The organism is Roseicyclus amphidinii, assembly GCF_030163755.1.
Taxonomy (GTDB): domain Bacteria; phylum Pseudomonadota; class Alphaproteobacteria; order Rhodobacterales; family Rhodobacteraceae; genus Roseicyclus; species Roseicyclus amphidinii.
On the sequence record NZ_JASJOE010000010.1, the window covers coordinates 1 to 54,080 of the forward strand.

58 protein-coding genes are annotated in these 54,080 nt (G+C 67.7%); 31 read left to right on the top strand and 27 right to left on the bottom strand.

Annotated features, from left to right (window positions below; genetic code table 11):
* The 5 genes from QQK83_RS05110 to mdh form a co-directional block, all read right to left on the bottom strand.
* Positions 1–76, bottom strand: a 76-nt coding sequence (locus QQK83_RS05110; RefSeq protein ID WP_284262429.1) for an uL14 family ribosomal protein, incomplete at its 3' end; no start/stop codon positions are given.
* A 789-nt stretch (positions 77–865) separates the two neighbouring features.
* A complete protein-coding gene (sucC, locus tag QQK83_RS05115) occupies positions 866–2,059 on the bottom strand; it encodes an ADP-forming succinate--CoA ligase subunit beta (protein ID WP_284262326.1) in 1,194 nt (397 codons plus the stop codon).
* 182 nt (positions 2,060–2,241) lie between these two features.
* Entirely contained in the window at positions 2,242–3,474 is a 1,233-nt protein-coding gene (gene pepT, locus QQK83_RS05120) for a peptidase T (protein ID WP_284262327.1), read from the bottom strand.
* A 113-nt stretch (positions 3,475–3,587) separates the two neighbouring features.
* On the bottom strand, positions 3,588–4,244 hold the full coding sequence (locus QQK83_RS05125) for a class I SAM-dependent methyltransferase (RefSeq protein ID WP_284262329.1): 657 nt from the start codon (positions 4,242–4,244) through the stop codon (positions 3,588–3,590).
* Between the two features lie 43 nt (positions 4,245–4,287).
* On the bottom strand, positions 4,288–5,250 hold the full coding sequence (gene mdh, locus QQK83_RS05130) for a malate dehydrogenase (protein ID WP_284262330.1): 963 nt from the start codon (positions 5,248–5,250) through the stop codon (positions 4,288–4,290).
* Positions 5,251–5,397: 147 nt separating this feature from the next.
* On the opposite strand from mdh, the gene QQK83_RS05135 reads away from it, so the two are divergent.
* The gene (locus QQK83_RS05135; RefSeq protein WP_284262331.1) at positions 5,398–6,150 is read left to right on the top strand and encodes a sulfite exporter TauE/SafE family protein; all 753 of its coding nucleotides are present in this window, start codon (positions 5,398–5,400) and stop codon (positions 6,148–6,150) included.
* 6 nt (positions 6,151–6,156) lie between these two features.
* On the opposite strand, the gene QQK83_RS05140 is transcribed toward QQK83_RS05135, so the two are convergent.
* Positions 6,157–6,465 (bottom strand): hypothetical protein, encoded by a 309-nt coding sequence (locus tag QQK83_RS05140; protein ID WP_284262332.1) that lies wholly within the window; start codon positions 6,463–6,465, stop codon positions 6,157–6,159.
* Between the two features lie 283 nt (positions 6,466–6,748).
* Between QQK83_RS05140 and QQK83_RS05145 the strand changes: the two genes are divergently transcribed.
* The 10 genes from QQK83_RS05145 to QQK83_RS05190 all read left to right on the top strand — a co-directional run bounded on the left by QQK83_RS05145 (position 6,749) and on the right by QQK83_RS05190 (position 13,630).
* Positions 6,749–7,615: an HpcH/HpaI aldolase/citrate lyase family protein gene (locus tag QQK83_RS05145; protein ID WP_284262333.1), complete on the top strand. Its 867-nt coding sequence runs from the start codon at positions 6,749–6,751 to the stop codon at positions 7,613–7,615.
* Positions 7,615–8,172, top strand: coding sequence for an NnrU family protein (locus tag QQK83_RS05150; RefSeq protein WP_284262334.1), 558 nt, complete (start codon positions 7,615–7,617; stop codon positions 8,170–8,172). The genes QQK83_RS05145 and QQK83_RS05150 overlap by 1 nt, the downstream gene beginning before the upstream one ends.
* A gap of 7 nt (positions 8,173–8,179) precedes the next feature.
* Complete coding sequence (locus QQK83_RS05155) at positions 8,180–8,383, top strand: DUF1737 domain-containing protein (protein ID WP_284262335.1); 204 nt, start codon at positions 8,180–8,182, stop codon at positions 8,381–8,383.
* Between the two features lie 2 nt (positions 8,384–8,385).
* Positions 8,386–9,441 carry a MaoC family dehydratase gene (locus QQK83_RS05160; RefSeq protein ID WP_284262336.1) on the top strand — a complete coding sequence of 352 codons (1,056 nt, stop codon included), beginning with the start codon at positions 8,386–8,388 and terminating at the stop codon, positions 9,439–9,441.
* A gap of 205 nt (positions 9,442–9,646) precedes the next feature.
* On the top strand, positions 9,647–10,030 hold the full coding sequence (gene sdhC / locus QQK83_RS05165; protein ID WP_284262338.1) for a succinate dehydrogenase, cytochrome b556 subunit: 384 nt from the start codon (positions 9,647–9,649) through the stop codon (positions 10,028–10,030).
* 11 nt (positions 10,031–10,041) lie between these two features.
* Positions 10,042–10,413: a succinate dehydrogenase, hydrophobic membrane anchor protein gene (gene sdhD / locus QQK83_RS05170; protein ID WP_284262340.1), complete on the top strand. Its 372-nt coding sequence runs from the start codon at positions 10,042–10,044 to the stop codon at positions 10,411–10,413.
* Positions 10,414–10,420: 7 nt separating this feature from the next.
* The gene (gene sdhA, locus QQK83_RS05175; RefSeq protein WP_284262341.1) at positions 10,421–12,241 is read left to right on the top strand and encodes a succinate dehydrogenase flavoprotein subunit; all 1,821 of its coding nucleotides are present in this window, start codon (positions 10,421–10,423) and stop codon (positions 12,239–12,241) included.
* Positions 12,241–12,522, top strand: coding sequence for a hypothetical protein (locus tag QQK83_RS05180; RefSeq protein WP_284262342.1), 282 nt, complete (start codon positions 12,241–12,243; stop codon positions 12,520–12,522). The genes sdhA and QQK83_RS05180 overlap by 1 nt, the downstream gene beginning before the upstream one ends.
* Positions 12,519–12,821 (top strand): hypothetical protein, encoded by a 303-nt coding sequence (locus QQK83_RS05185; RefSeq protein ID WP_284262343.1) that lies wholly within the window; start codon positions 12,519–12,521, stop codon positions 12,819–12,821. Before QQK83_RS05180 ends, QQK83_RS05185 begins: the two co-directional genes overlap by 4 nt.
* Positions 12,822–12,850: 29 nt before the next feature.
* Positions 12,851–13,630 carry a succinate dehydrogenase iron-sulfur subunit gene (locus tag QQK83_RS05190; protein WP_284262344.1) on the top strand — a complete coding sequence of 260 codons (780 nt, stop codon included), beginning with the start codon at positions 12,851–12,853 and terminating at the stop codon, positions 13,628–13,630.
* A 92-nt stretch (positions 13,631–13,722) separates the two neighbouring features.
* Here the strand turns inward: QQK83_RS05190 and trpS are convergent, their stop codons facing one another.
* Positions 13,723–14,748, bottom strand: coding sequence for a tryptophan--tRNA ligase (gene trpS / locus QQK83_RS05195; RefSeq protein ID WP_284262346.1), 1,026 nt, complete (start codon positions 14,746–14,748; stop codon positions 13,723–13,725).
* Between the two features lie 98 nt (positions 14,749–14,846).
* Here trpS and QQK83_RS05200 point away from each other — a divergent pair, with 98 nt between their 5' ends.
* Positions 14,847–15,530, top strand: coding sequence for a rhomboid family intramembrane serine protease (locus tag QQK83_RS05200; protein ID WP_284262347.1), 684 nt, complete (start codon positions 14,847–14,849; stop codon positions 15,528–15,530).
* Between the two features lie 99 nt (positions 15,531–15,629).
* Here QQK83_RS05200 and murJ read toward each other — a convergent pair whose 3' ends face one another.
* From murJ to QQK83_RS05215, 3 genes are read right to left on the bottom strand one after another with little or no spacing between them, the layout of a single operon-like run.
* A complete protein-coding gene (murJ, locus tag QQK83_RS05205) occupies positions 15,630–17,240 on the bottom strand; it encodes a murein biosynthesis integral membrane protein MurJ (RefSeq protein ID WP_284262348.1) in 1,611 nt (536 codons plus the stop codon).
* 1 nt (position 17,241) lies between these two features.
* Positions 17,242–20,070 (bottom strand): [protein-PII] uridylyltransferase, encoded by a 2,829-nt coding sequence (locus QQK83_RS05210; protein WP_417750333.1) that lies wholly within the window; start codon positions 20,068–20,070, stop codon positions 17,242–17,244.
* Positions 20,030–21,196: a penicillin-binding protein activator gene (locus tag QQK83_RS05215; protein ID WP_284262349.1), complete on the bottom strand. Its 1,167-nt coding sequence runs from the start codon at positions 21,194–21,196 to the stop codon at positions 20,030–20,032. The genes QQK83_RS05210 and QQK83_RS05215 overlap by 41 nt, the downstream gene beginning before the upstream one ends.
* 115 nt (positions 21,197–21,311) lie before the next feature.
* Here QQK83_RS05215 and rsmI point away from each other — a divergent pair, with 115 nt between their 5' ends.
* The 3 genes from rsmI to gshB all read left to right on the top strand — a co-directional run bounded on the left by rsmI (position 21,312) and on the right by gshB (position 23,560).
* On the top strand, positions 21,312–22,205 hold the full coding sequence (gene rsmI, locus QQK83_RS05220) for a 16S rRNA (cytidine(1402)-2'-O)-methyltransferase (RefSeq protein ID WP_284262350.1): 894 nt from the start codon (positions 21,312–21,314) through the stop codon (positions 22,203–22,205).
* On the top strand, positions 22,202–22,558 hold the full coding sequence (locus QQK83_RS05225; protein WP_284262352.1) for a YraN family protein: 357 nt from the start codon (positions 22,202–22,204) through the stop codon (positions 22,556–22,558). Before rsmI ends, QQK83_RS05225 begins: the two co-directional genes overlap by 4 nt.
* A 69-nt stretch (positions 22,559–22,627) precedes the next feature.
* Positions 22,628–23,560 carry a glutathione synthase gene (gshB, locus tag QQK83_RS05230; protein WP_284262353.1) on the top strand — a complete coding sequence of 311 codons (933 nt, stop codon included), beginning with the start codon at positions 22,628–22,630 and terminating at the stop codon, positions 23,558–23,560.
* A 139-nt stretch (positions 23,561–23,699) separates the two neighbouring features.
* Here gshB and QQK83_RS05235 read toward each other — a convergent pair whose 3' ends face one another.
* Together QQK83_RS05235 and QQK83_RS05240 are read right to left on the bottom strand one after the other, a co-directional pair.
* Positions 23,700–25,241: a YifB family Mg chelatase-like AAA ATPase gene (locus QQK83_RS05235; protein WP_284262354.1), complete on the bottom strand. Its 1,542-nt coding sequence runs from the start codon at positions 25,239–25,241 to the stop codon at positions 23,700–23,702.
* A gap of 50 nt (positions 25,242–25,291) precedes the next feature.
* Positions 25,292–25,984, bottom strand: a complete 693-nt coding sequence (locus QQK83_RS05240; protein ID WP_284262355.1) for a glutathione S-transferase — start codon at positions 25,982–25,984, stop codon at positions 25,292–25,294.
* Positions 25,985–26,171: 187 nt separating this feature from the next.
* Here QQK83_RS05240 and QQK83_RS05245 point away from each other — a divergent pair, with 187 nt between their 5' ends.
* The 7 genes from QQK83_RS05245 to QQK83_RS05275 all read left to right on the top strand — a co-directional run bounded on the left by QQK83_RS05245 (position 26,172) and on the right by QQK83_RS05275 (position 33,241).
* Positions 26,172–27,053: an RNA polymerase factor sigma-32 gene (locus QQK83_RS05245; protein WP_284262356.1), complete on the top strand. Its 882-nt coding sequence runs from the start codon at positions 26,172–26,174 to the stop codon at positions 27,051–27,053.
* A 141-nt stretch (positions 27,054–27,194) separates the two neighbouring features.
* The gene (locus QQK83_RS05250) at positions 27,195–28,010 is read left to right on the top strand and encodes a ChaN family lipoprotein (protein ID WP_284262357.1); all 816 of its coding nucleotides are present in this window, start codon (positions 27,195–27,197) and stop codon (positions 28,008–28,010) included.
* Positions 28,011–28,093: 83 nt separating this feature from the next.
* On the top strand, positions 28,094–29,290 hold the full coding sequence (gene coaBC, locus QQK83_RS05255; protein WP_284262358.1) for a bifunctional phosphopantothenoylcysteine decarboxylase/phosphopantothenate--cysteine ligase CoaBC: 1,197 nt from the start codon (positions 28,094–28,096) through the stop codon (positions 29,288–29,290).
* Between the two features lie 69 nt (positions 29,291–29,359).
* Positions 29,360–29,806, top strand: coding sequence for a dUTP diphosphatase (dut, locus tag QQK83_RS05260; protein ID WP_417750335.1), 447 nt, complete (start codon positions 29,360–29,362; stop codon positions 29,804–29,806).
* Positions 29,806–30,861, top strand: a complete 1,056-nt coding sequence (locus tag QQK83_RS05265) for a HesA/MoeB/ThiF family protein (protein WP_284262360.1) — start codon at positions 29,806–29,808, stop codon at positions 30,859–30,861. Before dut ends, QQK83_RS05265 begins: the two co-directional genes overlap by 1 nt.
* A 73-nt stretch (positions 30,862–30,934) precedes the next feature.
* Positions 30,935–32,953 (top strand): M3 family metallopeptidase, encoded by a 2,019-nt coding sequence (locus QQK83_RS05270; protein WP_284262361.1) that lies wholly within the window; start codon positions 30,935–30,937, stop codon positions 32,951–32,953.
* Positions 32,954–32,965: 12 nt separating this feature from the next.
* Entirely contained in the window at positions 32,966–33,241 is a 276-nt protein-coding gene (locus QQK83_RS05275; protein ID WP_284262362.1) for a hypothetical protein, read from the top strand.
* Here the strand turns inward: QQK83_RS05275 and QQK83_RS05280 are convergent.
* A complete protein-coding gene (locus QQK83_RS05280; RefSeq protein ID WP_284262363.1) occupies positions 33,213–33,572 on the bottom strand; it encodes an ArsR/SmtB family transcription factor in 360 nt (119 codons plus the stop codon). The two genes, QQK83_RS05275 and QQK83_RS05280, sit on opposite strands and share 29 nt — an antisense overlap.
* A gap of 229 nt (positions 33,573–33,801) precedes the next feature.
* Between QQK83_RS05280 and QQK83_RS05285 the strand changes: the two genes are divergently transcribed.
* The 5 genes from QQK83_RS05285 to QQK83_RS05305 all read left to right on the top strand — a co-directional run bounded on the left by QQK83_RS05285 (position 33,802) and on the right by QQK83_RS05305 (position 36,509).
* A complete protein-coding gene (locus QQK83_RS05285) occupies positions 33,802–34,137 on the top strand; it encodes an AtpZ/AtpI family protein (RefSeq protein WP_284262365.1) in 336 nt (111 codons plus the stop codon).
* 58 nt (positions 34,138–34,195) lie between these two features.
* A complete protein-coding gene (locus QQK83_RS05290; RefSeq protein WP_417750336.1) occupies positions 34,196–34,993 on the top strand; it encodes a F0F1 ATP synthase subunit A in 798 nt (265 codons plus the stop codon).
* A gap of 67 nt (positions 34,994–35,060) precedes the next feature.
* The gene (locus tag QQK83_RS05295) at positions 35,061–35,297 is read left to right on the top strand and encodes a F0F1 ATP synthase subunit C (protein ID WP_277824472.1); all 237 of its coding nucleotides are present in this window, start codon (positions 35,061–35,063) and stop codon (positions 35,295–35,297) included.
* 86 nt (positions 35,298–35,383) lie between these two features.
* Positions 35,384–35,920: a F0F1 ATP synthase subunit B' gene (locus tag QQK83_RS05300; protein WP_284262369.1), complete on the top strand. Its 537-nt coding sequence runs from the start codon at positions 35,384–35,386 to the stop codon at positions 35,918–35,920.
* Between the two features lie 4 nt (positions 35,921–35,924).
* The gene (locus tag QQK83_RS05305; protein WP_284262370.1) at positions 35,925–36,509 is read left to right on the top strand and encodes a F0F1 ATP synthase subunit B; all 585 of its coding nucleotides are present in this window, start codon (positions 35,925–35,927) and stop codon (positions 36,507–36,509) included.
* Positions 36,510–36,576: 67 nt separating this feature from the next.
* Here QQK83_RS05305 and QQK83_RS05310 read toward each other — a convergent pair whose 3' ends face one another.
* From QQK83_RS05310 to QQK83_RS05350, 9 genes are read right to left on the bottom strand one after another with little or no spacing between them, the layout of a single operon-like run.
* Positions 36,577–37,569, bottom strand: a complete 993-nt coding sequence (locus QQK83_RS05310; protein ID WP_284262371.1) for a P1 family peptidase — start codon at positions 37,567–37,569, stop codon at positions 36,577–36,579.
* The gene (locus tag QQK83_RS05315) at positions 37,566–37,916 is read right to left on the bottom strand and encodes a hypothetical protein (RefSeq protein WP_284262372.1); all 351 of its coding nucleotides are present in this window, start codon (positions 37,914–37,916) and stop codon (positions 37,566–37,568) included. The genes QQK83_RS05310 and QQK83_RS05315 overlap by 4 nt, the downstream gene beginning before the upstream one ends.
* Entirely contained in the window at positions 37,913–38,653 is a 741-nt protein-coding gene (locus QQK83_RS05320; protein ID WP_284262373.1) for a glucose 1-dehydrogenase, read from the bottom strand. Before QQK83_RS05320 ends, QQK83_RS05315 begins: the two co-directional genes overlap by 4 nt.
* On the bottom strand, positions 38,643–39,065 hold the full coding sequence (locus QQK83_RS05325; protein WP_284262375.1) for an acyl-CoA thioesterase: 423 nt from the start codon (positions 39,063–39,065) through the stop codon (positions 38,643–38,645). The genes QQK83_RS05320 and QQK83_RS05325 overlap by 11 nt, the downstream gene beginning before the upstream one ends.
* A gap of 4 nt (positions 39,066–39,069) precedes the next feature.
* Positions 39,070–39,621 (bottom strand): hypothetical protein, encoded by a 552-nt coding sequence (locus QQK83_RS05330; protein WP_284262377.1) that lies wholly within the window; start codon positions 39,619–39,621, stop codon positions 39,070–39,072.
* Positions 39,622–39,666: 45 nt separating this feature from the next.
* Positions 39,667–41,112 (bottom strand): aldehyde dehydrogenase family protein, encoded by a 1,446-nt coding sequence (locus tag QQK83_RS05335; RefSeq protein WP_284262378.1) that lies wholly within the window; start codon positions 41,110–41,112, stop codon positions 39,667–39,669.
* Positions 41,109–42,686: an ABC transporter ATP-binding protein gene (locus tag QQK83_RS05340; RefSeq protein WP_284262380.1), complete on the bottom strand. Its 1,578-nt coding sequence runs from the start codon at positions 42,684–42,686 to the stop codon at positions 41,109–41,111. Before QQK83_RS05340 ends, QQK83_RS05335 begins: the two co-directional genes overlap by 4 nt.
* Positions 42,687–42,744: 58 nt before the next feature.
* The gene (locus QQK83_RS05345) at positions 42,745–43,569 is read right to left on the bottom strand and encodes an ABC transporter permease (protein WP_284262382.1); all 825 of its coding nucleotides are present in this window, start codon (positions 43,567–43,569) and stop codon (positions 42,745–42,747) included.
* Positions 43,566–44,507 carry an ABC transporter permease gene (locus QQK83_RS05350; protein WP_284262383.1) on the bottom strand — a complete coding sequence of 314 codons (942 nt, stop codon included), beginning with the start codon at positions 44,505–44,507 and terminating at the stop codon, positions 43,566–43,568. Before QQK83_RS05350 ends, QQK83_RS05345 begins: the two co-directional genes overlap by 4 nt.
* A gap of 114 nt (positions 44,508–44,621) precedes the next feature.
* Here QQK83_RS05350 and QQK83_RS05355 point away from each other — a divergent pair, with 114 nt between their 5' ends.
* The 4 genes from QQK83_RS05355 to deoD all read left to right on the top strand — a co-directional run bounded on the left by QQK83_RS05355 (position 44,622) and on the right by deoD (position 48,465).
* Complete coding sequence (locus tag QQK83_RS05355) at positions 44,622–45,239, top strand: class I SAM-dependent DNA methyltransferase (protein WP_284262384.1); 618 nt, start codon at positions 44,622–44,624, stop codon at positions 45,237–45,239.
* A gap of 130 nt (positions 45,240–45,369) precedes the next feature.
* Positions 45,370–47,337, top strand: coding sequence for a protein meaA (locus tag QQK83_RS05360; RefSeq protein ID WP_284262386.1), 1,968 nt, complete (start codon positions 45,370–45,372; stop codon positions 47,335–47,337).
* Positions 47,338–47,438: 101 nt separating this feature from the next.
* Positions 47,439–47,756, top strand: a complete 318-nt coding sequence (locus QQK83_RS05365; protein ID WP_284262388.1) for an H-NS histone family protein — start codon at positions 47,439–47,441, stop codon at positions 47,754–47,756.
* A 4-nt stretch (positions 47,757–47,760) separates the two neighbouring features.
* On the top strand, positions 47,761–48,465 hold the full coding sequence (gene deoD / locus QQK83_RS05370) for a purine-nucleoside phosphorylase (RefSeq protein WP_284262389.1): 705 nt from the start codon (positions 47,761–47,763) through the stop codon (positions 48,463–48,465).
* Positions 48,466–48,539: 74 nt separating this feature from the next.
* Here deoD and QQK83_RS05375 read toward each other — a convergent pair whose 3' ends face one another.
* The 5 genes from QQK83_RS05375 to QQK83_RS05395 form a co-directional block, all read right to left on the bottom strand.
* Positions 48,540–49,340, bottom strand: a complete 801-nt coding sequence (locus QQK83_RS05375) for a purine-nucleoside phosphorylase (RefSeq protein ID WP_284262390.1) — start codon at positions 49,338–49,340, stop codon at positions 48,540–48,542.
* Positions 49,324–50,301, bottom strand: a complete 978-nt coding sequence (locus QQK83_RS05380; RefSeq protein WP_284262391.1) for an ABC transporter permease — start codon at positions 50,299–50,301, stop codon at positions 49,324–49,326. The genes QQK83_RS05375 and QQK83_RS05380 overlap by 17 nt, the downstream gene beginning before the upstream one ends.
* A gap of 4 nt (positions 50,302–50,305) precedes the next feature.
* The gene (locus QQK83_RS05385) at positions 50,306–51,424 is read right to left on the bottom strand and encodes an ABC transporter permease (protein WP_284262392.1); all 1,119 of its coding nucleotides are present in this window, start codon (positions 51,422–51,424) and stop codon (positions 50,306–50,308) included.
* Complete coding sequence (locus QQK83_RS05390) at positions 51,424–52,971, bottom strand: ABC transporter ATP-binding protein (protein ID WP_284262393.1); 1,548 nt, start codon at positions 52,969–52,971, stop codon at positions 51,424–51,426. Before QQK83_RS05390 ends, QQK83_RS05385 begins: the two co-directional genes overlap by 1 nt.
* An 83-nt stretch (positions 52,972–53,054) precedes the next feature.
* Positions 53,055–54,050 carry a BMP family lipoprotein gene (locus QQK83_RS05395; RefSeq protein WP_284262394.1) on the bottom strand — a complete coding sequence of 332 codons (996 nt, stop codon included), beginning with the start codon at positions 54,048–54,050 and terminating at the stop codon, positions 53,055–53,057.
* Between the last annotated feature and the right edge of the window lie 30 nt (positions 54,051–54,080).

A 54,080-nucleotide genomic window follows, 5' to 3' on the forward strand; every position in this document is an offset into this window, starting at 1 on the left:
CCAGGACCTTGATGCACTGAACTTTCCGGGCACCCGAATTGTCAGCAACATCCAGATTGGTCTGCATCTGGATCATTTGGTTTCTCCCGACGTCCCGGACCGGCGCGGTGAAGAAGGTCGAGAGCGCCTTGCGGATCGGCTGGGCGTCATGGCCCTCGGGCAGGGCGGGGCGCAGCCGCCGGGCCAGCGCGAGGAGCAGCGCGACCTGTTCGGCGGTGGGGGTGGGGTTGACGATCTCGTCGCCGCCCTCGGTCGCCCTGGGCAACAGCGCCGCGGGCAGGTCGAGAAAGGCGAAGGCGTCGGCGATCAGGCTGCCGCCGTCGAAGCGGTCGGGGTCGAATTCGCGGACCTGCACGGCCTCGGGGCCGAAGACCTCGATGAAGCGCTCGATGGCGGGGACGTAGTCGAATTCGGGGCCCTGCGCATAGGTTTCGGCGAGGGTCGCGGGGGCGGCGATGGCCGATCCGGCCTTCACGCGCTGCAGGTAGAGCGAGGTGAAGAGCGCGACATGCGGCCGGACGTAGAACTGGAGCCGGGCCCGATGCGGGCCGAGCCGGTCGAGCGCGGTCTTGAGCCGTTCGGGATCGGCGCCGATCATATGCTCGGAACTGAGCAGCACGCGCCCTTGCGGGGCGGCGTCGAGCGCCGCTTCGAGGGTGCCCCAGGCCTGCGCGCAGGCCTCGGGGGCGGTGGTGAACCCCGCAAGCGCATGATGTCCGTTGCCGCGGCTGCCGAAATTCGGCAGGGCGACCCCGTGCGCGGCCAGATCGGGGGCAAGACGCGCCAGCCTGTGCTGGATCGCCTTGGACCCGGTCTTGTGGATGCCGGCATGGATCTGGATCAGGCGCATGCGGGGTGGTTCCGGTCAGCCCTTGACCGCCTTGACGATCTTCTCGGCCGCGTCGCTGAGGTTGTCGGCGGCGATGACGTTCAGGCCGGAGGCGTTGATGATCTCCTTGCCCTTCTCGACGTTGGTGCCCTCGAGGCGGACGACGAGCGGGACCTGGAGGCCCACTTCCTTGACCGCGGCGACCACGCCTTCGGCGATGATGTCGCAGCGCATGATGCCGCCGAAGATGTTCACCAGGATGCCCTTCACGTTGGCGTCCGAGGTGATGATCTTGAAGGCTTCCGTCACCTTTTCCTTGGTGGCCGAGCCGCCCACGTCGAGGAAGTTGGCGGGTTCCGAGCCGTAGAGCTTGATGATGTCCATCGTCGCCATGGCAAGGCCAGCGCCGTTGACCATGCAGCCGATCTCGCCGTCGAGGGCGATGTAGTTCAGGTCATACTTGGAGGCGGCCAGTTCCTTGGGGTCTTCCTCGGTCTCGTCGCGCAGCGCCGCGATATCGGCATGGCGGTAGACCGCGTTGCCGTCGAAGCCGAGCTTGGCGTCGAGCACCTTGAGCGAGCCCTCGTCGGTGACGATCAGCGGGTTGATCTCGAGCATCTCCATGTCCTTCTCGACGAAGGCTTTGTAGAGAAGGCCCATCAGCGCGACGCATTCCTTGACCTGCTTGCCGGTCAGGCCCAGCGAAAAGGCGATGCGGCGGCCGTGGAAGGGCTGGTAGCCGCTGGCCGGATCGACGGAGAAGGACAGGATCTTTTCGGGGGTCGCGGCGGCGACCTCCTCGATGTCCATGCCGCCCTCGGTCGAGCAGACGAAGGAGACGCGGCTGGTCTGACGATCCACGAGCAGCGCGAGATACAGTTCGCGCTCGATGCCCGAGCCGTCCTCGATGTAGATGCGGTTGACCTGCTTGCCCGCCGGGCCGGTCTGGTGCGTGACCAGCGTGCGGCCGAGCATCTTCTTGGCTTCGTCGGCGGCTTCCTCGACGGATTTGGCGAGGCGCACACCGCCCTTTTCGCCGGCGTCGGCTTCCTTGAAGGAGCCCTTGCCGCGGCCGCCGGCGTGGATCTGCGCCTTCACGACCCAGAGCGGCCCGTCAAGCTCGCCCGCCGCGGTCTTGGCCTCTTCGGCCTTCAGAACCACGCGGCCATCGCTGACCGGTGCGCCGTACTGACGAAGAAGTGCCTTCGCCTGGTATTCATGAATGTTCATGAAACTGTCCCGTCGTTGCTGGTGTTTCACTCGGGATAAGCACAACCCACAGGCGCAATAAAACGGCAATCTGCCGCAGGACAGGGCTTTGGGCCAAAAAAGCGACATTTGTGATCACAGCCAGAAATGCTGTGATCACAAGTTTACGATGATTTCGGTATGCCGTCGTATGCCGCCGCGACTCACCGCGCGGCGCGGTCGGCGATCTGCAGCATCAGCCGGGTGGCTATGGCCATGTCCTGCACGGAAATGTATTCCAGCGGCCCGTGCAGGTTCTGCTGCCCGGTGAAGAGATTGGGGCAAGGCACGCCCATCTCGGTCAGGCGCGAGCCGTCGGTTCCGCCGCGGATTACGTTTTCGACCGGCTCCACCCCGATCTCGCGCAGCGCGTCGCGGGCGAGGTCGACGGGGGTCATGTCATCCTCGAGCCAGTAGCGCATGTTGCGGTATTGCGGCGTGATCTCGACCTCGATCCTCGCGCGCGGCTCGGTGGCGGCGATGGCGGCGGCGACCTGCCGGACAAGGGTGCCCTTGGCCTCGAGCCCGTCGCGCTCGAAATCGCGCAGGATCAGGCGCAGGACCATGCGGTCGGCGCTGCCCTTCATGTCGACGGCATGGATGAACCCCTCGCGGTCGGCGGTGGTTTCGGGCGTCATGGTGGCCTGCGGCAGGGTCTCGACGATGCGGGAGGCGAGGTGGATCGCGTTGACCAGCTTGCCGGTCGCCTCGCCGGGGTGGATCGAGACGCCGGTGACGGTGACGACCGCGAAATCGGCCGAGAAGGTCTCGTAGACGATCTCGCCCAGGTCGCCGCCGTCGAAGGTATAGGCGAAATCGACGCCGAGATCGCGGGGCAGGTCGGCGTGGACGCCGCGGCCGATCTCCTCGTCGGGGGTGAAGGCGATGCGGATCGTCGGGCGCGGCAGGTCGGGGTTGTCCAGAAGGTGCCGGGCTGCGGTCATGATGACGGCGATGCCCGACTTGTCGTCGGCGCCCAGAAGCGTGGTGCCCGAGGCGGTGACGATGTCCTGCCCGATCTTCCGGGCGAGATAGGGGAACTCCTCGGGCGTCAGGACGAGATCGGGGTTGTCGGGAAAGGTGATCGCGCCGCCGTTGTAGCCGCGGATGACACGGGGCTTCACGCCGGTGGCGTTGAACTGCGGCGCGGTGTCGACATGGGCGAGAAAGCCGATGGTCGGGCCGGGCGCGTTGCCGGGGATGGTGGCCAGCACGGTGCCGTAGGGAGTTTTCACCACGTCGGACGCGCCGATCCCGGTCAGCTCGGCCACCATGAGGTCGAGCATCTGGTGCTGGATCGCGGTCGAGGGGCTGCCGGGGCTGTCCATGTCGGACTGGCTGTCGATGGCGGCGTAGCGGACAAGGCGCTGTTCCAGTTCGGCGTCGAAATCGCGCATGGGGGTCTCCGGTTCGGTGTGGCGCGATGAGGCGTCGGGCGCTGCGGGATGTCAACGGGGGGGCGAAAAACTGCAGTTTTTCGGGTTCGTTTTCCTGCAGGAAAACGCCCGCCTCACGCCCGGAACAGGGCCTGCCCGCGGGGCAGGCGGTCGGGTTGACGGGTGGGGGCGAGGCCTGCGACCTCGGCCATGATGTGAAGGGCGCGTTCGGTGACGTGCCAGGGCGGCCTGTCGGGATGCGTGACCACGCCATCGGGTTGGCGGACCGGCCCGGTCTGCCCCTTGGGGGCGAGGAAGACGGTGAAGAGGATCACCCGCGGCGCGGGCCAGCGCGCGGCGATGCGGGCCAGCGCCTGCGCGGTCTGCTCGGGGGGCAGGTGGGTGAAGACGCCCCATGCGATCAGGTAGTCGACATGGGCGGGCAGGCCGGGAAAGGCGAACTCGGCATCCTCGACAAGCTGCCCCTCGGGCAGGCGGTCGGGGTCGGCCAGCTCGGCCTCGCGGCCGCGCAGCATCAGGGCGCGGCTGGCGTCGGTGGCGTGGTACTGGCCGGGGGCGAGGTAGGGCACGGCCTTGCAGCCCAGCCGCAGTGCGCCTGCGCCGATGTCCAGAAGCCGGTGGTGGGCTCGCATCCCGTGGGCCTGCAGGAGCGCCAGTTGCAGGCGGCCGGTTTCCTCCCAGCGGCCGCCGACGATGTCGCGGTGGCGGCCCTCAGCGAGGGCGCGGTCGTAGAAACCGGGAACGAGATAGGGGGAGGGGGGGCGCGTCATGCGATGCGGCGGCCCCGGATGGTCGGGGCCGCCGCGGGTCTCATCAGGCGAGGCTTTCGTCGATCTGCTTGCAGGCGTCGACAAGGCCCTTCACGGCGTTGACCGAGTTGTCGAACATCGCCTGTTCGTCCTTGGTCAGCTTGATCTCGACGATGCGCTCGATGCCGCCCGCGCCGATCACGGTGGGGACGCCGACATACATCTTCTTCAGGCCGAACTCGCCGTCGCAATGGGCGGCGCAGGGCAGGACGCGCTTCTGGTCCTTGAGGTAGGCCTCGGCCATTTCGATGGCCGACGTCGCGGGCGCGTAGAAGGCCGAGCCGGTCTTGAGCAGGCCCACGATTTCCGCGCCGCCGTCACGGGTGCGCTGGACGATGGCGTCGAGCTTCTCCTGCGTGGTCCAGCCCATCTCCACCAGGTCGGGCAGCGGGATGCCCGCGACGGTGGAGTAGCGCACCGAGGGGACCATGGTGTCGCCGTGGCCGCCGAGAACGAAGGCGGTGACGTCCTTCATCGAGACGTCGAATTCCTCGGCGAGGAAGTGGCGGAAGCGGGCGCTGTCGAGCACGCCGGCCATGCCGCAGACCTTGTGCGGGGGCAGGCCCGAGAATTTCTGCAGCGCCCAGACCATCGCGTCGAGCGGGTTGGTGATGCAGATCACGAAGGCGTCGGGCGCGTTGGCGGCGATGCCTTCGCCGACCGATTTCATGACCTTGAGGTTGATGCCCAGAAGGTCGTCGCGGCTCATGCCCGGCTTGCGGGGCACACCGGCGGTGACGATGCAGACATCGGCGCCCGCGATGTCGGCGTAATCGTTCGTGCCCTTGAGCTTGGCGTCGAACTTTTCCGACGGGCCGGACTCGGCGATGTCGAGCGCCTTGCCTTGCGGAACGCCTTCGGCGATGTCGAAGAGCACGACGTCGCCCAGTTCCTTGAGTGCCGCGAGATGCGCGAGCGTGCCGCCGATCTGTCCGGCGCCGATAAGCGCGATCTTGGGTCTGGCCATGAGATTGATCTCCAAGTCCCTCGTTGATATCGGCGCTTGGCCTAGCCTTGCGCGCGCAGCCGCGCAAGCCTGCTGCAACGCGGCGGAAAGCCCCAGTGGCCGGAGGGCAGGGGGCAATGCGCTGAAACCCTTGGGAAAGGAGGGCCCATGCTGGAAGGATGGGTGATCGTGCTGGCCGCGGCGGGGGCGCTGTTGGCGGGCATTTCCAAGGGCGGGTTCGGCGGCTCGCTGGGCTTTGCCAGCTCCGCGATTCTCGCGGTGGTGGTGGAGCCGGGGGTGGCGCTCGCCCTGATGCTGCCGGTGCTGATGGCGATCGACCTGGCCGCGGTGCGGGCCTATTGGGGCCGCTGGCACGCGCCCGGCGCGCGGGCGATCCTGACGGGGGCGGTGCCGGGGCTGGCGATCGGGGCGGCGCTGTTCTTCGTGGTGTCGAGCGATGTGATCCGGGTGCTGATCGGGCTGATCGCGGTGGCCTTTCCGCTGTTCCGGCTGGCCATGGCGCGGGGGCTGATCGCCAACCGGCCCAAGGTCTTCGACCGCCGCAAGGGCTGGCTGGCGGGGATGGGCGTGGGGTTCGCCAGTTTCGTGGCCCATGCGGGCGGGCCGCCCTTCGCGGTGTTCATGCTGGGGCAGGAGGGGGTGGACAAGACGCGCTACCACGCGACATCGGTGATGGTGTTCTGGGTGGTCAACGCGCTGAAGGCGGTGATCTACGCGGTGATCGGGCTTTTCACCTGGCAGACGCTGGGATGGAGCCTTGCGCTGATCCCCTTTGCATTGGTGGGCACCTATGTCGGGGTCTGGGCGCACAAGATCATTCCCGAACGTTTGTTCTTCGCCGTCACCTACACGGCGCTGGCCCTGACGGGCCTCAAGCTGCTGCACGACGGGCTGCTGTGAGCGGCGTCACAGGGGCGCGCCCCGTGGCGCGGGCGGCAGCGTTTCGAAATAGCCGCCCGAGGCGATCAGGCAGGTGGTGCCATCTGCCGAGGTGATGGTGATGGTCCAGCTGCCGGTTTCGTCGGAGGCGAAGACCTCGACGATGCGGTTGCGTGGGGCGAGGCCGATCGAACGGACGCGTTCGCCGTAGCGGTTGCCCAGTTGCGCGACGATCTGGTCGCGCGCGCCGCAGATCATCGTGTGGGTGCCTTGTGCCATGGCGGGGCCTGCCGCGAGAGCGGCCAGAAGCGCGGTTGCCAGTCGAATGTGACCCATGTCGGAGCCTTTCGTGCAGGGCGCGAGGACGGATGGTGACGGCCCCGTGCCGGTCTCGATCCATCCGCGCGCCCGGCACCATCCCGTGAGTCGGCACGTCCTGAGCAGGGTTGCGCCTGAAAGGTTAAAACGGGATGAACCGACACCGAATTCGGCGTTTTATTTCGTTCCGAACGCTCCGCGCGCAATTTTTTTGCTGCGCCGCGGCATCCTGTGCCTTGCATCGCGGCGCGACCTGTGGTCCCTCACGAGGCCAAAGCCGCCGCCATGAAGGACAAGGCCGATGGACCTGCGTGCCCGCCCCTACCGTTCCGTTCTCTATATTCCCGGCTCGCGCGACCGCGCGCTGGAGAAGGCCAAGACCCTGCCGGTCGATGCCATCATCTTCGACCTCGAGGATGCGGTGGCCGCCGATGAAAAGGTCAACGCGCGCGACTTGCTGGCCACGCGGCTGGCCGAAGGCGGCTACGGGGGCCGCGCGCAGATCGTGCGGATCAACGGGATGGACAGCGCCTGGGGCGCGGATGACCTGGCGGCGATTGCCGCCATCGGGCCTGAGGCGATCCTGTTGCCCAAGGTCGCCTCGGCCGCCGATGTCGCGGCGGTTGCCGCGCTTCTGGACGCCATTCCGGCGGCGAAAGACACCGCGATCTGGGCGATGATGGAGACGCCCGAGGGCGTCCTGAACGCCGCCGAGATTGCGGGCGCGCCGCGGATGGCGGGCTTCGTGATGGGCACCAACGACCTGGCCAAGGAGCTGGGCTGCCGCACGCGGGGCGCGATGCACATGGCGTTGCAGCATTGCCTGCTGGCGGCGCGGGCGGCGGGCATCGTCTGCGTCGACGGGGTCTACAACGCCTTCAAGGACGAAGAGGGGCTTGCCGCCGAATGCGCCGAGGGGCGCGATTTCGGCTTTGACGGCAAGACGCTGATCCACCCCGCGCAGGTGGCCATCGCCAACGCGGCCTTTGCGCCCTCGGAAGACGAGATCGCGCTCGCCCGCCGCCAGATCGCCGCCTATGAAGAGGCGATGGCGCAGGGGCAGGGGGTTGCCGTGGTGGACGGCAAGATCGTGGAAAACCTGCATGTGGACACGGCGCGCGCGACGCTCGCCAAGGCAGAGGCAATCGCCGAAAGGGAGGCCGCGTGATGGGTTTCATTCTTCTGATCCTGGGGATCGTGCTGTTCGTGGGGGCGCATTGGTTCAAGCGCCTGTCGCCCGACAGCCGCGCCGCGATGGGCGAGGCCAAGGGCAAGGGCATCATGGCCGTGGTCATGCTGGCCGGTCTGATCCTGCTGATCATCGGCTACCGCAACGCGGGCTTCGTGAATGTCTGGGTGCCGCCCGCCTTCATGACGCATATCGCCAATCTGCTGGTTCTGATCGGCTTCTGGTTCTTCGCCCTCTCCTCGATCCCCGGCACGATGTCGGCGCGGGTGCGGCACAAGCAGCTGACGGGCGTCAAGGCCTGGGCGGTGGGACACCTGCTGGTGAACGGCGATCTCGCCTCGATCCTCCTGTTCGGGTCGATGCTGGCCTGGGCTGTGGTGTCGGTCATCCTGATCAACAAGGCGCAGCCGACATGGGAGCGCCCGGCGAATGCCAGCGTGAAGAACGACGGCATCGCCCTTGTCGTGGCGCTGGTGCTTTATGGCGTGGTGGCTGCGATCCACACCTGGCTGGGTTACTATCCTTTCCCGATGTGAGGGCCTCATGAAGATCTATCGCTTGCTGACCGAGGATGACACCTCGGCCTTCTGCCACAAGGTGTCCGACGCCCTGTCGAAGGGCTGGGCGCTGCATGGCGACCCGGTCATGTCCTTCGATGCCGCGCGCGGCGTGATGCGCTGCGGGCAGGCCGTGGTGAAGGACATCGACGCCCCCTACCACCCCGACATGAAGCTGGGAGAGCAGTGACCATGCCCAAGGATCAGCGCAGCGCGTCCAAGACCAACCCCGGCCGTTTCTTCGAGGATTACAGCGTCGGGCAGGTGATCGAGCATGCGGTGCCGCGCACGGTCTCGGGCGGGGAGCGGGCGCTTTATCACGCGCTCTACCCGGCGCGGCACGCGATCCAGTCCTCGGACGAGTTCGCGCGGGCCTGCGGGCTGCACGAAAGCCCGATGGACGACATGATCACCTTTCATACGGTGTTCGGGAAAACGGTGCCCGATGTCTCGCTGAACGCGGTGGCCAATCTCGGCTATGCCGAGGGGCGGTTCCATCGCCCGGTCTGGCCCGGCGACACGCTGCGGGCGCGGTCCGAGGTGATCGGGCTGAAGCAGAACTCGAGCGGGAAGACCGGCGTCGTCTACGTGCGGACCGAGGGGCACAACCAGCGCGGCGAGCTGGTGCTGGAGTACGTGCGCTGGGTGATGGTGCGCAAGAACGACGTTGAGGCGCCCGCGCCCGAGGCGGTGGTGCCCGAACTGTCGCGCGTCGTCGATCCGGCCACGCTGATCCTGCCCGAGGGGCTGGATTTCTCGGGCTATGACTGCACGCTGGCCGGTGAGCCGCACCGCCTTGGCGATTACGCGGTGGGCGAGGTCATCGACCATGTCGATGGCGTGACCATCGAGGAAGCCGAACACATGATGGCCACGCGGCTGTGGCAGAACACGTCGAAGACGCATTTCGACGTGACCCCGCGCGCCGACCGGCGGCGGCTGATCTACGGCGGGCACGTCATGTCGATGGCGCGCGCGCTGAGTTTCAACGGGCTGGCCAACGCGCAGATGATCGTGGCGATCAACGGCGGCAGCCATGCCAACCCCTGTTTCGCGGGCGACACGCTGCGGGCCTGGTCCGAGGTGCTGGACACCGCCGAGACCGCCGCGCCCGGCGTCGGTGCGATCCGGCTGCGGCTCGTGGCGGTGAACGAGGATCGCCGGGTGGGAGAACTGAAGGATGCGGAGGGCAAATACCTGCCGCATGTGCTGCTCGACCTCGATTACTGGGCGCTGATGCCGCTTTGAACACGGCCCGGCAGGGATATCCCCTGTCGGGCCGGCTTTCGTGATCACACTTTTTGTATCTGTGATCACGAAAGCCGCATCTGCGGCGTTAAGACCCAAGTCACCCCGTGAAATCGTCCGGGCAACCCCGTGACAGGCATGTAAAACTCGCTATTCATTACGGCGACAACCGCCAGACCTTGAACAACCGGAAGGGTCCTTAGCCATGGCCGACGTGAACCGGGGGAACCGGCCGCTTTCCCCGCATCTGCAGATCTACCGTCCGCAGCTCAACTCCATCACCTCGATCTTCGTGCGCATCACCGGCAACGGGCTGATCGTGGGCGCGATCCTTGTCGTGTGGTGGCTGATGGCCGCCGCCAGCGGCGCCGCCTATTTCGAAACGATCGACGGGCTGATCACCTCGGTCCTGGGCGACATCGTGATGTCGCTGTCGGTGCTGGCGCTGTGGTATCACGCGCTGGGCGGCGTGCGGCACCTGGTCTGGGACACGGGCCGCGGCCTCGACGTCGAAACCTCGGACAAGATGGGCTGGGCGATGATCATCGGATCGGTCGCGCTGACCTTCCTGACCCTCATCGCGATCTGACGGAGGATCCCATGGCCTACATGACCGACCGCAAGCGCGTCACGGGTCTCGGCTCGGCCAAGACCGGGACGGAGCATCACTGGACGATGACCGTCACCTCGGTGGCGCTGCTGATCCTGACCCCCTTCTTTCTCGGCATCGTCGGCGGCCTCTTGGGCCAGCCCCATGCCGAGGTGGTGGCCAGCCTGTCGCGCCCGATCCCGGCGCTGATCGTGGCGGCCTACTTGGTGGTGGGGATGCACCACATGCGCCTGGGCATGCAGGTGCTGATCGAGGACTATATCCGCGGGCTTGGCCGCAAGATCGGCCTGATCGCCACGACCATCCTCTGCTACGGGCTTGCCGCGGGCGGTGTCGTGGCGCTGGCGCAGATTGCACTTTGAGGATCCGATGAAAGATACCGTTTCCCCGAGCTATGACCTGAACACCCACAGCTATGACGTCGTCGTCGTCGGCGCCGGCGGTGCCGGCCTGCGCGCGACGCTGGGCATGGCCGAGCAGGGCCTGAAGACGGCCTGCATCTCCAAGGTCTTTCCGACCCGGTCGCACACGGTTGCGGCGCAGGGCGGCATCGCGGCCAGCCTCGGCAACATGGGGCCGGACCATTGGCACTGGCACATGTACGACACCGTGAAGGGGTCGGACTGGCTGGGCGACACGGACGCGATGGAATACCTCGCGCGCGAGGCGCCCAAGGCGGTCTACGAGCTGGAGCATTACGGCGTTCCCTTCTCGCGCACCGAGGACGGCAAGATCTACCAGCGCCCCTTCGGCGGTCACACGACCGAGTTCGGCGAAGGCCCGCCGGTGCAGCGCACCTGCGCCGCCGCCGACCGGACCGGCCACGCAATCCTGCACACGCTCTACGGCCAGTCGCTGAAGCAGAAGGCCGAATTCTACATCGAGTATTTCGCCACCGACCTTCTGATGAACGACGAGGGCGCTTGCGTCGGCGTCGTGGCGTGGAAGCTGGATGACGGCACGATGCACGTGTTCCGCGCCAAGATGGTGGTGCTGGCGACGGGCGGCTATGGCCGCGCCTATTTCAGCGCGACCTCGGCGCATACCTGCACCGGCGACGGCGGCGGCATGGTGGCCCGTCAGGGCCTTCCGCTGCAGGACATGGAGTTCGTGCAGTTCCACCCCACCGGCATCTACGGCGCGGGCTGCCTGATCACCGAGGGCGCGCGCGGCGAGGGCGGATACCTGACCAACTCCGAGGGCGAGCGGTTCATGGAACGCTATGCGCCGACCTACAAGGACCTGGCCAGCCGCGACGTCGTCAGCCGCTGCATGACCATGGAGATCCGCGAGGGTCGCGGCGTGGGCAAGGATGGCGATCACATTCACCTGCACCTCAACCACCTGCCGCCGGAAACGCTGGCGCTGCGCCTGCCGGGCATCAGTGAATCGGCACGCATCTTCGCAGGCGTGGACGTGAACAAGGAACCGATCCCGGTTCTGCCCACGGTCCATTACAACATGGGCGGCATTCCGACGAACTACTGGGGCGAGGTCCTCAACCCGACCGCCGAGAACCCCGACGCGATCGTGCCGGGCCTGATGGCCGTGGGCGAGGCGGGCTGTGCATCGGTGCATGGCGCGAACCGCCTCGGCTCGAACTCGCTGATCGACCTGGTGGTCTTCGGCCGCGCCGCCGCGATCAAGGCGGGCGAGGTGGTGGACCCCGACAGCGCGGTGCCGGATGTGCCCAAGGCCTCGCTCGACATGGCGCTGTCGCGCTTCGACGACATCCGCCACGCCTCGGGCAGCACGCCCACCGCCGAGCTGCGGCTCGAGATGCAGAAGACCATGCAGGCCGACGCCGCCGTCTTCCGCACCGACAAGACGCTGGCCGAGGGTGTCGAGAAGATGAAGGGCGTGGCCTCGAAGCTCGACGATCTGCATGTCACCGACCGGTCGATGATCTGGAACTCGGACCTGATGGAAACCCTCGAGCTGACCAACCTCATGCCGAACGCGATGGCCACCATCGTTTCGGCCGAGGCGCGCAAGGAAAGCCGCGGCGCGCATGCGCACGAGGATTACCCGGACCGCGACGACGCCGAGTGGCGCAAGCATTCGCTGGCGACGGTCGATGGCGCCAGGGTCGAGCTGAGCTATCGCCCGGTGCATCTGAACCCGCTGATCGGTCATAACGAGGGCGGTATCGACCTCGAGAAGATCAAGCCCAAGGCGCGCGTGTATTGATGCGGCTCGCCCTTGCCCTTTTCGTGGTGATGGCCGGTGCGGCCCATGCGCAATCCGGGCGTGAGCGCGCGCATGACATGATCGCGGCCTCGATCGTCGAGGGCGGCTTCGACGCCGCGATCAGCGCGCATGTGGCCGAGTGCTACACCACGCGCATGAGCGAGGAAGAGGTCGCGGCCCTGGTCGCGGCCGAGGGCGACGTGCAGACGCAACAGGCGATCATCGCCAACATGGCCGAGGGCGAAGCCGCCCTTGGCTGCGTCGCGGCGGCGCTGCAATGACCCGGCGCGCGGCCCCTGTGACGGGCTTTATCGCCCTTGGTGCCGCGCTGATCGCGCTTGCGGGCTGTGCGCAAAGCCTGAGCCCCGAGCAGGCCTATGAACGCTGCAGCGAGCGCGCCCGCCTTGCCGTGGCACCGCGCGGCAGCATCGGTCTGGGCGTGGGGTCCGGCGGCCCCTCGGCCAGCCTTGGCGTGACGATCACGAGCGATTTTATCCAGGGGCGCGACCCCTATCTCGTCTATGACACCTGTTTCCGCGAGTTCACCGGTTCGGGGCCCACGCGGCCCCTGATCCTGTGAACCCCGACCAGACCCGGAGGACATGATCCATGGTTGAACTGGCCCTTCCCAAGAACTCCCGTATCCGCACGGGCAAGACCTGGCCCAAGCCCGAAGGCGCGACCAACCTGCGCAAGTTCCAGATCTACCGCTGGAACCCCGATGACGGCGAGAACCCGCGCGTCGACACCTACTGGGTCGACATGGACACCTGCGGCCCGATGATCCTGGACGCGCTGATCAAGATCAAGAACGAGATCGACCCGACCCTGACCTTCCGCCGCTCCTGCCGCGAGGGGATCTGCGGCTCCTGCGCGATGAACATCGACGGGATCAACACGCTGGCCTGCATCTACGGCATGGACGAGGTGAAGGGCGACGTGAAGATCTACCCCTTGCCGCACATGCCGGTGGTCAAGGACCTGATCCCGGACCTGACGCATTTCTACGCGCAGCATGAAAGCATCATGCCCTGGCTCGAGACCAAGACCTCGTCGCCCGAGCATGAATGGCGCCAATCGGTCGAGGACCGCGAGAAGCTCGACGGGCTTTACGAATGCGTGATGTGCGCCTGCTGCTCGACCTCCTGCCCGAGCTACTGGTGGAACGGGGACCGTTACCTCGGGCCGGCGGCGCTGCTGCATGCCTATCGCTGGATCATCGACAGCCGGGACGAGGCGACGGGCGAGCGGCTGGACGACTTGGAAGATCCGTTCAAGCTGTATCGCTGCCACACGATCATGAACTGCGCCAAGACCTGCCCCAAGGGGCTGAACCCGGCCAAGGCGATTTCCGAGATCAAGAAGATGATGGTCGAACGGCGGCTGTGAGCGGCCCGAATTTTCGTACGAAAATTCGTATATGCGATTATTCGTACGAATAATCGCAGAAGCCCCGCCCGGAACCGGGCGGGGCTTTTTCGTCAGCTGCGCAGCATTCCCACGATGTCGTATGTCTGCTGAAGGATCGGCACCGTGATCTCGCGCGCCCGCTCGGCCCCGCGGCCGAGGATGCGGTCGATCTCGGCGGGGTCGGCCATGAGCCGCGACATCTCGGTCGAGATCGGGGCGAGCTTGTCGACGGCCAGATCGGCCAGCGCCATCTTGAAATGCCCGAAAAGCGCGCCCGCGTGCTGATCCAGCACCGCCTGCGGCGTGATGTCGGCCAGCGCGGCGAAGATGTTCACGAGGTTGCGCGCGTCGGGCCGCCCCTCCAGCCCCGCCACGGCCTCGGGCAGCGGCTCGGGGTCGGTCTTGGCCTTGCGGATCTTCTTCGCAATGGCGTCGGCATCGTCGGTCAGGTTGATGCGCGTCTTGTCCGAGGGGTCGGACTTGGACATCTTCTTCGTCCCGTCCTGAAGGTTCATCACGCGGGTCGCGGCCCCCTCGATCACCGGCTCGGTGACGGGGAAGAACTCGACGCCGTAGTCATGGTTGAACTTGGCCGCGATGTCGCGCGTCAGTTCGAGGTGCTGTTTCTGGTCCTCGCCCACGGGCACATGCGTGGCGTGGTAGACGAGGATGTCGGCGGCCATCAGCGCGGGATAGGCGAAGAGGCCTAGCGAGGCGGCTTCGGCGTTCTTGCCGGCCTTGTCCTTCCACTGGGTCATGCGGCCCATCCAGCCCATGCGCGCGACGCAGTTGAAGATCCAGGCCAGTTGCGCGTGCTCGGGCACCTGGGACTGGTTGAAGAGGATGGATTTTTCGGGGTCGATCCCCGCCGCGATGAAACCTGCGCAGAGTTCGCGCGTGTTGTGCCGCAACTCGTCTGCCGGAACCAGGCGCGCGGTGATCGCGTGCAGGTCGACCATGCAGTAGATGGTTTCGAAACTGCCTTCGTCCTGCATCGTGACGAAGCGTTTCATCGCGCCGAGATAATTGCCCAGCGTCAGCCCGCCCGAGGGCTGGATGCCCGAGAACACGCGGGGGGTGAACTGCGTCTCTGTCATGCTGGTCCCTCGGCCTTGTCGCGCGCCCGCCCCTCTGGCCAAGCGCCGCCGCATCGCTTACCCACGGGGGCAAATGGCGTCAACCGAAGGCCGTGCGCATGGAGAACCACAACGTCTCGCCCTTCAACGCGCTGCCGCCCGTGGTGGTGGCCCTTTCGGTCGTGATCTTCGGGCTGGAACTGATGTTCCAGGCGGCGACGGCGGGCTTGCTCGGCGGGCAGGGCGGTGTCGGCTGGCGGCTCGACGCGATCCGCGACTACGGCATCTTTGACGAGGTCGCGCGCTTCATGTGGCAAAACGGGATCTACCCGCCCGAGGAGCTGTTGCGCCTTGTCACCTATCCGCTGATCCACACGGGCTTTGTCCACGCGGGGTTCGTCGTGGTCTTCGTGCTGGCCATCGGCAAGATGGTGGCCGAGGTGTTTTCGCCGCTGGCCTTCGTGGCGCTGTTCCTCGGGTCGTCCATCGTGGGGGCGCTGGGCTTCGTGGGCCTGATGGACAGCCCCTATCCGCTGGTGGGCGGCTATCCGGGGGTTTACGGGCTGATCGGGGCCTTCACCTTCATGATGTGGACCGAGGCGACGGTGCGCGGCTCCAGCCGCTACCGCGCCTTTGGCCTGATCGGGGCGCTTCTGGCGATCCAGGTGCTGTTCGGCCTGATCAACGGCGAGTTCGGCAGCGTTGTGGCCGACCTGTCGGGCTTTGCCGCCGGGTTCCTGATGTCCTTCGTCCTCAGCCCCGGCGGGTGGCGGCGGGTGCTTGATCGGATGCGGTCGCGTTAGAGCGGGTCGCGTTCATTCGTATTCACGCGCACCGCTCCGACGGTTTGATTTCGCATGTTCGAGGCGCGCAAAACCGGTCCCACTTTTGCGCAACATGCTTTAACGACGGCGCAGCGCGCTGCGGAATTCGGAGATGCGGAAGGCGCCGACCGCCTGACCGGCAATGCCGTAGGTCACGATGCCCAGCGTCACGAGCAGCGCGAGGGTGGGGTAGCGCCAGCCCGGTGTTCCCAGAAGCGGGATCAGCAGCGTCGAGAGGATGACCAGCACGACCCCCATCAGCAGCGACGCCAGCACGATGCGCCCGACGCGCGCGCGGTAGCGGTCGTCGAAGGTGGCGACCGTGCCCATGCCGCGCTTGCCGCGCAGCAGCAGCCAGACCATCGTCCAGGCCGCGACACTGGTCGCCAGCGCCGCGCCGACGAAGCCGATGGCAAAGGCCAGCCCGATGGCGACCACTGCGTTCACCACCATGGCGACGAGGGCGTAGCGGAAGGGGCTGCGCGTATCCTCGCGCGCGAAGTAGAGCGGTTGCAGCACCTTTTGCAGCACGAAGGCCGGAAGGCCGAGCCCGTAGGCCGCCAGCGCCAGTGCGGTCTGGACCGTGTCGTCGGCGGTGAAGGCGCCGCGTTCGAAGAGCACCGACACGAGCGGCGTCGGGATGACGCAAAGCGCCACGGCGGCGGGCACGGTGAGGGCAAGGCTGATCTCGCCCGCGCGGCTGAGGGCGTGGCGCCCGCCCGCCTCGTCGCCCGCGCCAAGGCGGCGCGACAGGTCCGGCAGAAGCACGATGCCGATGGCGATGCCGACGACGCCCAGCGGCAGCTGGTAGAGCCGGTCGGCGAGGCTGAGCCAGACGATCGCGCCATCGAAGAAACTGGCGACCTGTCGCCCGACCAGCAGGTTGATCTGGACAACTCCGCCCGCCAGCATCGCGGGCAGCATGATGACGGCAAGCCGCCGCATGTCCGGCGTCAGCCGGGGCATGCGCGGCAGGAGCCGGAAGCCGCTGCGCGCCGCCGCGATCCAGACCAGCGCCAGCTGCGCGACGCCCGCGATCAGCGTGCCCCAGACCAGCAAGGTTCCGTGATGCAGCCCGGTCAGGTCATCACCGGGCAGGGCCGACGCGATGTCGATGCCGGCCCCGCTCAGAAGCCCGCTTTCCCCCAGCACCAGCGCCGCGATCAGCACGAGGTTCAGCAGGATCGGCGCGGCGGCCGCGGCTGCGAAGCGCCCCGTCGCGTTCAACAGCCCCGACAGGAGCGCGGCGAGCGAGATGAACAGGATGTAGCCGAAGGCCACGCGCCCGAAATCCACCGCAAGCTCGAAGCGCACGTCGCCCGCGAAGCCGCCCGCCATGGCCAGCACCAGCCACGGCATCGCCAGTTGCGCGACAAGCGTCAATGCGATCAGCACCGTGGCCAGCCCCGCGAAAGCGTCGCGCGCGAAGCCGAGCGGGTCGTCGCCCGCCTCGAGCTTTTTCGAGAACATCGGCACGAAGGCGGTGTTGAACGCCCCTTCGGCGAAGAAGCGGCGGAACATGTTGGGCAGCGAGAAGGCGACGAAGAAGGCCTCCGACACGGGGCCCGCGCCCATGTAGGCCGCGATCAGGATGTCGCGCACGAAGCCGAGCAGGCGGCTTCCCAGCGTCCAGACGCCCACGGTGATGAAGCCCGAGATCAGGCGGATCGGGCGGGCCGTGGCGCTCATGTCAGGCGCCCGCCCGCTCGGCCACGCGTGCGATGGCGTCGCGCAGCTTGCGTTCGAGGCTTTCCTGCCGCGACTTTGTATAGAGCTTCAGGCCGAACATGTCCTTGACGTAGAAGGTATCGACCACCTGCGCGCCGTAGGTCGCAATGACCGCCGACGAGATGTAGATGTTCGAGGCCGCCAGCGTCTTGGTCAGATCGTAGAGCAGGCCGGGACGGTCGCGGGTGTCGACCTCGATGATCGTGTAGATCTCGGAGCCTTCGTTGTCGAAGGTGATGTTGGTGGGCACCTTGAAGGGGCGCTCGCGCTTCTTGATCTTCTCGCGCCCTTCCAGCTCGCGCGAGGCGATGACCTCGCCCTTCAGGGTCTTGTCGATCATGTTGCGCAGGCGCGGCAGGCGGCGGGCCTCGTAGGGGTTGCCCTCGGCGTCCTGCACCCAGAACACGGCGGTGGCGAAGCCGTCCTTGGAGGTGTAGGTCCGCGCGTCCACGACATTCGCGCCGACAAGGCTGAGGGCACCGGCAAGGCGGCTGAAGATGCCGGGGTGATCGTTCAGGGCGAAACAGACGCGGGTCGCGTCGCGGTCCTCGTCCTCGCGGGTGTCGATGCGGATCTCGTCGGCGCCGATGTCGCGCAGCATCTCGGCGAAGGTGACCTGCGTCGCAAGGTCGAGACCCTGCCAGTAGGGGCCGTAGTGGCGGTCCATCTCGGCCTTGAGATCGGGTTTCGGCCAGCCCTCCAGCGCAGTGCGCAGGGCCTTTTTCGCCTCGCCCTCGAGCTTGTCGCGGTTGAGATCCTCGAGCCCGGTGTCGAGCGCGGTCGCCGTGGCGCGGTAAAGCCCGCGCAGCAGCGTCGCCTTCCAGTTGTTCCAGGTGTTCGGCCCGACCCCGCGGATGTCGCAGACCGTCAGCACGGTCAGCAGTTCCAGCCGCTCGCGCGTCTTCACCGCCTTGGCGAAGTCGCGCACCGTGCGCGGGTCGGCGATGTCGCGCTTCTGCGCCATGTCGGACATCAGCAGGTGGTAGCGCACCAGCCATTCCACCGTGTCGGCCTCGGCGGGCTTCAGCCCCAGCCGCGGCGCGACGCTGCGGGCGATGCGCGCGCCGACGATCGAGTGATCCTCTTTCCGGCCCTTGCCGATGTCGTGCAGCAGGCTGGCGATGAACAGAACCTTGCGGTTCACCCCGCGTTTCAGGATGCCCGAGGCGACCGGCAGCTCTTCCTCCAGCTCCTCGCGCTCGATCTGGGCCAGGGTCGAGATCACCTGGATCGTGTGCTCGTCCACCGTGTAGCTGTGATACATGTTGAACTGCATCATGGCGACGATGGGCGCGAACTCGGGCAGGAAGGCCGCAAGCACGCCCAGCTCGTTCATCCTTCTCAGCGCGCGTTCCGGGTTGCCGTGCTTGAGCATGAGGTCGAGGAAGATGCCTACCGCCTCGGGGTCGCGGCGCATCTCGTCGTCGATCTTGCCCAGGTTGGCCGAGACCGCCCGCATCGCGTCGGGATGGATCAGGTAGCCGGTGCGCAGCGCCTCTTCGAAGAGCCGCAGGATGTTGAGCTTGTCGGCGAAAAACGCCGTCTCGTCGGCGGGGGTGATGCGGTTCTGCTTGAGCGCGTAGCCGCGCTTCAGCCGCTTCTTGCGCGACCGGCCCAGCAGGAAGCCGAGGATCGCGGGCTCCTGCTTGACGTGGCGGGCCTCCAGCTCGGTCAGGAAGATCCGGGTCAGCTCGCCCACGCGGGTGGCGTGGCGGAAGTAGTCCTGCATGAAATGCTCGACCGCGCGCCGCCCCGAGTGGTCGGTGTAGCCCAGCCGCTCTGCGACCGCGACCTGGTTGTCGAAGGTCAGCTGGTCCTGCGCGCGCCCCGCGATCAGGTGCAGGTGGCAGCGCACGGCCCAGAGAAACCGCTCGGCCGCGTCGAAGGCGGCGAACTCGTCGGGCAGGAACACCCCGAGGTTCACCAGCTCGGCCGCGGTGCGCACGCCGTGCTCGTACTTGGCGATCCAGTAGAGGGTCTGCAGGTCGCGCAGGCCCCCCTTGCCCTCCTTCACGTTGGGTTCGAGCACGTAACGCTGGCCGCCCTGCTTCTTGTGCCGGGTCGAGCGTTCCTCGAGCTTGGCCTCGATGAACTCGCCCACCGTGCCGCGGAACAGCTGTTCGCGCAGCGCGGTCTTGAGCTCGAGGCCGATGCTCTCCTCGCCCGCGAGGTAGCGCATCTCCAGCAGGCTGGTGCGGATCGTCACGTCCTGTTTGCCGAGCCTGAGGCACTCTTTCACCGTGCGGCTCGCGTGGCCGACCTTCATGTGAAGATCCCACAGCATGTAGAGGCTCGATTCGATGACGCTTTCGATATGCGGGGTCAGCTTCCAGGGCGTCACGAACAGCAGGTCGACATCCGAGAACGGGGCCATCTCGCCCCGGCCGTAGCCGCCCACGGCCAGGACCGCGACGCGCTCGGTCTCGCTCGGCATGTCGTTGCGGTGCAGATGCGACCGGGCCACGTGCAGCACCCCGCGCACCAGCCCGTCGGTCAGGTGGGTATAGGCGCGCGTGATGCGCCGCGCGGTCAGCGGCCGCGCCTCGATGCTGCGCTCGATCGCGTGGCGTCCGGCGATCTGCGCCTCCTGCAGGATCTGGGTGGCGACGCGGCGGATCTCGGCCGGGTCGCCCAGGCCCGCGACCGCCGCGTCAAGGGCTGCGCAGAGCGCCGCCTCGTCCATGATCTGCTCTGCCGGCGCGATCAGTTCGCCCGGTTCCGAGGGGGTGGGGGGAAGCGTCGGGTTCCGGTCAGAAACCGAAACCGCCAAGGCGTCTTGGGGCGGGGTCAATCACGGCCACCTGGTTGTCTATCACTTGAGTGATGGCCATCGCGCGCTGGTTTGTGCCATCTCCGAGAAGTCGGAATACCCCGTTCGCCCCCTGGAAACCAGAGCTTGCGGTCAGGTCCGCCACGCCAAGCCGCCCGACGGTCGCCGCGGTTTCGCCCGCCGCCCGGATCGCGTCGTAGCCGAGCGCGCCCAGGATATGCGGCGCGGCGCCATAGGCGGCCTCGTAGCGCGCGTTGAAATCGGCGGTGGCCTGCGGATCGGGGACCGCGAACCACCCGCCCTGCAGCCCGGACAGTTCCAGCGTCTGCGGCGGCGTGTCCCAGCGGGTCAGGCCCATCACCCGCACGCCCTCGATGTCGAGCCCGTTTTCCGGCAGCAGCTGCGCGAAGAAGGGCAGGGCGCCCGCGCTGTCGGCGGTCAGCATAAGCCCGTTCGCCCCGGTGTCGCGCACGGCCGAGACGATCTGCGGCACGGTGTTGATCACACCGGTCTGCGAGAACTCGTAAGGCACGGTGGCGACCACCGTCGCCCCGGCCGTCGGGGCGGCGCGCATCACCGCGTCACGGGCGACCTGGCCGGCGAGGTTCTGGGCATGGGCCAGCACGATGCGGTTTCGTCCCTGTGCCGCGGCATAGGAAACGACGCGCGCCGCGGTGTTCTGGAAGGTGTGGCCCAGCACGAAGACATTGCCGCCCGCGATCTCGGTGTTGTTGGAGAAGCTCAGCACCGGCACGTTGGTGTTCGCAACCGCGACGCCCACGGCCGCCGCGGCATCCGACCGGAGCGGGCCGACGATGACATCCGCACCGGCCTGGACCGCCTGCCGGGCGACGGCCGCGGCCTGCGCCGATTGGCCCGCGGTGTCGTAGACCGTGATCTCGACCGTCACGCCCGACACCTCGGAGGCGGCGAGGCGCGCCGCGTTCTCGAGGCTGCGGGCGATCGTGGCGTCCCCGCCTTGGGTGGAGGTGACGGGCAGCAGCATCGCCACCTGCACCGTCTGTCCGCCGATCCGGGGGGCGGTGCCGCCCGGCACGCTGACCTGGCAGGCCGCGACCAAGGCAGCGACGAGCACAACACCCAGAAACCGCAAGGGGTTGCGGATCGAACGCGAAACCGAAAACATGGAACTTAAACCTCCGTAGGGCCCTGCCTGTCCTGTCGGAGCTAGGCTAAGGCCTAAGGCACGGCAAGTAAACGATGCCAACACCCGCGGGGCCTTCATGGGCGAGACACCACTTATGACAGACAAGATGCACACCGCCCAAGGCCGCGCGCGCGAAAGCGCCCTCGCACCGGGCCTCTACCTCGTGGCCACCCCGATCGGTGCGGCGCGGGACATCACCCTGCGGGCGCTGGACATCCTGGCCAGCGCCGATGTGCTGGCCGCCGAGGACACGCGCACCCTGCGGCACCTGATGGAAATTCACGGCATCAAGCCGGGCGACAGGCCGCTCTGGGCCTACCATGACCACAATGGTGCGGCAGTGCGCCCGCGCATCCTCGAGGCGCTCGCGCAGGGGCGCAGCGTCGCCTATTGCTCGGAGGCCGGGACACCGGTGGTGGCCGACCCCGGCTACCAGCTGGCGCGCGCGGCGATCGAGGCGGGGGCCACGGTGACAGGCGCGCCGGGTCCCTCGGCGGCGATCCTCGCGCTCAGCCTGTCGGGATTGCCGTCGGACCGGTTCCTCTTCGCGGGCTTTCCCCCGGCCCAGGCCGGGGCAAGGGCGCGCTGGCTCGACGAGATCGGCGCGGTCGAGGCCACGCTGATCCTCTACGAAAGCCCGAAACGCATTCAGCGCCTGTTAACCGAGCTGTGCGAAAGATGGAGCGAGGGGCGGAAAGCTGCGCTATGCAGGGAATTGACGAAACGGTTCGAAGAGGTGCGGCGCGGCACGCTGGGCACATTGCGCGACGGGCTTGCCGATGCGCCGGTCAAGGGCGAAATCGTGCTGGTGGTCGGCCATCCGGTCTCGGTCGCGCCATCGCAGGCGGATGTCGACGGCGCACTGGTCGCGGCGCTCGGGCGGCTGCGTGTCAAGGAGGCCGCCGCCGAAGTGGCCGAGGCGCTGGGCCTGCCCCGGCGGGAGGTCTACCAACGCGCGCTTGCGCTGAAACGGGAAGATGACGGATGAGTGGACTGATCTCGCATCTCAAGGGGCGCGCCGCGGAAGAGCGGGTGCTCAGGGCCTACCAGGGGGCCGGGCACAGGTTGGTCTGTCGCCGCTGGCGGGGGCCCGTGGGCGAAATCGACCTGGTGTTCGAAAAGGGCGGTGAGGTCGTCTTCGTCGAGGTGAAGTCGTCGAAAAGTTTCGCGGCGGCCGCGGCCCATCTGACCCGGCGCCAGATCGCCCGACTGCTGGCCAGTGCCGAGGCGGCGCTGGGGTTCTTTCCCAAGGGGTCGCTGACGCCGATGCGCTTCGATGTCGCGCTGGTCGACGGCAGCGGCCGGATCGACGTGATCCCCAACGCCCTGCAGGCCGCATAAGCACGCAGGCTTGCGCCCGCCTGTCGGTCGCGCCAAACAAGGCGCGACGCAACAGGCGGGAGCGAGCCGATGAAGGTCGCCTTTCAGATGGACCCGATCGGGTCGGTGAACATCAACGCGGACAGCAGTTTCCGCCTCGCCGAGGAGGCGCAGGCGCGCGGTCACGAGCTCTGGGTCTACACGCCCGACCACCTGAGCTACCGCGAGGGCCGGATCATGGCCGTGGCGCAGCCCGTGACGGTGCAGCGCGTGCAGGGCGATCACGCCCGTCTGGGCGACCCGGTCGATCTGGACCTTGCCGATGTCGATGTCGTCTGGCTGCGGCAGGACCCGCCCTTCGACATGGGCTACATCACGACGACGCATCTGCTGGACCGGCTGAAGGGGCGTACGCTTGTCGTGAACGACCCGTTCTGGGTCCGCAACTCGCCCGAGAAGTTGTTGGTGCTCGATTTCCCCGAGCTCACGCCGCCCACCACCATCGCGCGCGACCTCTCGGTCCTGCGCGCCTTCAAGCAGAAACATGGCGACATCATCCTCAAGCCGCTCTACGGCAACGGCGGCGCGGGGGTCTTCCGCCTGCCGGAAAGCGACCGCAACCTCAATTCGCTGCACGAGCTGTTCACCGGCATGAACCGCGAGCCGCTGATCGCCCAGAAGTTCCTGCCGGACGTCGCCGCGGGCGACAAGCGCGTGATCCTCGTCGATGGCGAACCGGTGGGCGCGATCAACCGGGTGCCGGCCGAGGGCGAGACGCGGTCCAACATGCATGTGGGCGGGCGCGCCGAGAAGGTCGGCCTGACCGAGCGCGAGCGCGAGATCTGCGCGGCCATCGGCCCGCGCCTGCGCGAGATGGGGCAGGTCTTCGTCGGCATCGACGTGATCGGCGGCTGGCTGACCGAGATCAACGTGACCTCGCCGACCGGCATCCAGGAGCTGGAGCGGTTCGACGGGATCAACGTGGCGGAAAAGATCTGGGAGGCGATCGAGGCGAAGCTTTGACTCCACCGTCGCGGGACCGCGACACGGAAAGCCCGTCGCGGGACCGCGACCGAAGGGTTCGGCCTCTGTGCCGGCCTGCGGTCCGGGGCTGCGGAAAACTGCAGTTTTCCGCGCCGGAAACCTCGAGGTTTCCGATTCCCTACCCGGACTTCGTGCCGATCAGCCGATAGCCGAGCGCCTCGGCCACATGGGGCTGCGCGACGGTCTCGTCGCCGTCGAGGTCGGCGATGGTCCGCGCCAGCCGCAGGATGCGATGATAGCCGCGCGCGGTCAGCTTGAACCGGTCGGCGGCTTTCAGAAGAAACGCCTTGCCGGCCTCGTCCGGTGTGGCGATCTCGTCGAGCAACGCCCCTTCGGCATCGGCATTCACCCGCGCAGCCGAGCCGAGCGCGGCGAAACGCGCGGCCTGAACCTCGCGCGCGGCGCGCACGCGGGCGGCGATGTCGGTGCTCTTCTCGCCATTGGCGGGCAGGTCCAGATCGGCATAGGCCACCGGCGGCACCTCCAGCCGCAGGTCGAACCGGTCCATCAGCGGGCCCGAGATGCGGCCCATGTAATCCTCGCCGCAGAGCGGCGCACGGCCGCACGTCTGACCTGCATCATAAAGCTGCCCGCAGCGGCAGGGGTTGGCGGCGGCGATCAGCAGGAACCGGCAGGGATAGGTGACATGGGCATTGGCGCGGGCGACGACCACGTCGCCGGTCTCGATCGGCTGGCGCAGGGTTTCCAGCACGGCGCGCGGGTATTCCGGGAACTCGTCGAGGAAGAGCACCCCGTTGTGCGCCAGGCTGATCTCGCCCGGTTTCGCGCCACGCCCGCCACCCACGATGGCCGCCATGGAGGCCGTGTGATGCGGCGCGCGATAGGGGCGCGTGCGCGAGATGCCGCCTTCGTCGAGCAGCCCCGCAAGCGAGTGGATCATCGAGGTTTCCAGCGCCTCGGGTGCCGAAAGCGGTGGCAGGATGCCCGGCACACGGGCGGCCAGCATCGACTTGCCCGAGCCGGGGCTGCCGACCATCAGCAGGTGATGGCGGCCCGCCGCGGCGATCTCGATGGCGCGTTTCGCGCGCTCCTGTCCGCGGACCTCGGAGAGGCATTTGAGATGCGCCTCCTCGCGCACCTCGCCCGGTCGGGCCGGGTCGAGCGGGTGGCGGTCGGTCAGATGCGCGATCAGGGCGGCCAGCGTCGGCGCGGCGAAGACGGGTGTAGCTCCGACCCATGCGGCCTCGGCCCCGCAGCCTTGCGGGCAATAAAGCACGCGCCCGTCCTCGCCCGCGGCAAGCGCGGTGGGCAATGCGCCGATGACGGCGACCAGCGTGCCGTCGAGTGACAGCTCGCCAAGCGCCATGGCGCTTTCCACCCTGTCTCGCGGCACGATGTCGAGGGCTGCCAGAAGCGCCAGCGCGATGGGCAGGTCGAAATGCGAGCCTTCCTTGGGCAGGTCGGCGGGCGACAGGTTCACGGTGATCCGTTTGGAGGGCAGCGCGATGGCCATGGCCGAAAGCGCGGTGCGCACCCGCTCGCGTGCCTCGGACACGGCCTTGTCGGGCAGGCCCACCACCGCGAAGGCGGGCACGCCGGGGGTGACGGCGCATTGCACCTCGACCCGCCGTGCCTCGAGCCCCTCGAAGGCGACGGTGTGGATGCGGGCGAGGTTTTCGGGGCGCATGGCGTCGAACATGGTTAACGCCTACGCGAGAGGCGTTAGCAAATCGTAAACGCCGGGGGCGGTTACGCCTCGGGCGCGGCCATCGGAAAGGGACGGCGCGGCAAGCCCATCTCGTAGGTCGGTTGCTCTGGGCCTTCCACCTCGCCCATCGCGCGCCAGCGGCGCAGCGGGGCGTGGGCGAGATGTGCCGCGACATAGGCGCGGGCCCGGTCCGAGACGGGCAGGGCGTAGCCCGCGATGCGCATGGCCACCGGCGCGAAGAAGGCATCGGCGAGCGTGTAGTCGCCGAACAGGAACGGGCCGTCCGAGCGGTCGAGCGCGGCGGTCCAGAGCGCCTCGATCCGGGCGAGGTCGGCCAGGACGGCCTCGGGGGGGACAAAGCCCTCCCATGCGGTGCGCAGGTTCATCGGGCAGGCACCGCGCAGGGCGGTGAAGCCGGAATGCATCTCGGCGATCATGGACTGCGCCATGGCGCGGTCCACCGGATCCGCGGGCAAAAGGCCACGGTCGGGAAAGGCCTCGGCCAGGTGCCAGCCGATGGCGAGACTGTCGCGCAAGAGCCCGCCGTCGGGCGTCTTCAGCGCGGGCACGGTCCGCACCAACGGCGCGAAGCGCGCCATGTCCGTGGCGAAGGTGGGGCGGTAGAGGATCGTGGCCTCGACGCTCACCGGGATGTCGAAGACGGCAAAGGGCAGCCAGCCGCGCAAGGACCAGCTGGAATAGGAGCGATCACCGATGAGAAGCGTATAGGTCATGCGCAGAGCAGCGCAGATGCCCATGAAGGCGTCAATCACGCTTTCGTGATGCCCTCGATCAGCCACCGCGATGTAGCGCCCCGAAATTTTCTGTCCAGAAAAGTGAACCGGATGCCGGGTCGCTGCGTAACCCTCATAGAACGCAGCTTGCAACTTGCGTCGGGACAACAAAACCGGGGGGTGCGACATGGCACTGGACATGGGTGGAGAATACAGCCTCAGCCGCCGCGCGATGCGGGCGGAACTGCTCGATGCGGAGACGGAACTGAAACTCGCTTACGCCTGGCGCGATCACCGCGATGAAGAGGCGCTTCATCGCCTTGTCACCGCCTACATGCGTCTTGCGATTTCCATGGCCGCCAAGTTCAAACGCTACGGCGCTCCGATGAACGACCTGATCCAGGAAGCGGGGCTTGGCCTGATGAAGGCCGCCGACAAGTTCGACCCCGACCGCGGCGTGCGGTTCTCGACCTACGCTGTGTGGTGGATCAAGGCCTCGATCCAGGATTACGTGATGCGCAACTGGTCGATGGTGCGCACCGGGTCGACCTCGAGCCAGAAATCGCTGTTCTTCAACATGCGCCGCGTTCAGGCCCGGCTCGAGCGCGAGGCGATGGCCTCGGGGCAATCGCTCGACAAGCACCAGCTGCGCCAGATGATCGCCACCGAGGTCGGCGTGCCGCTGCATGACGTCGAGATGATGGAGGGGCGGCTGGCCGGCTCCGACTACTCGCTCAACGCCACGCAGTCGGTCGATGACGAAGGCCGCGAGTGGATCGACGCGCTGGAGGACGATGCCGCGCAGGCGGCCGACATCGTCGAGGACAGCCACGACCGCGAACAGCTGCGCGACTGGCTGATCACCGCGATGCAGGCGCTCAACGACCGCGAACGCTTCATCGTGCGCGAGCGCAAGCTGCGTGACGAGCCGCGGACGCTCGAAAGCCTGGGCTCCGAGCTTGGCCTGTCGAAGGAGCGCGTGCGCCAGCTCGAGGCCGCCGCCTTCGCCAAGATGCGCAAGACGCTCGAGGCGCAGTCGAAGGAGGTTCGGTCATTCTTCGCCGCCTGATCCTTCACGCGCCGCTCGCGCTGCTGGCCGGTCTGTTCGTGCTGTCCGTCGCCACCACCTCGCCGGTGTCGACGGTGGGCACGGACGCCGTGACCGAGGCCGCGCCGCTGCCCATGACACTCGCCTTCCTGCGCTGATCCCGTGCAGGTCGGCCGCTCTACCGTGATCGCGGCGGCCCTTGCCCTTTCGGCCTGGACCGCCGAGGCGCAATCCACCTTGCCCGATATCCTTGCCGCCGCCGGGTCGGCCGAGGTGGTGATCCTCGGCGAGGTGCATGACAACCCCGCCCATCACGTCACGCAGGGCGAGGTGCTGGCCGGTTTCGCGCCATCGGCCATCGTCTTCGAGATGATCTCGGCCGAGGCGGCCGCGCGGATCACGCCGGACCTCGCTGCCGATGCGTCGGCCTTGGCGCTGGCGCTGGACTGGGCCAATTCTGGCTGGCCCGATTTCACCAATTACGCGCCGCTCTTCGCCTTCGGAGCAGAGGTTCCGATCCTTGGCGCGGGCGTGGATCGCGCGGCCGCCCAGGGGGCCTTTGCCGAAGGGGCCGCTGCGGTCTTCCCGGGCGACGCGGCGCGCTTCGGTCTGGACAGGCCGCTGCCCGCCGATGAGCAGGCCACGCGCGAGGCCGAGCAGATGGCGGCGCATTGCGATGCGCTGCCAGAGGATATCCTGCCGGGCTTCGTCGAGGCGCAGCGCCTGCGCGACGCGTCGCTCGCCGCGGCGGCGCTTGCGGCGCTCGAGGCGCATGGCCCGCCGGTTGCGGTCATCACCGGCAATGGCCACGCCCGCCGCGACCGCGGGGTGCCGGCGCTGCTTGCCGTGGCCGCGCCCGAGGTTGCGGTCTTTACCCTCGGCCAGTTCGAGGCCCCGCCCGAGGGCGCTGTGCCCTTCGACCTCTGGACTGTCGCCGAACCGGTGGACCGCCCCGACCCCTGCGCCGTCTTCCGCTGAGGGCGGGGGCCGTTCGGGTTTATCCATTGCCCTCGGGGCGAGGCGGCCCTAACCTCCGCCCGCCTTGGGAAGGGACGGCCATCATGCTGGCGGACAAGCGTATTCTCCTGATCATCGGCGGCGGGATCGCGGCCTTCAAGTCGCTCGACCTGATCCGCCGCCTGCGCGAGCAGGGCGCGACGGTGGTCCCCGTCCTGACGAAAGCGGGCGAGGAATTCGTGACGCCGCTCTCGGCCTCGGCCCTGGCGGCGCAGAAGGTCTACCGAGACCTCTTCGACCTGACGGACGAGGCCGAGATGGGCCATATCGAGTTGAGCCGCGCCGCTGATCTGGTCGTCGTGGCCCCCGCGACCGCCGACCTGATGGCGAAGATGGCCCATGGCCATGCGAATGACCTCGCCTCGACCCTGTTGATGGCGACCGACAAGCGGGTGCTGATCGCGCCCGCGATGAATGTCCGCATGTGGGAGCATCCGGCGACCCAAAGGAACCTCGCCACGCTGCAGGGCGACGGGGTGCTGGTCGTGGGCCCCGACGAGGGCGCGATGGCCTGTGGCGAGTTCGGGCCGGGCCGCATGGCCGAGGTGCCCGAGATCGTCGCCGCCGTCTCCGCCGCGCTGTCGGACGGGCCGCTGAAGGGGCGGCATGTGCTGGTGACCTCCGGCCCGACGCATGAGCCGATCGACCCGGTGCGCTACATCGCCAACCGGTCCTCGGGGGCGCAGGGCACGGCGTTGGCCGCGGCGCTGCGCGATCTGGGGGCAAAGGTCAGTTTCGTGACCGGCCCGGCCAGCGTGCCGCCGCCCGCGGGCGTCGCGGTGATCCGCGTGGAAACCGCGCGCGAGATGGCGGGGGCCGTCAAGGCGGCGCTGCCCGCCGATGCCGCCGTCTTTGCCGCCGCGGTGGCCGACTGGCGCGTCGAGAATGCAGCGGCGCAGAAGATGAAGAAGGACGGCACGGGCCGCCTTCCGTCACTGGAATTCGCCGAGAACCCCGACATCCTGGCCGGTATCGCGCGGATGGGCGAGGGGCGGCCGCGACTGGTCGTGGGTTTCGCCGCCGAGACCGAGCGCGTCGAGGCGCATGCCACCGCCAAGCGCGCGCGCAAGGGCTGCGACTGGATCGTCGCCAATGACGTCTCGCCCGGAACCGGCATCATGGGCGGGGCCGAGAACGCGGTGACGCTGATCACCGAGGCGGGGGCCGAGGCATGGCCGCGCCTGTCGAAGGCCGAGACGGCGCGACGTCTTGCCCTGCGCATCGCCGAGGCCTTGGCCTGAGCCTTTGCCGGGTCATATCCGTATTTGAAGGAAGATGAAGGGGGCTGTGTGACCGTTTCGATAGACGTCATGCGCGAGGATTGGGCCGACCCGGAGGTCGCGCTGCCCGACTACGCGACGGCGGGGGCGGCGGGGGCCGACCTGCGCGCGAACCTGCCCGAGGGGCAGCGGCTGGACGGTCTGCTGTTGAAGCCGGGCGCGCGGATGCTGGTGCCCACCGGATTGCGGGTGGCGATCCCCGAGGGGTTCGAGATGCAGGTCCGCCCGCGCTCGGGCCTTGCGCTGAAGCATGGGGTGGGGCTGCCGAACAGTCCCGGCACGATCGACAGCGATTACCGCGGGCCTTTGGGCGTGATCCTCGTGAACTTCGGGCAGGCCGCGTTCCGCATCCGACATGGCGCGCGCATCGCGCAGGCGGTCGTCGCGCCGGTTGCCCGCGTGAGCTATGCCGAGGTCGCGGCGCTGGATGACACGGCGCGCGGCGGTGGCGGCTTCGGCTCCACGGGGGTCGGCTGATGCTGTTCGTCATCGTCATGGCGGGCGTGCTCTGGGGTATCGGGCACCTGATGAAGGCCCCGGTGCAGGCGCGGCTCTACATGCTGGGGTTGCTCTACATCGCCGTTCTGGGCGTGCAGATCGCCTTGCCCGAAGGCGCGCCCCTGCGCGAGGCGACCGGCGGCTCGCCCGCGCTCTGGCTGCTCCTCGGGGCCTTCGTCCTTCTGGCGCTGGGCTACCGCGCGGTCCTGACCCGGTTGCGCGGGCGGGCCGAGGCGCAGGAGGCCATGCGCGAGGCGGCCGCGCCCGCGGTGCCGAAGGGGCCGTTCACCGACGAGGAACTGGAGCGCTACGCGCGCCACATCACCCTGCCAGAGATCGGCGGCGGCGGTCAGCGCGCCTTGAAGGAGGCGAAGGTGCTGGTGGTCGGGGCAGGCGGCCTCGGCTCGCCCGCGTTGCTTTACCTTGCGGCGGCGGGCGTTGGGCGGATCGGGGTGATCGACGCCGATGTCGTCAGCCTGTCGAACCTGCAACGGCAGGTGATCCACACCGACGCGGGGCAGGGGATGCCCAAGGTCTTCTCGGCACAACAGGCCATCGCCGCGCTGAACCCGCGGATCGACGTCCGGCCGTACAACCGGATGCTGACACCCGAGATCGCGGCGGAGTTGTTCGCCGAGCATGACCTGATCCTTGACGGGACCGATGCCTTCGCCACCCGCGCGATGGTCAATGCCGCCGCCGTGGCCGCCGGGCGGCCCGTGCTGGCGGGCGCGATTTCGGCATGGGAGGGGCAGGTCACGCTCTACGATCCGGCGGGCGGCGCGCCCTGCATGGCCTGCATCTTTCCCGAGGCCCCTGCGCCGGGGCTGGCCGCGACCTGCGCCGAGACCGGCGTGATCGGCGCGCTGCCGGGCGTCGTCGGCTCGATGATGGCACTTGAAGCGGTGAAAGAGGTCACGGGCGCGGGACAGGGCCTGCGCGGGCGGATGCTGATCTATGATGCGCTGCATGGCGAGGCGCGCGAGATCCGGTTGAAGCGGCGCGCCGATTGCGCCGTTTGCGGCGGCGACTGACCGCTTCGGGCGATCCCCTCTCGCAGGCGGGCCGTGGGCGTCCTATGTCTTTCGGCAAAGGAGATTTGCCCCGATGACCAATCCGCTGCTGACCGACTGGACCACCCCCTTTGCCCTGCCGCCCTTCGACGTGATCGAGGACGCGCATTTCGCCCCCGCGATGGAGGCGGCGCTGGAGGAAGGGCGCGCGGCGATCCGTGCCATCGCGGAGAACCCCGAGGCCCCGACATTCTCCAACACGATCGAGGCGCTGGAACTGGCCGATGCCACGCTCGACCGGGTGGCGGGGGTGTTTTACAACCTCGCCGGGTCGGATTCGAACGAGGCGCGGCAGGCCCTGCAGCGCGAGTTCGCGCCGAAGCTGTCGGCCTATTCCTCCGAGATCACCAACAACGCCGCGCTTTTCGCGCGGATCGACGATCTGTGGCAGCGGCGGGACGATCTGGGCTTGAGCGATGAACAGATGCGGGTGCTTTACCTGACGCATCGCGGCTTTGCCCGTTCGGGGGCCGCTTTGGAAGGTGCCGCGCGCGACCGGCTGACCGAGGTGAAATCGCGGCTGTCGGTGCTGGGCACTGAGTTCACGCAGAACCTTCTGGCCGATGAGCGCGACTGGTTCATGCAGCTCACCGAGGCCGACCTTGAGGGGCTGCCCGGTTTCGTCGTCGCCGCCGCCCGCGAAGCGGGGCGCGAGAAGGGGCAGGATGGCCCGGTGGTCACGCTGTCGCGCTCGCTGATCGTGCCCTTCCTTCAGTTCTCCCCGCGCCGCGACCTGCGCGAGACGGCCTACAAGGCCTGGGCCGCGCGGGGCATGAACGGGGGCGCGACCGACAATCGGGGCATCGCCGCCGAGGTGTTGGCGCTGCGCGCCGAGCGGGCGACGCTTCTGGGCTACGACAGTTTCGCGGCCTACAAGCTGGAAACCGAGATGGCGGGCACGCCCGAGGCCGTGCGCGATCTGCTGATGGCGGTCTGGGAGCCGGCCAAGGCGCAGGCCGAGGCGGATGCGGTCAAGCTGACTGCGATGCTGCACGCCGACGGGATCAACGGTGCGTTGGAGGCATGGGATTGGCGCTACTATTCCGAGAAGCGCCGCGCGGCCGAGCATGACCTGAACGAGGCCGAGCTGAAGCCCTATTTCCAGCTCGATGCCATGATCGAAGCGGCCTTCGATTGTGCGAACCGCCTGTTCGGGCTGGAGTTCGCCCCGCTCGACGTGCCGCTTTATCACCCGGATGCCCGCGCCTGGGAGGTCACGCGGAAGGGCCAGCATCTCGCCGTCTTCATCGGCGATTATTTCGCCCGCGGCTCCAAGCGGTCGGGCGCGTGGTGTTCGGCGATGCGCAGCCAGAAGAAGCTGGGCGGCGACGTGCGGCCGATCGTGGTGAATGTCTGCAACTTCGCCAAGGGCGATCCCTGCCTTCTGTCCTATGACGATGCGCGGACGCTGTTCCACGAGTTCGGCCACGCGCTGCACCAGATGCTGTCCGACGTGACCTATGGGTCGATCAGCGGCACCAGCGTGGCGCGCGATTTCGTGGAGCTGCCGAGCCAGCTTTACGAGCACTGGCTGGAAGTGCCCGAGGTGCTGGAGGCGCACGCCCGCCATGCCGAGACGGGCGAGGCGATGCCGCGCGCGCTGCTGGACCGGCTGCTGGCGGCGCAGACCTACGACATGGGGTTCCAGACGGTCGAATATGTCGCCTCGGCGCTGGTCGACCTCGACTTTCACGACGGCGCGGCCCCGGCCGACCCGATGGAGGCGCAGGCCGAGACGCTGGCGCGCATCGGCATGCCCCACGCCATCGGCATGCGCCACGCGACGCCGCATTTCGCCCATGTCTTCGCGGGCGACGGCTATTCCAGCGGCTACTACAGCTACATGTGGTCCGAGGTGATGGACGCCGACGCCTTCGCCGCCTTCGAGGAGGCGGGCGGGCCATTCGACCCGGACACGGCGGCAAAGCTCGAGCGGTTCATCCTGTCGGCAGGCGGCAGCCAGGAGGCGGATGCGCTCTACACCGCCTTCCGCGGGCGGATGCCGGGGGTCGAGGCGCTGTTGAAGGGGCGGGGGTTGGACAAGGCGGCCTGACAAGGAGGGGCGATGCAGGAGATCACCTTCGAGGCGCGCATCCTGCGCAAGCAGGACGATCTTCCGCGCTACGTGGTCGTGGCGCCCGGCCATGTGCCGGGGCGGAGCACGGGGTTTGCCGCGCAGCCCTGGCTGAACGGGGCCGGGCCCTTCGCGCGCAACATCCGACCATGGGGCAAGGGGAGCGATGTGTTCTTCTTCAACCTGACCGAGCCCCAGTGCCGCAAGGCGGGGGTCGAGACGGGCGACCGCGTCCGCATCACGATCCGGCCCGATCCTCCGGCGTAGCGCCCGCGTCCTCGCCCAACTCGCGGGCGAGGAAGGCCTCGAAGGCGTCGAGGTTCACTGGCTCGAACTGGCCGAAGCCCTGCATCCAGACGGACGCGGCTTTCAGCGCGTCGGGCTCCAGCTTGCACCATTTCACGCGGCCACGCTTTTCCTGCGTGATGAGGCCCGCACCGGCGAGGATCGTCAGGTGCTTGGAGATCGCGGCCAGCGACATCTCGAAGGGCTCGGCCACGTCGGTTACCGCCATGTCATCCTCCAGCAGCATGCGCAGGATCTCGCGCCGGGTGGGGTCGGCGAGCGCGGAAAACACGGTGTCGAGCGAGGCAGCCATGCAGGCGGGGTGACAGCCCGCGCGGCTTTCGTCAACCGAACGGTTGAATATCGCTTTTGCCTCGAATTGTGCGCCCGCAGCGCAACAGGGCGTGCGCCACATTTGTCGCACCTCATTAAAGTGCATTAAAAACAAAACTTTGGGGAATTATTGCCGCGTTGCGGCGTGCGTTGACTCCGCGGCGCGCCCGACATAGCGTCCGCGCAACTTCGAAAGGGGGTTCCGTGTCATGACCGGCCCGCGCGACGACGAGCGCCTGAAGGCTCTCGAGGCCCGCATCGCGGCCGCGCGCAAGGCGCAAGACCCGCAACCCCACATGGAGCAGCACTATTCGCAGGCGCAGCTTGCGTGGCGGATGGTGATCGAACTTGTAACCGGTCTCGGGATCGGTTTCGCTATCGGGTTCGGGCTTGACGCGGTCCTTGGAACGCGGCCCTGGCTGATGGTGATCTTCACGGTCCTTGGCTTCATTGCCGGGGTCAAGACAATGACCCGCTCGGCCAAGGAGGTCGAGCGCAAGCAACAGGCGGCGGCAGACCGGTCCGCCGAGGATGAAAAGGGGTAAGCGCGTGGCAACCGAAAGCACCAACACCGCCGCGACAGAGACCAAGGGCAACGGCAAGATGATCGCCTATGTGCTGATCGCGGTCGCGGCCGTCCTCTTCGTTCTTGCCTATGCCGACGGCTACGACAGCCTGTCGATTCACCCGATGGACCAGTTCGAGGTCTCGCCGCTTTTCGGGGGTGACACGGTTCACTGGTATACGCCCACGAACGCGACGCTGTGGATGGGTCTGGCCATCGCGGCCATCGCCGCGCTGATGGTGATGGGCACCAAGGGCCGCGCCGTGATCCCGTCGCGCAGCCAGTCGATGGCGGAGTTGGCCTATGGCTTCATCCGCAAGATGGTCGAGGATGTCGCCGGCAAGGACGCGCTGCCCTACTTCCCCTACATCTTCACGGCGTTCCTGTTCATCCTCTTTGCAAACTTCCTCGCGCTGATCCCGACCAGCTTCTCGCCCACCTCGCACATCGCGGTGACGGTGATCCTGGCGCTGACGGTCTTCCTCAGCGTGACGGTGATCGGCTTCGTCAAGAACGGCGCAGGCTTCCTGAGCCTGTTCTGGGTGTCCTCGGCGCCGCTGCCGCTGCGCCCGATCCTTGCCGTGATCGAGGTGATTTCCTACTGCGTGCGCCCCGTCAGCCACTCGGTGCGTCTGGCCGGTGCCGTCATGGCGGGTCACGCGGTTCTCAAGGTCTTCGCGGGCTTCGCCGGGGCGCTCGGCCTTGCCGGTATCGCGCCCGTCTTCGGGGTGATCGCCATCTATGGTCTCGAGGTGCTGGTCGCCGCGATCCAGGCCTACGTGTTCACCATCCTCACCTGCGTCTACCTCAAGGACGCACTGCACCCGCATCACTGAACGCAGCGGTGGGCGGCACTGCCCACCCTACGGATTTCTCGAACTTCCAACGTAAGGAGATACCATCATGGAAGGCGATATCGCACAACTCGGCCAGTTCGTCGGCGCAGGCATCGCAGGCCTCGGCGCAGGTCTCGCGGCGCTGGGTGTCGGCAACGTTGCCGGCAACTTCCTCGCAGGCGCGCTGCGCAACCCGTCGGCCGCTGCCGGCCAGACCGCAACGCTCTTCATCGGCATCGCATTCGCGGAAGCACTGGGGATCTTCTCGTTCCTCGTCGCGCTCCTGCTGATGTTCGCCGTCTGATCGACGCCTGAACCTTCATCCTTACGTCCGGGGCGCCTGCATCATCGCGGGCGCTCCGGTGGGTTTCCGGTTCCAGGAGGACGCACATGGCTGATGACGCCACCACGGGTGCCGCCGCAGGCGGTGAGGCTGGCATCCCGCAGCTCGACTTCGCCACCTTCCCCAACCAGATCTTCTGGCTGGTCGTGGCGCTTGTTGCAATCTACTTCATCCTGAGCCGCGTCGCGCTGCCCCGGATCGCATCGGTTCTGGCCGAGCGTCAGGGCACACTGACCAATGACCTCGCCGCTGCCGAAGACCTCAAGCGGCAGGCCGTCGAGGCCGAAGAGGCCTACAACAAGGCGCTGGCCGATGCCCGTGCCGAGGCCGCGAAGATCGCCGAGGAGACCCGCGCGGGCATCCAGGCGCAGCTGAACGAGGCCATCGCCCATGCCGATGCCGAGATCGCTGCGAAATCGGCCGAGAGCGAAGCCCGCATCGCCGAGATCCGCGCCGGCGCGCTGCAAAGCATCGAAGATGTCGCCCGCGATGTCGCGGCCGACGTGGTCAACGCCGTAGCACCCGGTCAGTCGGTCGATGCCGATGCGCTGGCCGCCGCGGTGTCCGAGCGGGTGAAGGGGTAAGACCATGAAAACCAGCCTGACCCTGATCCTGGCGACGGTCGCCGCCACCCCCGCGCTCGCCGCGGAAGAGGGCTACAGCTATCCCAAGGGCCTGTTCCAGCCGTCGCTCGGGAACACGGACTTCGTCGTTCTGATCGGCTTCCTGCTGTTCATTGCGATCATCTTCTACTTCAACGTCCCCGCGATGCTGGGCGGTTTGCTGGACAAGCGGGCCGAAGGCATCAAGTCGGACCTCGACGAAGCCCGCGCCCTGCGCGAAGAGGCGCAGACGCTTCTGGCCAGCTACGAGCGCAAGCAGCGCGAAGTCGCCGACCAGGCGGAGCGGATCGTCGCCCAGGCCAAGGCCGATGCCGAGGCCGCCGCCGAGGAGGCGAAAGCCAACCTCGAGAAGTCGATTGCCCGCCGCATGCAGGCCGCCGAGGACCAGATCCAGAGCGCCGAGGACAAGGCCGTGCAATCCGTGCGCAACCGCGCCGTGGAGGTTGCGATTGCCGCGGCTGCCGCGACGATCGGCAAGAGCATGGCTGCTGCCGATGCCAACAAGCTGATCGACGCCTCGATCGGCGAAGTGGAACGCCGCCTGCACTGAGCGGACGCAGCGCGACACGCATGAAACCCCGGATCGTCGATCCGGGGTTTTTTCATGGGTAATGTCCTCAGGTGCCGTGGCGCGCGGCCCATGTGGGCATCGGATCGCCCGGCGCGGCCGCCGCCGAATACACGCCACGCGCGATGGCGCGGGCAAGGCAAAGCGCCGCCATGTGGCCCAGCATCAGCGGTGTGCCGACCGGGTCGGCGAGCGGGCGCGCGCCCGTGGCCGCGGCAAAGACAAGGTCGCCGTCCATCGGCGTATGGCTGGGCCAGATCGCGCGGGCCATGCCGTCGTGGGCGGCCACGGCCATGCGCGTCGCCTGTGCCTGCGTCAGGGCGGCATCGGTGGCCACGATGGCGATGGTGGTGTTGCGGCTGTCGCCGCCCTTGACCGGCGGCACCGCGGTCGGGTCGAAGGCCGCGGCCGGGCCGAGGCCGCCGAACTCTCCCTCCATCTCGAAGGGGGCGGCCCAGAACCGTGGCCCTTCGCCCACCGTCACCCGCCCCAGCGCGTTCACGGCGACCAGTGCGCCCACCGTGTAGCCGTTCCACGTGGCCGAGGCCGAGCCGAGACCGCCTTTCAGATCGGCGATCAGCGCGCCTGTTCCAGCGCCTTCCGAGCCGAGTGTGAACCCCTCTGCCGCGGCTCCAAGCGCCTCGCGCCCCAGCCGTTTGTAGGGGTTCTCGGGCCAATCCTTGTCGCCGCCGTTGATCAGGTCGAACAGGATCGCGCCCGGCACGATCGGCACGGTCTGGTCACCCACCGCAAAGCCGCGCCCCTGCGCGCGCAATGCGTCCGCCACGCCCGAGGCCGCATCGAGGCCGAAGGCCGAGCCGCCCGAAAGGACCAGCGCGTCGGCCTCCTGCACGGTCTTGTCGGGGGCAAGGAGGTCGGTCTCGCGCGTGCCGGGCGCGCCGCCCATCACGTGAACGGCGGCGGTGAAGGGCCGGTCGCCGACCAGCACGCTCACGCCGGTCTTGATCCGGTCGTCGCGCGCGTTGCCCACGCGCAGGCCCGCGACATCGGTGATCAGGTTGCGCGGGCCGGGGCGGATCATGGCGCGCCCCTGTCTTCGACCATGTGCGGAACGCGCCCGCGCCAGACCCCGAGGAAGGGCAGCGCCGCAGTGGGCTGCACGGGGCAGGACAGCCCCGGATAGGCCGCCGGAAGGATCAGGATGATCGTGTTGCGCCCCATGGCCCGCGCCGCGATATCGTCGGCGGTTTCGGGGTCGAAGCGCGCGCATAGCCGCGTGATCGGCGCGCCGCGGATGACCTCGACATGGGTCAGGTCGAGCGAGGGGCACTCGGCCAGCAGCTGCGCGAAAGCGTCGGGTTGGCTGGCGAAATCGCCCGCGTGCACGGTGATGTCGGCGGGCAGGTCGTGGCGCGTCCAGCCGGTCAAATGCAGCGCCCCCCGTCCACCTCCAGCGCCGTGCCGGTGATCATGCCGGCCGCGTCCGAGCACAGGAAGGCCGCGGCCTCGCCCATGTCCTGCGGCGTGGAGAAGCGCCCCAGCGGGATGGTCGAGAGGAACTTCGCCCGCATCTCGGGCGTGTCCTCGCCCATGAAACTGGCGAGCAACGGGGTTTCGCCCGCCACCGGGCAAAGCGCGTTCACGCGGATGCCGTGGGGGGCCAGCTCGACCGCCATGGTCTTGGTCGCGGTCACCATCCAGCCTTTGCTGGCGTTATACCAGTTCAGCCGGGGCCGCGGCGACAGCCCCGCGGTCGAGGCGATGTTGAGGAACGCGCCTGCACCCGCCGCCTTCATCCCCGGCACGATCTCCCGCGCGGTCAGGTAGACGGATTTCGCGTTCACGGCGAGGACGCGGTCGAACTCCTCTTCCGTCACCTCCTCCATCGGTTTCGGCAGATGGGTGATGCCCGCGTTGTTCACCAGCACGTCGATCCGGCCCCAGCTCGCCCGCGCCGCCTCGGCCATGGCTGCGACCGATGCGCCGTTGGCGACGTCCACGACCTGCGCCATTCCGCCGATCTCTTCCGCGACGGCGGTGGCGGCGCTCTCGTTGATGTCGGCCACCATCACCTGCGCGCCCTCGCGCGCGAAGATCCGCGCGATCCCCGCGCCGAAGCCCGAACCCGCGCCAGTCACGATGGCCGTCTTGCCCTCAAGCGTCATTGCCCTGTTCCTCCCTCAGGCTGTCCAGCGCCGCGCGCAGCTCCTCGGGCATGGGCAGCGCCTGCCGTGCCTCGAGGTCGAAATAGACCGAGACATTCTCGGCCTGAAACACGGTCGCGCCATCGCCCATGCGGATCATGCGATGCCCGAAGCGCGCCGATTTGGTGCCCACATGCAGCACGCGGCTTTCGATGGTGAAGACCTCGCCCGCCAGCATCTCGGACCGGTAATCGGCCTCGATATGCGCGGCGACGAAAGAGCGCCGCGTCGCGTCGATCTCGCGGCGGCCAAGGCCCGCGGCGGCCTGCAGCGCGAACATCGCGTCCGAGACCGCGTCGATATAGGCGGCCACGTTCATGTGGCCGAGGATGTCGCAATCGCGTGGTGCCACGGGGCGGCGGAGCGTCTGCATCGTGTCAGCCCCGCGCCATGTCGATGGTCCGCGCGCGCCGCATCGGCCAAAAGGCGACAAGCGCACCGAGCCCGCCGGCAAGGTAGCTTGCGTCATGCATGAAGCCCGCGCGCAGGAAATCGCGGCGCGCGACGCCCTCGGGCGGCTCGAGGTAGCCGTCGAGAAGCCCCGTTGCCTCCACCGCGATGCCGCCGACAAGCCCCGCCAGCGCGGCGAAGGTGGCCAGCACCAGCACAAGCCCGATCGCCCCGATCCCGGCGGCGAGGTAGCTTTGCGGTTTCGGCACGGCGAATAGGCCATAGAGGAAGGCGGGCAGCGCGACGGCGGCGCCCATCCACCAGCTTGCCATCGCGCCGACCTGCGCCGCGCCGATCCTTGGGGCGGTGCCTTGGGCGATGCCGAACTGGTCGAATTTCAGGCTCAGGAAATAGTCGGGGCCGACGGTATAGCTCAGCTGGTTGTGCAGCGCGCCGAAGATGGCGGCCGAGAGCGCGGCCAGCGCGATCAGCAGGAAGAAGGTGGGGAATTTTCCAAGGCGCATGGCCGCTCCGGTCATCTGGTTTCGTTCAGCCTAGCGGGGGCCGCGGGGGGCGTCCATCGCTCAGCCGTGATGGGCGGCGACGGTCTTGAGGCTGGTGAAGGCATAGAGCGCCTCGAACCCCTTCTCGCGGCCATGGCCCGACAGACCCGTGCCGCCGAAGGGCAGCTCCACCCCGCCCGCGGCCCCGTAGTTGTTGAGAAACACCTGCCCCGCGCGCAGGCGTTTGGCCAGCCGCATCTGGCGGCTTCCGTCGCGGGACCAGACCGAGGCGACGAGGCCATAGGGCGTGCCGTTGGCGATGCGGATGGCGTCGTCCTCGTCCTCGAAGGGCAGGATGATCTGGACGGGGCCGAAGATCTCTTCCTGCGCAAGCGGGTGGTCGGGGCCGGGGCCTGCGATGAGGGCGGGGGCGATGTAGTGGCCGCCCTCGGGCAGACCCTCGGCCAGTTGCCCGCGCGCGAGGATATGGGCCGGATCGGCCATGGCGAGGTATCGCTCGACGATGCCTTTCTGCCGGGCTGAGATCAGGGGCCCGGTGCGAAGGTCGGCCATGGCGGGCCCGGTGGTGAGGGCGCGATAGGCCGCGGCCATCCGCTCGCAAACCTCGGCGTAGATGGACCGTTCCACGAGGATGCGAGAGGAGGCCGAACAGGTCTGCCCGGCGTTCTGGATGCCCGCGTTGACAAGGAACGGGAGCGCCGCGTCGAGGTCCGCGTCGGCAAAAACCAGCTGCGGAGACTTCCCGCCCAGCTCAAGCGTGACCGGCACCACGTTTTCGGCGGCGGCGGCTTGCACCTTGCGCCCCGTGGCGACCGAGCCGGTGAAGCTCAGGTGCCGCACCCCCGGATGCGCGGTCAGCGCCGCGCCCGCCTCGAGCCCGAGGCCGGGCACCACGTTCAGAGCGCCCGCGGGCAGGCCCGCCTGATGCGCCAGATCGGCGAAGGCCAGCGCGGTCAGGCAAGCCTCTTCCGCCGGCTTCAGGACACAGGCGTTCCCGGTGGCCAGCGCCGCGCCGACGGAACGCCCGATGATCTGCATCGGGTAGTTCCAGGGCACGATATGGCCGGTGACGCCATGCGGCTCGCGCAGGGTGTAGACGGTGAAACCGTTCTGGAACGGGATCGTTTCGCCCATCAGCTTGTCGGCGGCACCTGCGTAGAACTCGCAATAGCGCGCCAGCGCGATCACGTCGTTGCGCGCCTGTGTCAGGGGCTTGCCGACGTCCGTCGCCTCCATCTCGGCAAGCTGGTCGATGTGCTCGAGGACAAGCTGCCCGAGCCGGGCGAGGATGCGGCCACGCTCGAAGGCAGGCATTGCGCCCCAATCGCCCGCTAGCGCGGCTTCGGCTGCGGTGACGGCGGCGTCGATGTCGGCGGCGGTGCCGCGGGCGATGCGGGCGACCTCGGCCCCGGTCGAGGGGTCGATGACGGGCAGCGTCTCGCCGCTGGCGCAGGGCTGCCAGTGTCCGCCGATGAAGATGCGGGAGGGATCGAACCAGGGTGTCATGCTTGGGCCTCCGTCAGGTCGGGGAGCCGCGGGGCGGCGGCGAGGAGTTGGCGGGTGTAGGGGTGCGCGGGGGCGTCGAAGACCGCTTCGGTCGGCCCCTCCTCGACGATCTCACCCGATTGCATGACCAGAACGCGGTCGGTGATGGCGCGGACCACGGTCAGGTCGTGGGAGATGAAGAGGTAGGAGAGGCCGAACGCGTCCTGCAACTCGGCCAGCAGGTCGAGGATGCGGGCGCGCACCGAGACATCGAGCGCCGAGACGGCCTCGTCCAGCACCAAGATGCGGGGCCGGGTGATGAGGGCGCGGGCGATGGCGATGCGCTGGCGCTGACCGCCCGAGAACTCGTGCGGATACTTGGCCATGTCATCGGGCGAGAGATGGACGGCGCGCAGCGCCTCGGCCACGCGGGCGCGGCGGTCTTCGCCCTTGGGCGCGTCGGTCAACAGGTGGAAGGGCTCGGCGACCAGGCGCTCGACGCGCCAGCGGGGGTTGAAGCTGCCGTAGGGGTCCTGGAACACCACCTGGATACCGGCGCGCAGCTCCGGCGGCATGACCGGCACGATGGAGCGCCCGAAGAGCCGGATGTCGCCGCCCTGCACGGGGTCGAGCCCGAGAATGGCACGCGTCAGCGTGGACTTGCCGCAGCCGCTTTCACCCACAAGGCCCAGGCTTTCGCCCTTGTGCAGCTCGAAGCTGACGCCTTTCACGGCTTCGACCGGCGGGCCGCGGCGGAAGCCCTGGCGCGGGCCGGGGTAGTGGCGGTGGACGCTCTCGACGGCCAGCAGCGGCTCGGGCGCGCCCTGTGGCGCACGGTCGGGCGCGTGGGAGGAGGCGGCGAAAAGCGCACGGGTGTAGGGGTGGCGACGCTCGGCCAGCACCTGCGCGGTCGGGCCGGTTTCGACGATCTCGCCCCGGTTCATCACCGCGATGCAGTCGGCCATGTCGGCGACCACGGCAAGGTCATGGGTGATGACGAGAAGCGACATGCCTTCCTCGGCCACGAGGTCTTTCAGGAGGTCGAGGATCTGCGCCTGTGTCGTGACGTCGAGCGCGGTGGTCGGCTCGTCCGCGATCAGCAGGCGCGGATGGAGCGCGATGGCGGCGGCGATGCAAACGCGCTGACGCTGCCCGCCGCTCAGCTCATGGGGGTAACGGTCGAGCGCGACATGGGACAGGCCCACGCGGTCGAGACGGTCGCGGGCGATGCGGCGGGCTTGCGCGCCCTTGGCCTTGCCGTGGATCGTCAGCGTCTCGGCCACCTGGTCGCCGATGGTCTGCACGGGGTTCAGCGCCGTCATCGGCTCCTGGAAGATCATGGCGATGTCACTGCCGCGCAGGCGGCAGAGATCGGGCTCGGAAAGGGTCAGCAGGTCGGTGCCGTCGAGCCGCGCTGCGCCGGTTGTCTCGGCACCGCGGGGCAGGAGGCCCATCAGCGCCAGCGCGGTCATCGACTTGCCCGAGCCGCTTTCGCCGACGAGGCCGAAGATCTCGCCCGGCGTGATCTTCAGCGTCACCGCGCGCAGGATAGGGGTGCCGTGGATCGACAGCGACAGGCGGTCGAGCGAGATCATGCCGCGCCCCCGAATTTTCGTACGAAAATTCGCATTATGTGATTATTCGTACGAATAATCATCCGCGCCCCCGCCGCAGCCGCGGGTCGAGCGCATCGCGCAGCCCGTCGCCCATCAGGTTCAGCCCCAGCACCATCAGTACGATGGCAAGGCCCGGCAGCACGGCGAGCATCGGGTGGGTGTAGATCATCGTCTGCGCCTCGGCCAGCATCCGCCCCCAGCTGGGCGTAGGCGGCTGCGCGCCGAGGCCCACGTAGCTCAACGCCGCTTCGGCGAGGATGCCGAGCGAGAACTGGATCGTGGCCTGCACGATCAACAGGTTCATGAGGTTGGGCAGGACGTGTTCGACGCTGATCCTCAGCTTGCCCTTTCCGGCGGTGCGGGCGGCGAGAATGTAGTCGAGCGTCCAGAGCGGCAGCGCGCCGCCGCGGGCGACGCGGGCGAAGACGGGGATGTTGAAGATGCCGATGGCGAGGATCGCGTTGGTGGCCGACGGCCCGTAGCGGGCGGTGATCAGGATGGCGATGACAAGGCTGGGAAAGGCAAAGATCAGGTCATTGCCGCGCATGATGATCTCGTCGAGAGGGCTGCCGCGGCTGGCGGCGGCGGCCAGCCCGAGCGGCACGCCGAGCGCCACGCCGATGCCAACGGCGATCAGTGCCACGGCAATGGAGGTCTGTGCGCCGACCATCAGCATCGAAAGCAGGTCGCGGCCCAGCTGGTCGGTGCCCAGCCAATGCGTGCCCGAGGGCGGTTGCAGCCGCGTGGCGATGGAGACACCGGTGATCGGATGCGGGATCCAGACGAGGGACAGGAGGGCCACGGCGAGGAACACGCCCGAAAGCGCGGCACCGATCAGGAGGGCGGGGGGCAGGCGGCTCATCTGCGCCTCAGCCTCGGGTCGACCAGCGCATAGGCGAGGTCGACGAGGAAGGTCACGAGGATCACGGCGAAGACCAGCAGCATGGTGACCGATTCCACCACGATCAGGTCGCGCTGGGTGATGCCCTGGAAGATCAGCCGCCCCAGGCCGGGCAGGAAAAAAACGTTCTCTATGATGATCGCGCCCGCGATGAGAAAGGAGAATTGCAGACCGATGATCGTCAGAACCGGGATCAGCGCGTTCCGAAGCGCGTGGCGGCGGATCGCCTGCGCTCGGCTCAGGCCCTTGGCGCGCGCGGTGCGGATGTAATCCTGGTCGAGCGTCTCGAGCAGAGCCGAACGCATGACGCGCGCGAGGATCGAGGCTTGTGGCAAGGCAAGCGCCACGGCGGGGAGCGTCAGCGCCTTGAGGGCTGCGGCCGGGTTGTCCCAGCCGGGAAAGCCCCCCGCCGAGAACCAGCGCAGGGTGACGGCGAAGAGCAGCACGAGCAGCATGGCGAACCAGAAATTCGGGATGGCGATGCCCAGCTGGGTGGCACCCATGATGCCGTAGTCGGTGGCCGTGCCCCGCGTCGCCGCGGCAAGGATGCCGATGGGAAAGGCGATCAGCGTCGACAGGGTCAGCGCGTAGACCGCCAGCGGCAGCGAGACCCAGAGCCGGTCCAGCACCAGCTCGGCCACCGGCACGCGGTAGGTGTAGGAGATGCCGAAATCCCCCGTCAGCATGCCGGTGATCCAAACGACGTATCGGTCGAGGGCCGAGCCGTCGAGGCCCAGCTCGGCCCGGAGCGCGGCGAGGTTCTCCTCGGTCGCGTTCAGCCCCATCATGAAGGCCGCCGGATCGCCCGGAATGACCTCGATCAGCGCGAATATGACCACGCTCGCCACCACGAGGCTGAGGCCGAGGGACAGGGCCCGGAGAAGAAGGTAACGCGCCATGGCCGGAGGCTAGACCGGGGTCATCGCGGAGGCCAGAGGGAAGACGCCGCCGGGTTGACAGAGGGTGCGGCGGGGCCTGACCCTTCTGTAAATCGAACGGCAACGGAGCCCGCCATGCCCGATCCCGATCTTGAAACCGCCTATGCCATCGACGGGCCGGAGGGCGCGCGCAAGCTCTATGCCGACTGGGCCGAGACCTACGACGACGGGTTCGGCACGACCTATGGTTATGTCGCCCCGCGCGAGGTTGCGCGCATCTACCGCGCGCTGGGCGTGGATGCGCCGGTTCTGGACGTCGGGGCAGGGACGGGCCTTGTCGCGGCGCATCTGGGCGGGCTTGTCGCCGATGCGCTCGACATCTCGCCCGAGATGCTGGCCGTCGCGGCGGGCAAGGGGCTTTATCGCGCCACGATCGAGGCCGACCTGACCCGCGTCCTGCCCCTGCCGGATGGCGCTTACGGCGGCGTGATCTCGGCCGGAACCTTCACCCACGGCCATGTCGGACCCGAGGCCTTGCCCGAACTGTTGCGTGTCGCCGCCCGAGATGCGCTGTTCGTCTGCGGCACGAAGCCCGATGTCTTCGACCAGATGGGATTCGGCTCGGCACTTGCCGGATTGCAGGCCTCCGGGCGGATCACGCCCCTGCGCTTCTTCGATATCCCGATCTACGAGGCGGCGGACCACCCTCATGCCGCCGACCGTGGCCTTGTCATGACCTTCCGCAAGACCTGAGCCGGCCGCACGGGCTGGCCGCTTTGCCGCGGCGCAGCGAATTGACAAGGACACAATATTGTCCATATACCCCGACGAACGGAATAAAGTTGCAAAGATGCCTGCGCATCCGCCCTGAAGGAGCCCGCCCATGACCGCCCCCACGCGTGACAAACCCTGGCTCATCCGCACCTATGCGGGCCATTCCACGGCCAAGGCCTCGAACGCGCTCTATCGCGGGAACCTTGCCAAGGGGCAGACGGGCCTGTCGGTCGCCTTCGACCTGCCGACGCAGACCGGTTACGACAGCGACCACGTGCTCGCGCGTGGCGAAGTGGGCAAGGTGGGCGTGCCGGTCAGCCACCTGGGAGACATGCGGACGCTCTTCGACGAGATCCCGCTCGAGCAGATGAACACCTCGATGACGATCAACGCGACCGCGCCCTGGCTTCTGGCGCTCTATATCGCTGTTGCCGAGGAACAGGGCGCGGATGTCACGCAACTGCAGGGCACCGTTCAGAACGACCTGATGAAGGAATACCTGAGCCGCGGCACCTATATCTGCCCGCCGAAACCCAGCCTCGCCATGATCGCGGACGTGGCCGAATACTGCTATTCGAACGTCCCGAAATGGAACCCGATGAACGTGTGTTCCTACCACCTGCAGGAGGCGGGCGCGACGCCGGAGCAGGAACTGGCCTTTGCGCTGGCCACCGCGATTGCCGTTCTGGACGAATTGCGCCCCCGCGTTCCGGCCGAGGATTTCCCGGTGCTGGTCGGCCGGATCTCGTTTTTCGTGAACGCGGGCATCCGTTTCGTCACCGAGATGTGCAAGATGCGTGCCTTCGTCGATCTTTGGGACGAGATCTGCGAAACGCGCTACGGCGTGACCGATCCGAAATACCGCCGCTTCCGCTACGGGGTGCAGGTCAATTCGCTCGGTCTGACCGAGCAGCAGCCGGAAAACAACGTCTATCGCATCCTGATCGAGATGCTGGCCGTGACGCTGTCGAAAAAGGCGCGGGCGCGGGCCGTGCAATTGCCCGCCTGGAACGAGGCGCTTGGCCTGCCGCGGCCCTGGGACCAGCAATGGTCGATGCGGATGCAGCAGATCATGGCTTTCGAAACCGACCTGCTGGAATACGGCGACCTGTTCGATGGCAATCCCGTGGTGGATGCCAAGGTCGAGGAACTGAAGCAGGGCGCCCGCGCGGAATTGGCGAGCCTCGACACGATGGGCGGGGCGATCGCGGCGATCGATTACATGAAGGCGCGGCTGGTCGAGAGCAACGCCGACCGTGTGAACCGGATCGAGCGGGGCGAAACCGTCGTTGTCGGCGTGAACAAGTACACCGCCAGCGAACCCTCGCCGCTGATGGGCGAGGATGGCGGCATCATGGTGGTCGATCCGGCGGTCGAGCAGGACCAGATCGACCGCTTGCACGCATGGCGGGCCGGGCGCGACGACGGCGCGGTGACGGCTGCGCTGGCCGATCTGCGGGCAGCGGCGGCCGAGGGGCGCAATGTCATGCCGGCGTCCATCGCCGCTGCGAAAGCGGGCGTCACGACCGGCGAATGGGCGGGCGTGATGCGCGCGGTCCATGGCGAGTATCGCGGGCCGACCGGCGTGTCGAAATCCATGTCCAACAAGACCGAGGGTCTGGAGGAGATCCGCAGCGCCGTCGATGCGGTGAGTGATCGTCTCGGGCGGCGGCTGAAATTCCTTGTCGGAAAGCCCGGGCTCGACGGCCATTCCAATGGCGCGGAGCAGATCGCCTTCCGTGCGCGGGATTGCGGGATGGATATTTCCTACGAGGGCATTCGCCTGACACCCGAGGAAATCGTGGCCGCCGCCCGCGCGGAAGAGGCCCATGTCATCGGCCTGTCGATTCTCTCAGGCAGCCATATCCCCTTGATCGAAGAGGTGATGCACCGCCTGCGCGAAGCCGGGATGGATCACGTTCCCGTCATGGTTGGCGGTATCATTCCCGATGAGGACGCCGCGAAACTCCGGTCCTTTGGCGTGGCGCGGGTTTATACGCCCAAGGATTTCGAATTGAACCGAATCATGATGGATATCGTGGCCCTTGCCGACCCAAGGCAGATCGCGGCCGAGTAAGGTCTTCTCAGCCGACGATATGGCCCTTTTTTGAAGTTTCTTGCTTTTCGGCCCGGTTTCCGGCTAGTTCGAATCGCACTCAAGCAAAGGGACGCAAAAACATGGCCAAAGCCATCGAGAATATGAACCTCGAGGAATTGCAGGCGCATCAAAAAGAAGTGGAAGCCGCACTGAAAGGGTATGAGAAAAAGCGCAAGACCGAGGCGCTTGCCGCGGTGCGTGAAACCGCCCGTCAGCATGGCTTCACGCTCGAGGATCTTCTGGGAACCAAGGGCCCTGCGAAATCCGGCGCCAAGGGCGTTGCGAAATACGCCAATCCGGCCGATCCGTCCCAGACCTGGACCGGCCGCGGCCGTCAGCCCAACTGGGTGAAAGAGGCGCTGGAGGCAGGCAAATCTCTCGAGTCCATGGCCATTTGAGGTCATGACGGTCCACATCGGTGCGAAGCCGGGGGAGATCGCCGAAACGATTCTGATGCCGGGCGATCCCCTCAGGGCGAAATGGGCGGCCGAGACATTCCTTGAAGACCCCGTTTGCGTGAACGAGGTTCGGGGAATGCTCGGCTATACCGGGACGTGGCGGGGCAATCGCGTCACGATCCACGGGTCGGGCATGGGAATGCCCAGCCTGTCGATCTACGCGAATGAACTGATCCGCGATTACGGCGCACAGACGCTGATCCGCATCGGCTCGGCCGGGGCGATGCAGCAGGTCGTGCGCCTGCGCGACATCGTGCTGGCGATGACATCGTCCACGCTGTCAACGCCGTCGCGGGGCATGTTCAAGGAATTGAACTATGCGCCCTGCGCCGATTTCGGCCTCCTGCAGGCCGCCCATGCGGCGGCAGCGGCCAAGGGCATCCCGACCCATGTGGGCGGCATCTATTCGTCGGACGTGTTCTACGACGAACGCCCGGATCTCAACGAACAGATGATGCGTCACGGCATCCTCGCCGTGGAGATGGAGGCGGCCGAGCTTTACACCCTGGCCGCACGCTACGGGCGGCGGGCGTTGGCGGTGCTGACGATCTCGGATCACCTGATCACCGAAGAGGCGCTGCCGTCGGAAGACCGGCAGTCGAGCTTCTCGGACATGGTCGAGATCGCGCTGGAAGCGGCCTTCGCCTGACGCGCAAAACGGGCGTTTTGCCAATCGAAAAACTGCAGTTTTTCGCGCCGGAAAACGCGCGTTTTCCGGCGCGCTCAGCCCCGCAGGAGGCGCTTGAGGATACGTTCGAGCTTGGCTGCGCCAAGCGGCGCCATCGCCTTGGTGTGCTCGTGGCTGATCTGCTCGTCCGACAGGCCTGCGGCCTTGTTGGTGATGGTCGAGATCGCCGCCACCCTCAGGCCGAGGAACCGCGCGAGGATCACCTCCGGCACCGTCGACATGCCCACCGCATCCGCGCCCAGGGTGCGGATCGCGCGGATTTCCGCGGGCGTCTCGAAGGAGGGGCCGGAATACCAGGCGTAGACGCCTTCCATCAGTGGGATGTCCTCGGCCTCGGCGGCGGCCTTCAGGGCCGCGCGCATCCCCGGATCATGCGCCTCGGTCATGGGCACGAAGCGCGCGTCGGTCTTCTCGCCGATCAGCGGGTTGAGGCCCGAGAAGTTGATGTGATCCGACAGCAGCATCAGGTCGCCCGGATCGAGGTCGGGGTGCATGGACCCCGCCGCATTGGTCAGGATCAGCCGCTCGCCCCCCAGCGCCTTGAGCACCTCGAGCGGCAGGCGCATCGCGTCGCCCCGGCCGCTTTCGTAGTAATGCGCGCGCCCCCCGAAGACGGCGACGCGGGTGCCCTCCAGCTTACCGATCACCAGCTTGGGGTTGTGGCCCGACACCCCCGCATGGGGAAAGCCGGGCAGGTCGGTGTAGTCGATGGCGACGCCATCCACCTCGTCGGCGATATGGCCAAGGCCCGAGCCGAGAACGAAGCCATAGGCGGGCGGCTCCGCGCCCGCGCGCTCGCGGATCAGGGCAGCGAGGTCTTCAGCGTTCCTTGACATAGGGCTCCCCCCCGGCGCGCGGCGGAATGGCCTTGCCCACAAGGCCCGCCAGCACGATGACGACAAGAATATAGGGCAGCGCCTGCATGAACTGCACGGGCACGACCAGCTCGCCCAGCTGGATGTTCTGGAAGCGGTTGCCGACCGCGTCGAAGAATCCGAAGAGCAGACAGGCCGAGAGCGCATACCACGGCCGCCACTTGGCGAAGATCAGCGCGGCCAGTGCGATGAAGCCGCGCCCCGCGCTCATGTCCTTGACGAAGCCCGCGTTCAGCGCGGTCGCCAGATAGGCGCCCGCCAGCCCGCAAAGCACGCCCGCGATCATCACGGCGGCGTAGCGCAGCCCGACGACCGAGATACCGGCGGTGTCCACGGCGGCGGGGTTCTCGCCCACCGCGCGCAGGCGCAGGCCGAAGCGCGTGCGGTAGAGCGCCCACCAGGTCAGCGGCACGATCAGAAGCGCGGCGTAGACGATGATCGAATGGCCCGAGATCAGTTCCGAGTAGATCTGCCCCAGCGGGCCCTGCTGGGCGATGTCGCGGATGCGGGTGGCAGCACCCGGCAGCTCGACGTTGGCGAAACGCGCATCCGAGGGCAGTTGCGGGGTGCGCCCGCCTTGCTGGAACCATGTCTGCGCGATGACCACGGTCAGGCCCGCGGCAAGGAAATTGATCGCCACGCCCGAGATCAGCTGGTTGCCGCGGAATGTGATCGAGGCCGCGCCATGCAGCCCCGCCAGCACCATCGAGGCCGCGATCCCCGCCAGCAGCCCGATCCAGACCGATCCGGCGGTGAAGGCGATGGCCGCCGAGAAGAAGGCCGCGGCGAGCATCTTGCCCTCGAGCCCGATGTCGAAGATGCCCGCGCGCTCGGACCACAGCCCGGCGAGACAGGCGAGCAGGAGCGGCGTGGCCAGACGGACGGTCGAGTCGAGGATCTGCAGGACGGTCAGGAAATCCATGGTCTCACTCCGCCGGGGTTTGGCTCTGGCCCGCCTCGCGGCGGCGCCTCAGCGACAGGAACAGGCTTTCCATGGGCATCCGCACCATGTTGTCGAGCGCGCCCGTGAACAGGATCACGAGCGCCTGGATCACCACCACCATCTCGCGGCTGATCGCGGGCATCTCGAACTGCAATTCCGCGCCGCCCTGGTAAAGTGCTCCGAAGAGAAGTGCTGCCAGAACCACGCCCACGGGGTGCGAACGGCCCATCAGCGCCACCGCGATGCCGACGAAGCCCGCCCCTTCGACGAAGTCGAGGACCAGCCGCTCGGCCTCGCCCATCACGACGTTGATCGCCATCATGCCGGCCAGCCCACCCGAGATCAGCATGGTGATCATGATGATCTTGGTGGGGTTGATGCCTGCATAGACGGCCGCCGTCTGCGACTGGCCGAAGGCGCGGATCTCGTAGCCGAGACGTGTCTTCCAGATCAGCAGCCAGACGCCGACGCAGGCCAGAAGCGCGATGAAAAAGGCGAAGTTCAGCGGCGCAGAGGTGCCGAAGCCGAGGAAGCCCGCGAAATCCGATGCGGTGGGCAGGTTGGTCGCCTCGGCGAAGCGGGCGCTTTCGGGGGCCATCGAGCCCTCGACGCGGAAGACGTTGACCAAAAGGTAAACCAGCAGCGCCGAGGCGATGTAGTTGAACATGATCGTGGTGATCACGATGTGGCTGCCGCGCTTGGCCTGCAGGTAGGCGGGCACCGCCGCCCAGGCCGCGCCGAAGGCCGCGGAAAACAGGATCGCCGCCAGAAGCGCGATGGTCCAATGCGGCCAGGCCACGCCCAGCAGGATGATCGCCACGCCAAGCCCCCCGATGGCGGCCTGTCCCTCGCCCCCGATGTTGAAGAGCCGCGCGTGGAAGGCGACGGCGACGGCCAGCCCGGTGAAGATGAAGTTGGTCGCGTAGTAGAGCGTGTAGCCCCAGCCATAGGCCGAGCCGAAGGCACCCTGCACCATGACCTGCATCGCGCGCCACGGGCTTTCCCCGATCAGCGCCACGACAAGGCCCGAGACCACCAGCGCCAGGACCACGCTGATCAGCGGGATCAGGATGATGTCGGCCCATTTCGGCATCTTGTCCATCAGGCGGCCCCCTCGGTCCGGGTATCGGTCACGCCGGCCATCAACAGGCCCAGCTCGTTCTCGTTGGTCTCGGAGGGCAGGCGCTCGCCCATCAGCTTGCCGTCGAACATGACCGCGATGCGGTCCGACAGGCCCATGATCTCGTCCAGTTCCACCGACACCAGCAGGATCGCCTTGCCCTGATCGCGCAGCGCGATGATCTGGCTGTGGATGAACTCGATCGCGCCGATATCGACGCCGCGCGTCGGCTGGCCGACAAGCAACAGGTCGGGCGCGCGGTCCATCTCGCGGGCGACGACGATCTTCTGCTGGTTGCCGCCAGAGAAGTTGCGTGCAGGCAGGCGCGGGTTCGGCGGGCGGACGTCGTAGCGCGCCATCTTGTCGGCGCAATCGGCCTTGATCGCGGCGTGGTTCATCAGCATCCCCGAATTGAATTTCGGGTCCTTGTGATAGCCGAAGGCGACGTTTTCCCAGGCCTCGAAGGCCATGATCAGCCCCTCGTCCTGCCGGTCCTCGGGGACATGCCCGATCCCGCGCGCGCGCCGTGTCTGGCCGTCGGAGTGCTTGCCGGTCAGGTCGATGGCCTCGTTGTGCAGCGTGACGCTGCCGCCCTGCGCCGGGATCATGCCGCCCAGCACCTCCAGAAGCTCGGTCTGCCCGTTGCCCGCAACGCCCGCGATGCCGAGGATCTCGCCCGCGCGGATCTCGAAGGAGACACCCTTGAGCCGCTCGACCCCGCCGCGCACGACGCGCAGGTTGTCGACCTTCAGCACCACGTCGCCGGGCTGCGCGGGGGCCTTTTCCACGCGCAGAAGCACCTTGCGGCCCACCATCATCTCGGCCAGCTCGGCGGGCGAGGTGTCGGCGGTCCTGACCGTGTTCGTCATCTCGCCGCGGCGCATCACGCTGACGGTGTCGGTGATCTCCATGATCTCGCGCAGCTTGTGGGTGATCAGGATGATCGTCTTGCCCTCTTCCTTGAGCCGCTCGAGGATGCGGAAAAGCTGGTCGGCCTCGGAAGGGGTCAGAACGCCCGTGGGCTCGTCGAGGATCAGGATATCGGCGTGGCGGTAGAGCTGCTTGAGGATCTCGACGCGCTGCTGGTGGCCGACGCTCAGGTCTTCGATGATCGCGTCGGGGTCGACCTTCAGCCCGTATTCCTCGGACAGCTCGGTCAGAAGCTTCCGCGCCTTGGCGATGGACGGGGTCAGAAGCGCGCCATCCTCGGCCCCGAGGATCACGTTCTCGACCACGGTGAAATTCTCGACCAGCTTGAAATGCTGGTGGACCATCCCGATGCCGGCGCGGATCGCGGCCTGGCTGTCGGGGATGGGGGTGGGTTTGCCGTTGATGAAGATCTCGCCCCGGTCGGCCTTGTAGAAGCCGTAGAGGATCGACATCAGCGTCGACTTTCCCGCGCCGTTCTCGCCCACGATGCCGTGGATCGTGCCGCGCGCGACGGACATCGAGATGTCCTTGTTCGCCTGCACGGGGCCGAAGGCCTTTGAGATGCCTTTCAGCTCGATTGCGGGGGCGGGTGTCGTCATGGGAACCTCTGATGGGCGGTTCTAACTGCGGCGGGCCGCGGCAGCTTTCGCACCGCGGCCCGCTCGGGTCTTACATCAGGCGATCACTGCATCTGCACGGGGCAGGTGCCGTCCTCGGTGAAGTTGTGGACCATGATCTCGCCCGCGATGATCGATGCGCGCGCCGCATCGACCGCGGCCATCATCTCTTCGCTGATCAGCTCGGCGTTGTTCTCGTCCACGGCGTAGCCCACACCCTCTTCGGCAAGGCCGAAAACATGGATGCCGGTCTCGACCTCGGGGCCGGTGGTGAAGGCGTCATTGACGGCAACATCGACGCGCTTGAGCATCGAGGTCAGCACCGAACCGGGGTGCAGGTAGTTCTGGTTGCTGTCCACACCGATCGAGAGGATGCCCTCGTCGGCGGCGACCTGCAGAACGCCGAGGCCGGTGCCACCGGCGGCGGCATAGACCACGTCGGCACCCTGAGCGATCTGGCCACGGGTCAGTTCGCCACCGCGCACCGGGTCGTTCCAGGCGGCGGGCGTGGTGCCCGTCATGTTGGCGATCACGGTCGCCTCGGGGTTCACGGCGACGACGCCCTGTGCATAGCCGCAGGCGAAGCGCGAGATCAGCGGAATGTCCATGCCGCCGACGAAGCCGACGGTGCCGGTCTCGGAGGCCATCGCAGCCAGCATGCCGACGAGGTAGGAGCCTTCATGCTCGGAGAAGATGACCGAGCGCACGTTGGGCTCGTCCACGACGCCGTCGATGATGACGAAGGTGGTGTCGGGATAGTCGGGCGCGACCACCGACAGGGGCGTCGCCTGGCTGAAGCCCGCCATCACGATCGGGTTCGCGCCCGCCTCGGCAAGGCGGCGCATCGCCTGTTCGCGCTGGGCGTCGGACTGCAGTTCAATCTCGCGGTAGGAGCCGCCGGTCGCCTCGGCCCAACGCTCCGCCCCGGTGAAGGCCGCTTCGTTGAACGAGCGGTCGAACTTGCCGCCGAGGTCGAAAATGATCGCCGGTTCGGCCAGCGCGCCACCGGCGCTGAATGCCAGGGCCGCGGCAGCGCCCATCAGGCTCTTCATCATGGTCATGCATATACTCCCGGTTGGATCGGGCCGCTG

Excerpts from the sequence above, each read along its gene's own strand:
- sucC (WP_284262326.1), bottom strand. The coding sequence starts at position 2,059 with ATGAACATTCATGAATACCAGGCGAAGGCACTTCTTCGTCAGTACGGC.
- pepT (WP_284262327.1), bottom strand. The coding sequence starts at position 3,474 with ATGCGCGATTTCGACGCCGAACTGGAACAGCGCCTTGTCCGCTACGCC.
- QQK83_RS05125 (WP_284262329.1), bottom strand. The coding sequence starts at position 4,244 with ATGACGCGCCCCCCCTCCCCCTATCTCGTTCCCGGTTTCTACGACCGC.
- mdh (WP_284262330.1), bottom strand. The coding sequence starts at position 5,250 with ATGGCCAGACCCAAGATCGCGCTTATCGGCGCCGGACAGATCGGCGGC.
- QQK83_RS05135 (WP_284262331.1), top strand. The coding sequence starts at position 5,398 with ATGCTGGAAGGATGGGTGATCGTGCTGGCCGCGGCGGGGGCGCTGTTG.
- QQK83_RS05140 (WP_284262332.1), bottom strand. The coding sequence starts at position 6,465 with ATGGGTCACATTCGACTGGCAACCGCGCTTCTGGCCGCTCTCGCGGCA.
- QQK83_RS05145 (WP_284262333.1), top strand. The coding sequence starts at position 6,749 with ATGGACCTGCGTGCCCGCCCCTACCGTTCCGTTCTCTATATTCCCGGC.
- QQK83_RS05150 (WP_284262334.1), top strand. The coding sequence starts at position 7,615 with ATGGGTTTCATTCTTCTGATCCTGGGGATCGTGCTGTTCGTGGGGGCG.
- QQK83_RS05155 (WP_284262335.1), top strand. The coding sequence starts at position 8,180 with ATGAAGATCTATCGCTTGCTGACCGAGGATGACACCTCGGCCTTCTGC.
- QQK83_RS05160 (WP_284262336.1), top strand. The coding sequence starts at position 8,386 with ATGCCCAAGGATCAGCGCAGCGCGTCCAAGACCAACCCCGGCCGTTTC.
- sdhC (WP_284262338.1), top strand. The coding sequence starts at position 9,647 with ATGGCCGACGTGAACCGGGGGAACCGGCCGCTTTCCCCGCATCTGCAG.
- sdhD (WP_284262340.1), top strand. The coding sequence starts at position 10,042 with ATGGCCTACATGACCGACCGCAAGCGCGTCACGGGTCTCGGCTCGGCC.
- sdhA (WP_284262341.1), top strand. The coding sequence starts at position 10,421 with ATGAAAGATACCGTTTCCCCGAGCTATGACCTGAACACCCACAGCTAT.
- QQK83_RS05180 (WP_284262342.1), top strand. The coding sequence starts at position 12,241 with ATGCGGCTCGCCCTTGCCCTTTTCGTGGTGATGGCCGGTGCGGCCCAT.
- QQK83_RS05185 (WP_284262343.1), top strand. The coding sequence starts at position 12,519 with ATGACCCGGCGCGCGGCCCCTGTGACGGGCTTTATCGCCCTTGGTGCC.
- QQK83_RS05190 (WP_284262344.1), top strand. The coding sequence starts at position 12,851 with ATGGTTGAACTGGCCCTTCCCAAGAACTCCCGTATCCGCACGGGCAAG.
- trpS (WP_284262346.1), bottom strand. The coding sequence starts at position 14,748 with ATGACAGAGACGCAGTTCACCCCCCGCGTGTTCTCGGGCATCCAGCCC.
- QQK83_RS05200 (WP_284262347.1), top strand. The coding sequence starts at position 14,847 with ATGGAGAACCACAACGTCTCGCCCTTCAACGCGCTGCCGCCCGTGGTG.
- murJ (WP_284262348.1), bottom strand. The coding sequence starts at position 17,240 with ATGAGCGCCACGGCCCGCCCGATCCGCCTGATCTCGGGCTTCATCACC.
- QQK83_RS05215 (WP_284262349.1), bottom strand. The coding sequence starts at position 21,196 with ATGTTTTCGGTTTCGCGTTCGATCCGCAACCCCTTGCGGTTTCTGGGT.
- rsmI (WP_284262350.1), top strand. The coding sequence starts at position 21,312 with ATGACAGACAAGATGCACACCGCCCAAGGCCGCGCGCGCGAAAGCGCC.
- QQK83_RS05225 (WP_284262352.1), top strand. The coding sequence starts at position 22,202 with ATGAGTGGACTGATCTCGCATCTCAAGGGGCGCGCCGCGGAAGAGCGG.
- gshB (WP_284262353.1), top strand. The coding sequence starts at position 22,628 with ATGAAGGTCGCCTTTCAGATGGACCCGATCGGGTCGGTGAACATCAAC.
- QQK83_RS05235 (WP_284262354.1), bottom strand. The coding sequence starts at position 25,241 with ATGTTCGACGCCATGCGCCCCGAAAACCTCGCCCGCATCCACACCGTC.
- QQK83_RS05240 (WP_284262355.1), bottom strand. The coding sequence starts at position 25,984 with ATGACCTATACGCTTCTCATCGGTGATCGCTCCTATTCCAGCTGGTCC.
- QQK83_RS05245 (WP_284262356.1), top strand. The coding sequence starts at position 26,172 with ATGGCACTGGACATGGGTGGAGAATACAGCCTCAGCCGCCGCGCGATG.
- coaBC (WP_284262358.1), top strand. The coding sequence starts at position 28,094 with ATGCTGGCGGACAAGCGTATTCTCCTGATCATCGGCGGCGGGATCGCG.
- dut (WP_417750335.1), top strand. The coding sequence starts at position 29,360 with ATGCGCGAGGATTGGGCCGACCCGGAGGTCGCGCTGCCCGACTACGCG.
- QQK83_RS05265 (WP_284262360.1), top strand. The coding sequence starts at position 29,806 with ATGCTGTTCGTCATCGTCATGGCGGGCGTGCTCTGGGGTATCGGGCAC.
- QQK83_RS05270 (WP_284262361.1), top strand. The coding sequence starts at position 30,935 with ATGACCAATCCGCTGCTGACCGACTGGACCACCCCCTTTGCCCTGCCG.
- QQK83_RS05275 (WP_284262362.1), top strand. The coding sequence starts at position 32,966 with ATGCAGGAGATCACCTTCGAGGCGCGCATCCTGCGCAAGCAGGACGAT.
- QQK83_RS05280 (WP_284262363.1), bottom strand. The coding sequence starts at position 33,572 with ATGGCTGCCTCGCTCGACACCGTGTTTTCCGCGCTCGCCGACCCCACC.
- QQK83_RS05285 (WP_284262365.1), top strand. The coding sequence starts at position 33,802 with ATGACCGGCCCGCGCGACGACGAGCGCCTGAAGGCTCTCGAGGCCCGC.
- QQK83_RS05290 (WP_417750336.1), top strand. The coding sequence starts at position 34,196 with ATGATCGCCTATGTGCTGATCGCGGTCGCGGCCGTCCTCTTCGTTCTT.
- QQK83_RS05295 (WP_277824472.1), top strand. The coding sequence starts at position 35,061 with ATGGAAGGCGATATCGCACAACTCGGCCAGTTCGTCGGCGCAGGCATC.
- QQK83_RS05300 (WP_284262369.1), top strand. The coding sequence starts at position 35,384 with ATGGCTGATGACGCCACCACGGGTGCCGCCGCAGGCGGTGAGGCTGGC.
- QQK83_RS05305 (WP_284262370.1), top strand. The coding sequence starts at position 35,925 with ATGAAAACCAGCCTGACCCTGATCCTGGCGACGGTCGCCGCCACCCCC.
- QQK83_RS05310 (WP_284262371.1), bottom strand. The coding sequence starts at position 37,569 with ATGATCCGCCCCGGCCCGCGCAACCTGATCACCGATGTCGCGGGCCTG.
- QQK83_RS05320 (WP_284262373.1), bottom strand. The coding sequence starts at position 38,653 with ATGACGCTTGAGGGCAAGACGGCCATCGTGACTGGCGCGGGTTCGGGC.
- QQK83_RS05325 (WP_284262375.1), bottom strand. The coding sequence starts at position 39,065 with ATGCAGACGCTCCGCCGCCCCGTGGCACCACGCGATTGCGACATCCTC.
- QQK83_RS05330 (WP_284262377.1), bottom strand. The coding sequence starts at position 39,621 with ATGACCGGAGCGGCCATGCGCCTTGGAAAATTCCCCACCTTCTTCCTG.
- QQK83_RS05335 (WP_284262378.1), bottom strand. The coding sequence starts at position 41,112 with ATGACACCCTGGTTCGATCCCTCCCGCATCTTCATCGGCGGACACTGG.
- QQK83_RS05340 (WP_284262380.1), bottom strand. The coding sequence starts at position 42,686 with ATGATCTCGCTCGACCGCCTGTCGCTGTCGATCCACGGCACCCCTATC.
- QQK83_RS05345 (WP_284262382.1), bottom strand. The coding sequence starts at position 43,569 with ATGAGCCGCCTGCCCCCCGCCCTCCTGATCGGTGCCGCGCTTTCGGGC.
- QQK83_RS05350 (WP_284262383.1), bottom strand. The coding sequence starts at position 44,507 with ATGGCGCGTTACCTTCTTCTCCGGGCCCTGTCCCTCGGCCTCAGCCTC.
- QQK83_RS05355 (WP_284262384.1), top strand. The coding sequence starts at position 44,622 with ATGCCCGATCCCGATCTTGAAACCGCCTATGCCATCGACGGGCCGGAG.
- QQK83_RS05360 (WP_284262386.1), top strand. The coding sequence starts at position 45,370 with ATGACCGCCCCCACGCGTGACAAACCCTGGCTCATCCGCACCTATGCG.
- QQK83_RS05365 (WP_284262388.1), top strand. The coding sequence starts at position 47,439 with ATGGCCAAAGCCATCGAGAATATGAACCTCGAGGAATTGCAGGCGCAT.
- deoD (WP_284262389.1), top strand. The coding sequence starts at position 47,761 with ATGACGGTCCACATCGGTGCGAAGCCGGGGGAGATCGCCGAAACGATT.
- QQK83_RS05375 (WP_284262390.1), bottom strand. The coding sequence starts at position 49,340 with ATGTCAAGGAACGCTGAAGACCTCGCTGCCCTGATCCGCGAGCGCGCG.
- QQK83_RS05380 (WP_284262391.1), bottom strand. The coding sequence starts at position 50,301 with ATGGATTTCCTGACCGTCCTGCAGATCCTCGACTCGACCGTCCGTCTG.
- QQK83_RS05385 (WP_284262392.1), bottom strand. The coding sequence starts at position 51,424 with ATGGACAAGATGCCGAAATGGGCCGACATCATCCTGATCCCGCTGATC.
- QQK83_RS05390 (WP_284262393.1), bottom strand. The coding sequence starts at position 52,971 with ATGACGACACCCGCCCCCGCAATCGAGCTGAAAGGCATCTCAAAGGCC.
- QQK83_RS05395 (WP_284262394.1), bottom strand. The coding sequence starts at position 54,050 with ATGACCATGATGAAGAGCCTGATGGGCGCTGCCGCGGCCCTGGCATTC.